Origin of the sequence: Nocardia sp. NPDC051052 (assembly GCF_044456045.1) — a bacterium.
Classification (GTDB): Bacteria; Actinomycetota; Actinomycetes; order Mycobacteriales; family Mycobacteriaceae; genus Nocardia.
Genome location: NZ_JBITFL010000009.1, coordinates 101195 through 158865 on the forward strand (window position 1 = coordinate 101195; position 57671 = coordinate 158865).

A 57671-nucleotide genomic window follows, 5' to 3' on the forward strand; every position below is an offset into this window, starting at 1 on the left:
CACCGGCCGGTGCCACCGTGTCGGGTTACGCCCGGCGGTCGAAATCCGGATCCGCGCGGCGGGTTGCCCGTCTAGAAACGACAGCGGTCGGCGCCGCGTCGAGGCTGAGCGGCCGGCCGCACCCGACCCGCTCGACCGGGGCGGAGGGCAGCGAATCCGCGACGCCGCGCGCGCCGCTGAGCTGGCGCTACTGCATGAACGGCCCGGTTGTGCCAGCATGGGCCAATGACCTTGGGGCCACTACATGTATCCGCACGTACTCGTAACCGGCTCATTGTCGCGGCCGCCGTCGCGCTGGCGGGTGCCGTGGCCTTGCTGATACGCAGCAAGCGGCCACAGCCCCCCGCGCCCGCCCCGGCGCCGCCACGCATCGGCTACTCCCGCAACGGCTCCGCGCCGACTCCTGTCACCGGAGTCAACGCGGAGAACGGGCGCTGACTAGCGGCTGACGGTCTTCTTGTACTGCCGGACCGCCAGCGGTACGAAGATCACCATGATCACCGCTACCCAGATCAGCGCGGTCACCTCGGGATGACGCAGCGACCAGACGGTTGGCGCCGGGGACAGCGGACTCGTGTTGTGGAATAGATCGCGGCTGGCCTGGGTCAAGGCGGACACGGGATTCCATTCGGCGATCACCCGCAACACCGTCGGGAGCTTCTCGCTCGGCGTGAAGGTATTACCGATGAAGGTCAGCGGGAAGACCACGATGAAGCTGGCATTGTTGAATACCTCCGGTGCCCGGACCAGCAGTCCGACGTAGGCCATGATCCAGGACACCGCGTAGGCGAACAGCAACAGCAGCACGTAGGCCAGCACCGCGTCCAGGAACGAGCCGCGGATCCGCCAGCCGATCGCCAGACCTGTCAACGACATCACCGTCAGGCTGACCACGTTGATCACCACGTCGCTGAGGGTCCGGCCGATCAAGACGGCGGACGGCGCCATCGGCAGCGAGCGGAATCGGTCGATGATGCCCTTCTGCATATCCTCGGCCAGCGCGGAACCGGTGAACGAGGCCCCGAAAACCACCGTCTGCGCGAAGATGCCCGCGATCAGGAACTCGCGGTACCCGCCGGGCACATCGATCGCCGAGCCGAAGATGTAGGCGAACAGCAGCACGAACATGATCGGCGAGAGCGTCGAGAAGATCAGCACGTCGGGCACTCGCCTGATCTTGATGACGCCGCGCTTCGCGATGGTCAGGCTGTCGCTGACCACCATCGACAATGTGCCGACGAGCGAGGGCCGGTCGATAACAGCAGCCGTCGTGGTCATCGGTTCTGTCCTTCCGCTGCTTCGAGCTTGTCGGTCGCACCGGGACCGTTGTCGTTGACCAGTTCCGCCGCCTCGTGCCCGGTGAGGGTGAGGAAGACGTCGTCGAGCGAGGGCCTGCGCAGACCGACGTCGTGGATCCGCACGTCGTGCTCGGCTAGCTTGCCGATGGCCGCGACCAGCGCCTGCGAGCCGTCCGACACCGGGACGGTGATGCGGCGCAGCCCGGCCTCGACGTGAATCTCCCCGTCCGCCAGGCCTTTCAGTGCCCGCACCGCCGTATCGAGACGGTCGGCATGGTTAACGGTGAGCTCGATCCGGTCGCCGCCGACCATGGTCTTGAGCTCATCGGCGGTGCCGCGCGCGATCACCTTGCCGTGGTCGATCACCGCGATCGCGTCGGCCAGCCGATCGGCCTCGTCCATGTGCTGGGTGGTGAGCAACAGCGTGGCGCCGCCCGCCACCAACTCCTCGATGACATCCCACAGGTCGAGCCTGGCCCGTGGATCCAGTCCGGTGGTCGGCTCGTCGAGGAACAGCACGGGTGGTTTGGCCACCAACGCGCCCGCCAGGTCGAGTCGCCTGCGCATCCCGCCGGAATACGTTTTCACCGGACGGTCGGCGGCGTCGCTGAGCCGGAAACGCTCGAGTAGTTCGCGCGCTCGCTCTTTACTGCGCTGCACACCCATGTGATACAGCCGTCCGACCATTTCCAAATTCTCGAAGCCGGTGAGGTATTCGTCCACCGCGGCGTACTGGCCGGACGCACCGATCCGGGAACGCAGCGTCCGCGGCTCGCGCAGCACGTCGATGCCCGCGACGGTCGCGCGGCCGGAGTCGGGGACGAGCAGGGTGGTGAGCACCCGGACCGTGGTGGTCTTACCTGCACCGTTGGGTCCGAGCAGCGCGGTGACGGTCCCCTCCGGGACCGCGAGGTCGAGTCCGTCGAGGGCGACCAGATCGCCGTAACGTTTGACCAGACCCTCGGCGACTATTGCGTCGGGCATGATTCTCCTGAGTCGTAAGTTTCATGGGATGTATGTGCTCGAATGCGCCGGAGCGGTAACGATTTCCGATACTCGAGCCAGTATCGCGCCACCCACCGACAAATTCAGTCGGTACGTTCGGTGTTTCGATCATGAGAAAGTGCCGACTCGACATCGCCGGGCACCGTCCATTCCAAAACCTGCACGATGACCCCGTTGGGGTCGGTCACCTGAAACAGCTTCTCGCCCCAGGGCTGCTCCATCAGCGGCAGCGTGATGGGCACACCCGCGGCCCGTAGTCGCGCCTCTGCACGCGCGGCGTCATCGACGGTGAAGACGACCGCGATGCCTTGCGATGGCACGTGCCGTTGCTCCTCGGGGAGCACCGCGAGGCCGATCTCGTGCACCGCGATGCTCAGCGGCGCTTGCGGGTGCGTCAGTGACACGAAGCCATCGGCGGCGATTGCCTCGGTGTAGCCGAAGTGATCGACGAGGAACCGCTGGGTGGCGGCGATGTCGGCCACGGTCAGGGAGAGGGTGCAGGCGTTGATGCGCAAGCGCTCGATTCCTTCGGTGCAGAGGTGCGATGAGTCTTACTCTCTACAAAGTACAGAGTTTTCGAACGGCTGCCAAGCACCAAAAATCGGCCGCGGATTTCCGCCTCCCAACGGACAAAGGTCGCACCGCGATCCAGGCGGTGCTCGGGGGTGCCGGATCGAGGTGCGACCGGTTCGATACTCCCTCGCGACACAGGGCCGGGTCGCGGGTAGTGGACTACCCGATTCGCGGACGCTCGGTACTCATACTTGGGCGCGCCGACGCGAAAACGGCCGAGCGCCTTGGTCGCTCGGCCGACGCGACCAACCCCGGGCTTGCCGCACGCGAACACATGTTCGCATCGGGTACGACAAAATTCGGCCCTGCGGAATTGCCACGAAGACGACACGCGGCGCCTTTTCGCGGCCCGCCGACGTGAATCGCACATATCGGACAGCGATGCTCGCCACACAGCGACCGGTCGGCATGTTTTGCACCGCTCTCGAACCGCTGGGCCATACCTGGCAAAGAATAGGTATCAACCTGCGTGACAGTGGTTTTGGCAAACAACAGGCCACCGCCGAACAGTGACCGACCGGGGTCCCCCGAGTACCCGAAAAGACCCCGATCTAGCAGAAAGTAAACCGACCCAAAAAATCTTCGAAAAGTGGCCCTCCCCACGCGCACACAATCGCGGAACATCGCGTAGGATCATTCAAGTCGGCCCCTCCCCCCCGGGCCGACCTTACGCGGGCCTCGGCTAACTCCCCCCCTTCGCCGAGGCCCGCTCCCCATTTCTGGACCAGGTCAGACCGCCTGATCGTCCCCGGGTCGCACCGATCGCCAGGCCGTAGCCAGCCGCTGATCGCGCACCCGTCCGGCGATCGCGAGCAGCGGGCGGTCCCGCTCCCAGCGTTGCCTGGTCTCCGAATCCACGGACGCCCACAGGGAATCCAGGTCCGCCAGCAACCGGGCGACGTACTCGAACGCACCACCCAGCGCGACGTGCACACCCGGCGAACTCGGTGCATCGATGTCCAGGCCACGCACCGCCGCCACCACGGTCAGCAGTCGCTGCAGCACCGACTTCGACCAGCCCGACACGCGCGCCACCCGGACCAGCCAGCCCTGCGTCGCGGCGAGCACATGCACGTCCTCGATCGTGCGGAACGGCTTGAGGTAATCCAGGTAGCCGTCACCCGGTAACACCACGGCCGCAACATCTGTCAGCGTCACCATGGCGTGCGGGATCTCCGGGGCGAACGGGGTTGTCGGCAGATTCGTCACGTGCACCCCGGCCTCGCGGACGTCGACCATGGTGGCGCGCAACCGATTCCGGCCGTCCTCGGCCGCGCCCACACTGGCGACCACTATCAGCCGTTGCGCCATCATGCCCAGCGTGGCAAAGGTTTTGGTGCCGTTGAGCCGGGCGCTGCCCAGCTCCTCGGTCAGCGTGGTCTGGATCGCCGACGGATGCCCGCCACCCGCCTCGGTCGCGCACAACGCGACCAATTCGTCGGCGGGCAGATCGGGAATCAGCGTGCGCACCGCCTCCTGATATCCGGACAGGAACGCGTAACCGAGCCGGTCCGCGCCGAAGCCACCCGCCAGGGCGACGTCGACCGGCTTGCCGAATCGGTTCGCGGCCACTCGATGTCGCGTCCAGGCCGCGCCGACATCGTCGATCGGGGTCGAGGCGAGCGGTTCGGTCAGCAGGAAATCGAGCACGGAGTCCACTCCTGCACGGTAACCGGCGCGGCGGTCCCGGGCGGGCATCCAGTGCGGGAACGCCAGAACTGGCCGAGGTCATATCCGGCACCGGGCGCGTCCAGCAAGCCACGGCTCCTTTCGTGCTACGCGTCACAACCGGCTATTCGCCGACAGACTCACCATCCGCCCGCGGCCGATCCGGTCGGCTACTTCTGGTAACTGACGGCATCACGCGTCACCGGTACTGACCACGGCAGACGGAATTTTCGAGGGACTCGACCACCGCGCGGATATCGACAACCCGCTCGCGCCCGCAGCCGGATGATCGCTCGGCAGCGCGCCGGTGATCGTCCGGCAACCCACGGCGCTGCACATGCGCGTTTCACCGGCGAGCGGTAACACTGAAGAGTCACATCCGCCGCGAAAGGAGCCTGACCTGTGCCGAAACCGGACGAAGCACGCAAACGGGCACTTTTCGACAATGAGGCAAGATTGTCATGGGTGCTGGCCGCATTGGCCGGATTGATCGGCGCCGCAGCATTCATGCATACCGCCGGCTACTTCGTCACGTTCATGACCGGCAACACCGAACGGGCCATCCTCGGCCACTTCCACGATCAGAACGACACTGCGGCCGCGGCAGCGGGCCTGCTCGGGTCGTTCGTCGCCGGTGTCGTGGTCGCCTCGTGGTGCCGCAGGCGCTACTGGTCCGGGCATCCACACGGGCCGACGCTGCTGACCACCTTCAGCCTCGCCACCGCCTCGATCATCGACATCATTCGATTCCAGAACCCGGAGACCGCCTCCATCGACTTCGTGCCGATCCTGTTCGTCGCGTTCGGCGTCGGCGCGCTGAACACCTCGTTCGTGAAGGACGGTGAGGTGTCGGTGCCGCTGAGCTATGTCACCGGGACCCTGGTGAAGCTGGCCCAGGGCATCGAACGCCACATGAGCGGTGGCGACTACGCGGATTGGCTCGGATACTTCCTCCTCTACCTGAGTTTCGCGCTGGGCGCCCTGCTCGGCGGACTGTTGAGCATGCTCGTCGCCGGGTGGGCCATGCTCATCACCGCGACGGTCGTCTGCCTGATCGTGACCGGCTACACCTACCTGCATCTCGATCGGCACGGACCACTCTCCACCGACTGACTCCGTGCACTCGTCGGTCGCGCCGGTTACGGTGGCCGCGTGGAGGAGAAATTCGGGGTCGACGCCGACCAGTTCGCGGCGCTCGTCCTGCACCAACTGACCGTTATCGGCGAGCACGACGCGCAATACCACCCCGCCGACTTCAAGATCGTCGTCGGCAGCCTGGATCTGTACCTGAACAATATCTTCCGGGAGACCGCGGGGCTCCCGGCCGCCGAACGAGACGGACGAATCGCGAACTTCGTCGCCAGCGTCAAAGACGACGCCGAGCCCGACACCTGGCCCGCGGTCCGGGCCATGCTGCGACCGATCCTGCGCCCCAACACCTTCGGGATCAACTCCGAGGCCGGCGGCATGCGGCCGATCACCCGCCCCGCGTTTCCCTTCATCGACGAGTTGGTCGCGGTCGACAGACCCCACTCCCGCTCGATCGTCTCCACCGCGACAGTGCGGGGCTGGGGCGTCAGCGCCGACGAAGTCTTCACCGCGGCACGCGAAAACCTCACCGCCCTGGTCGGTTCCGGTGGATACCAGGGATCGGGCCTGATCCATTTCGGCGACAACGGCGACGGCTACTGCACCTCCTGGCCCCTGGTCCCCGGCTGGCTGGCCGGTTGCGGCGACGGCACCCACCGCCCGATCGCCTTCGTCCCCGACGTCGACACCTTGATCATCGCCCCCGACGTCGACGACCTGTCCGGCCTCTTCGACCATGTCGAACAGCGGTACCGCGAAGCCGTCCGCCCCATCTCCCCCCAGGCCTACACGGTCGACGACCACGGCACCGTCATCCCGCTCGACCAATCCCCCGACCACCGCCACCGCGCCCTCGCCCTGCGCGCCCGATGTGGTTTGGCCATCACCGAATACGGCGCCCAGTCCGCAGCCCTAGAAGAAGCCGTCGACCGCCACCTCGCCTACCCCGGCCACGACAACCTCGCCCCCGCCTTCCCAGGCACGCTCCTCTACGTAGCCGCCGACACCGGCCCCTACACCACCACCATCTGGGGCAAAGACGTCGAATACCTACTCCCAGAAGCCGACCGCATCATCTTCTGCACCAAAGAAAACGGCGAAATGACCACCCTCTTCGAGGCCCCTTTCCCCGCCGTAGCCGAAATAACCGGCCTAACCCCCATCCCCGGCATGACCCCCCGCCGCTACGAAGTCCGTCACTGGCCCACCCCCGAAACCCTCACTCGCCTAGAGGCCACCGCAATCCCCCGCTGACCCAGCCAAACGCACCCCAGCCGAGATCGGCTGGGTACCAAAGCTTTCGCCGCCCTCGCGTAGCACCGGCCGGTCGATCCGATCCTCAGCCGACCCAGTTGCAGAACGCCGACTTCTGACCGAGCAAGCACGGCAGCCACGCTGAGCCGGACGCCAGCGAATTCGCCGACCCCGACGACGAGCCTTCGGCCACCGGCTGCGTCTGGACGCCGGCCGCCGGAGATTCGAGCGGGATGCCCGGCGCCGCCATCGCGGGCGCCGCCGCGAACACCGCGCCGGCGACGGCCGCACCGGCGACCAGAGACGAAATCCCAAAACGCTTCATCAATAACACCTTTCAACAATCCGTGGGCTACGCGCGCACCCCACGGTAGCGAACGGATCACCTGCGCAAACGCCGCAATTTGCCGTGCCCCCGGCATCGGTGGCAATACCGCAGGCGGGTTCGCGAAACCCGGACGCAGCGCCGCCTCGGGACACCGGCGGCGGCGATATCGACTAGCTGTGTTTCGGATCGATGCGGGTCAGCCCGGCAACACGGGTGCGCAGGTAGTCGACCAGCGAGACGAAGGTCTTGCCTGCCTTCTCCGTGTCGAGCACGCGCTCGGCCTCGACCACGCCGACCTTGCCGAGCAGCCCTGACCACCAGATCGCCCGCTCGGGATCGGGGAAGGTCACCGATAGATACAGGCCCGCACCTGGAAGCGATTGCAAGCAAGCAATGAGAGAGGGGCCGTCCTGCGACAGGCCCAGCAGGCGGTCAGCGAGTCAGCAAACGATCCCGAATAGTCCGCTGCGAAGATCGGCACACAGCGGAGGGGGTCCGGGGGGCGAAGCCCCGCCGGGCGGGGAGTGGGGGCTCCGCCCCCACAAAACACGCGAAACGAGAAAAGGCCCATGCTTTTTATGGGCATGGGCCCCTATCGAGTGGAGCCTAGGGGAATCGAACCCCTAACCCCTGCCTTGCAAAGGCAGTGCTCTGCCAATTGAGCTAAGGCCCCGAGTCAGCGGGTGGTGACCTCGTGCCACATGTCCGCGTCGTTGCGCTGGCGCAGCTTGGAGATACCGACGAGAACCGCAACCACGGCACCGACCGTGACAAGAAACTTCATGGTTCCCACCCTACTGTGGTGTTCGGGAGTGGGCCTAGGAGGACTTGAACCTCCGACCTCTTCGTTATCAGCGAAGCGCTCTAACCGCCTGAGCTATAGGCCCGTATGACCCTTGTGTTCTTCCACCTGAGCCGAGGCTAGAGATTACCCGACCTCGCGCACTACCTCCAAAACGGCTGGTAGCAGGGCTGCCACGGGGACTCGCGGCGGTTCGGCGCGGGCTGCGAGAAGCTGGCTTGCGAGCCCTCCGATTTACCGAAAACGGCCGGTGTCATTCCTGGAGTGGGACGACACCGGCCGTGCGGAGTCCGAGTTCTAGTCGGGGTCGGCGAGTGTCACCTGGATGCCGCCGACCAGATCACAGCACTGGTTGTAGATGAACGTGCCGACGGTGCCGAGCGCGGTGAACAGCACCACGTTGATCAGCCCGATGACGCCCGCGTAGCCGAAGACCGTGCCTGCGTCGATGAGCCCGACCGACCCGCTGTCCTGGGACACCATGTCGGTGAAGGTGTTGTTCAACCGTTCCCACACGCCCATGCCTTCGAGCACGATGTAGAGCAGGCCGACGGCGAGCATCCAGACGAAGAACATGGCGACGCTGATGACGAGCGAGATCTTCAGCGTGGACCACGGGTCGATCCGGCGGATCTGCACGGTAGCCCGCAGCGGCTCGCCGGTGGCGACGGCCGCGGCGACCGCGACCGGCACCGCGGGCGAGATGGGTGCCCCCTGCGGACCGGTGTGCTCGGCCGACGGCGGCAGCGGGTGCCGGATATCCGACAGGTCCGGCATGTCCTTGATCAGCTCGGGCCTGGCGATGCTGCGGGTGGGTCCGTCGATGCCGACCGACTTCACCATCGCGGCTTCCTTGCGGGCCGCCTTGGCCGCGAGGTCGGCGGTGGTGCGTGCGTTGGTCACGCCACCGCCGAGGCCGCCACCACCGCCACCGGCCGGCGCACCGGAGCCGCTGGGGCGCCCGGTGACCGGCGCCTGACCGGGCCGGTACAGGTTGGACTGTGGTTCCCGCTGCGGCAGTTGTGCCCAGCCGTCCTGGAACGGCGATTGGCCACCACCGTTGCCACCGGACTGATCCCCCGACTCGGGTGCGCCGGGCTCTGAGTTGTTCATGCGGACAGTCTGATCGAACGGATCTTGCCCGGGGTGACCGGGCGCCTGCTCCGATCCCTTCGGCTGGCCCGCGAAATCGCCTTGCTTGTCTTGCATTTCGCGTTGCTGCCCGCCGCCGGGTTGCGCACCTCCCGGCTGGCCGCCGCGCTGCTGGCCTGCGGCGGACTGGGCACCACCCGATTGGCCACCGTTCGGCTGCCCGCCGCCCTGCTGGCCGTTGTCGGCCGGCGAGCCCGGGCGTGGGATCGGCCGCGGCGGAATCGGGGACGGTGCGATCCGCTCGGTCACACCGTTCGTCTGGTGCCGCTCGTCATTCGGCTGATTCGGAGTGGTCAATGGGAATCCTTAGATCCGTTCGTTGCCGCCGCTGTGGGGTTACTACTCAGAGGAACCGGTGTCGCTGTCTTCGCCAGCGAGCAGGTCGGGATCGGGCTCGTCGGCATTACGCGCGATAGCAAGCAACGTATCGCCCTCGCCGAGGTTCATCAATCGCACGCCCTTGGTCTGTCGTCCAGCCTTGCGAACCTGCTTGGCCACCGTCCGGATGACACCACCACCGGAGGTGATCGCATACAACTCATCCTCGTCTTCGACGATGAGCGCACCGACAAGGGTGCCACGCTTGGGGTCGTACTGGACGGTCAATACGCCTTTACCGCCCCGGCCCTGTGCCGTGTACTCCTCGATCGCAGTCCGCTTAGCGTAACCGCCCGCCGTGGCCACCAGCAGATATGTATCCGGTCGCACAACGTTCAACGACAAGAGTTCATCCGTGGCGTTGAACCGCATGCCCTGCACGCCGGAGGTGGCGCGGCCCATCGGACGCAGTGCCTCGTCGGTCGCGGAGAACCGGATCGACTGGCCGAGCGCCGACACCAGCAGCAGGTCGTCGTCGGCCGAACACAGCACGGCGCCGACCAGTTCGTCCTCGTCGCGCAGGTTCACCGCGACGATGCCGCCGGTGCGGTTGGAGTCGAAATCGGTCAGCTTCGACTTCTTCACGAGGCCATTCTTGGTGGCGAGCACCAGGTATGGGGAGTCTTCGTAGGATTTCAGCTGGATGATCTGGGCGATCTTCTCGTCCGGCTGGAAGGCGAGCAGGTTGGCCACGTGCTGGCCGCGCGCGGTCCGGCTGGCCTCGGGCAGCTCGTAGGCCTTGGCGCGGTAGACCCGGCCCTTGTTCGTGAAGAACAGCAGCCAGTCGTGCGTCGAGGAGATGAAGAAGTGCTTGACCAGGTCGTCCTGCTTGAGCCCCGCGCCCTGCACACCCTTGCCGCCGCGCTTCTGGCTGCGGTACAGGTCGGTCTTGGTGCGCTTGGCGTAGCCGGTCTCGGTGATGGTGACGACCACGTCCTCGCGGGCGATCAGGTCCTCGTCGGCGACGTCACCGTCCGCGGCGATGATCTTGGTGCGCCGCTCGTCGCCGTACTTCTCGACGATCTCGGCCAGCTCGTCGCGCACGATGGCGCGCTGACGCTCCGGCTTGGCGAGGATGTCCTTCAAGTCGGCGATTTCGAGTTCGATCTTGGCCAACTCGTCGACGATCTTCTGCCGCTCCAACGCCGAGAGGCGACGCAGCTGCATGTCGAGGATCGCGGTCGCCTGGATCTCGTCGATATCCAGCATCTGCATCAGGCCGGTGCGCGCGGTGTCGGTGTTGGCCGAACGCCGGATCAGGGCGATGACCTCGTCGAGCGCGTCGAGCGCCTTGACCAGGCCGCGCAGGATGTGGGCCCGCTCCTCAGCCTTGCGCAACAGGTACTTGGTGCGCCGGACGATGACGTCCAACTGGTGCGTGACGTAGTACCGGATCATCTGGTCGAGCCGCAGTGTGCGCGGCACGCCGTCGACGATCGAGAGCATGTTGCAGCCGAAGCTGGTTTGCAGCTGGGTGTGCTTGTAGAGGTTGTTCAGCACGACCTTGGCCACGGCGTCACGCTTGACGGTGACGACGATCCGCATGCCCGCACGGTCCGAGGACTCGTCGTGGATATCGGAGATGCCCGCGATCTTGCCGTCGCGCACCTGCTCGGCGATCGAGTTGATGAAGTTGTCGGTGTTGACCTGATACGGCAGCTCCGTGATGACCAGGGTGGTCCGACCCTTGTTGTCTTCCTCGATCACGACGACGCCGCGCATCCGGACCGAGCCGCGGCCGGTGCTGTAGGCATCGTGGATGCCCTGACCACCGACGATGAGGCCGTAGGTCGGGAAGTCCGGACCCTTGACCCGCTCCATGCAGGCGGCCAGGGTGGACTCTTCGTCAGCGTCGAAGTTGTCCAGCGCCCAGTAGATCGCCTCGGCCAGCTCGTTGAGATTGTGGGGCGGGATGTTGGTCGCCATGCCGACCGCGATGCCGTTGCTGCCGTTCATCAGCAGCGCGGGCACCCGGCTCGGCAGCACGGTCGGTTCCTGCGAACGGCCGTCGTAGTTGGGGACGAAATCGACCGTCTCGTGGTCGATCTCGCGCAACATCTCCATCGCGAGCGGGGTCAGCCTGCACTCGGTGTATCGCATGGCGGCCGCGCCGTCGTTGCCGCGCGAACCGAAGTTGCCTTGGCCGTCGACCAGCGGGTAGCGCAGCGACCACGGCTGCGCCATGCGCACGAGGGTGTCGTAGATCGAGCTGTCGCCGTGCGGATGGTAGTTACCCATGGTCTCGGCGACCGGGCGGGCGGACTTCACATAGCCGCGGTCGGGCCGATATCCGTTGTCGTACATGGCATAGAGCACGCGCCGGTGCACCGGCTTGAGGCCGTCGCGCACCTCGGGCAGCGCGCGGCCGACGATCACGCTCATCGCGTAATCGATGTAGCTGTTCTGCATTTCCTGCTGGATGTCGACCGGGTCGATCCGGTCGCCGCCGGTGCCTCCGTACGGAGGCAGCGTCGTGTCGGTCATGAAGTCTCCTTAGCGGGCCTGGTGCGGTTGCGGTGACGTGGCACGCGCACCGGCTTATACGTCGAGGAAGCGAACGTCCTTGGCATTACGGGTGATAAAGCTGCGGCGGGCCTCTACGTCCTCGCCCATCAGCACGCTGAACAACTCGTCGGCCGCGGCGGCGTCGTCCAAGGTGACCAGCTTGAGCACGCGCACCGAGGGGTCCATTGTGGTCTCCCACAGTTCCTTGGCGTTCATCTCGCCGAGACCCTTGTAGCGCTGGACGCCGTCTTCCTTGTTGATCTTCTTGCCCGCGGCGAGACCGGCTTCGATCAGGCCGTCGCGTTCACGGTCGGAGTAGGCGAACTCCGGTTCGCTGCGCTGCCACTTGAGCTTGTACAGCGGCGGCTGGGCCAGATACACGTGGCCCTGTTCGACCAGCGGGCGCATGAACCGGAACAGCAGCGTCAACAGCAGGGTCGCGATGTGCTGGCCGTCGACGTCGGCGTCGGCCATCAGCACGATCTTGTGATAGCGCAGCTTCGCGATATCGAACTCATCGTGGATGCCGGTACCGAACGCGGTGATGATCGACTGAACTTCGTTGTTCTTGAGGACGCGGTCGATGCGCGCCTTCTCGACGTTGATGATCTTTCCGCGCAGCGGCAGGATCGCCTGGTACATCGAGTCGCGGCCGGACTTGGCCGAGCCACCGGCGGAGTCGCCCTCGACGATGTAAATCTCGGACTTGCTCGGATCCTTGGACCGGCAGTCGGCCAGCTTGCCCGGCAAACCACCGAGATCGGTCGCGCTCTTGCGGCGCACCAGCTCTCGGGCCTTACGTGCGGCCACCCGCGCCTGCGCCGAGGAGACCGCCTTGTTCACGATGGTCTTCGCGTCGGCCGGGTTGGCTTCGAACCAGTGCGAGAGGTGCTCGTTGCACGCCTTCTGCACGAACGACTTGACCTCGGTGTTGCCGAGCTTGGTCTTGGTCTGGCCCTCGAACTGCGGCTCGGAGACCTTCACGCTCACGATCGCGGCCAAGCCCTCACGAATGTCGTCACCGGTGAGGTTGTCGTCTTTCTCCTTGAGGAGTTTCTTGTCCTTGGCGTACTTGTTGACCACGGTGGTCAGCGCCGCCCGGAAACCTTCCTCGTGGGTGCCGCCCTCGTGGGTGTTGATGGTGTTGGCGAAGGTGTGCACCGACTCGGAGTAACCCGAGTTCCACTGCATCGCGACCTCGAGCTCATGGCCGGTGCCTTTACCGGTGAACCCGACGACGGAGTTGTGGATCGGCTGCTTGGTCCGGTTGATGTGGCGCACGAAGTCCTCGAGACCACCCGGATAGTGGTAGGTACGTGTCTTCACCTTGTGCTCGACCGGCGCGGCGACAGCATTCGGATCCGTATGCTTCGGCGCGTCAGCGGTCTCGCTGACCACCTCGTCGGTGATTTCGGCTGCGGTGACGCGTTCGTCGGTCAGGGTGATGGTGAGGCCCTTGTTCAGGAACGCCATCTCCTGCAGCCGGCGGGCCACGGTCTCGAAGTTGTAGGTGGTCGTCTCGAAGATGTTCGGATCGGCCCAGAAGCGGATCGTGGTGCCGGTCTTCTTGGACGGGTCACCCTGGAGCAGCTTGCCCGGGACCGAGTCCTTGTACGTCTGGCTCCAGTGGAAGCCGTCGCGGTCGATCTCCGCCTCGAGCTGTGAGGACAGCGCGTTCACCACGGAGATACCGACGCCGTGCAGACCACCGGACACCGCGTAGGAGTCGGAGTCGAACTTGCCGCCCGCGTGCAGCTGGGTCATGACCACCTCGATGGTGGGGACACCCTGCGCGTGCATGGCCACCGGAATACCTCGGCCGTCGTCGACCACCTCGACGCCGCCGTCGGCGAGCAGGGTGACCTCGACCTTGGACGCGTACCCGGCCATCGCCTCGTCGACGGAGTTGTCGACGACCTCCCAGATCAGGTGGTGCAGGCCACGCTCACCGGTGGAACCGATGTACATGCCGGGACGCTTGCGGACCGCCTCGAGTCCCTCGAGGACCGTGATGGACGAGGCGCCGTAGTCCGCCTTGCCCGAGGTAGCGTTGGTCGAGCCCGATGCGTTGGAGTCGTTGGCAGCCACTGGTCGGTAGCTCTCCTTACTTGCTGATCCTCCTGGCGAGGCACTGCACAGCATGCGTTGGTCCCTGGCCATGACTGCTCGAGAAATACAGGGCCACGCGGGCTGTACGGGACGCACCGAAGGTGATCGCCGCTAGTTACGTCACCATCCTACTGGTAGACCCAACCTACAGTGCACCTACGACACCCCTGACGGCTCCGTGAATGCGAGAAATTGGATTGCGGCGAGTCTGTTCCGCCCCTCGGGCCTTCAGCTCGCCCCTGGGATGATTCGGACGGCAGGCATCGAAGGGCCGTCCCGGTGACACGCGGCCGCGGGGCAGTATGCCCGCATTTCGGGGTCCTCGGGTGTAGCCGACAAGTTACTCACCGAGCCTGCGCGATCAAGTGCGATGTCGACTTCGCCGACGATTCGGTCTGCGAACAGGGCGGTAGATCAAATATCAGGGGTTGGCCGGTTCGACCTTGGTCGAGCGCTGTGCTGCCGGAAAGGTTCAGCTATTGCTGCTCGACTGAAATCGGTTGGCGCATCGAGCGATACCGATACCCGGTTTCACGTGGAACGCGGTCGGCTTACCCGTAGGTATCGCGCGGTCCGCGGCCGCGCACGTGACGTTCGCCCTTGCGCCAGCTGGGTGCCGCGGGGCCAGTGATCTTCAGCGACGTCACCACACCTGGTCCGACCGCAGCGTTGATCTTCGCCAGGATCTGGCTCTGCAACATCCGCAATTGGGTTGCCCACGCGGTCGATTCGGCCGCGATGCTCAGCACGTTGTCCTTCAGGGTCACCGGGGTGGCGTGCGAGGCGATGTCCTCGCCGACGACGCCGGCCCAGCGGCCGAACACCATCCCCTCGGCGACCTTGGTGGACCAGCCGCGGTTCTTCGCGAGCGAACCGGTCAGCTTGCCGAACAGTTGGGGATCACGCGCGTCCGGTCCAGCTCCCGACCAACCGCTGCGGCGGCGGGCCCCCGTCCGCAACTTGCGCTGCGGGGAGGATCGCCCCTGTCCGACGGACTTACCACTCGCCTTCGCCGCCGCGCGGGCCTCCTCGAGCGCCCGCCTGGCCAGATCGACTCCGCGCAACTCCGGCTCTTGCCCTGCCGGTTCGGCGCCTTTTTGATCGGTCACCAGGCTCCTCTCATGTCGCGCGGCCAGAGGGCCACTCTACGACAGGGCACCGACAAAACAGCTGCCTCGGGCGCCGCGAACGACGCATCAGTTCTCCACAGGCCCTGTTGATAACCATGCTTTTCTGTGCATACGTCACAGTGCGAACGCGAATGTCACGATGACGGCGTGGCGGGCTCGGCGATCCGTGAGGTCCGCCCGTCCGGCCCGCCACTGGTTTCCACCCGCAGCGGCACGGCGGCGAGTTCGGCGGGCACGTCCTCCGGTACCGCGGCGGTGATCAACACCTGTTCCGCGCCCGCCGCGACGGCCGCGAGGGCGGTGCGACGGCGGCGGTCGAGTTCGGCGAACACGTCGTCGAGCAGCAGCACGGGCTCGGATCCGGTAGCGCGCAACAAATCGAACGCGCCGAGGCGCAGCGCCAACGCGAACGACCAGGATTCGCCGTGACTGGCGAAACCCTTGGCCGGCGCCGCGCCGAGGTTCAGGTCGAGCTCGTCGCGGTGCGGGCCGACCAGGCAGACACCGCGCTCCAGTTCCTTCGGCCGGGCCGCGGCGAGCTCGCGCAACATGATCGCCTCCAGCGCCTCGGTGTCGTCCGGCTGGGGTTCCCTTGCGGGGTCCAGGAATTCGGGCGGCAGCGTCGCGCTGCGGTAAGCGATTGTGGCGGGGCGAGATTCGGGAGCGATCGACGAATATGCCTGGGCGAGGTACGGGTACAGATCGTGCACCAGGCGCAGCCGGTACGTCAGCAGCACCGAGGCGTGCGTGGCCAAGTGGCCGTCCCACACATCGAGGGTGCCCAGGTCCGCCCTCGATCTCGCTTGCCGCCCAGCGGTTTTCAACAATGCCGAGCGCTGACGCAGCACCCGGTCGTAATCGCTACGGACGGCGGCGAGCCTGGGCAGGCGGGCGGTGCACAACTCGTCCATGAAGCGCCGGCGCTCGCCCGGGTCGCCGCGCACCAGCGCGAGATCCTCGGGCGCGAACAGCACCGTCTGCAGGATGCCGAGGATCTCCCGTGGTCGCCGCGCGGGCGAGCGGTTGATCTGCGCGCGGTTGGCGGTGCCCTGGTTCAGCTCGATGTCGATGCGCAGTTCGCGGCCGCTGTTGACGACGGACGCGCCGATCCGTGCCTTGTCGGCGCCCAGCCTGATCATCGGGGCGTCGGCGGCGACCCGATGCGAGCCGAGGGTGGCCAGGTAGCCGATCGCCTCGAGCAGGTTGGTCTTGCCGTTGCCGTTCGAGCCCAGGAAAACCGTTCGGCCTGGGGATAATTCGAGTTCCGCGTGTTCCCAGGAGCGGAAGTCACGCAGCGACAGTGTTCTGATGAACATCCGCTACCTGGCCCCTACCTGCGCGAGTCCGGCCATCCCGAGTTGTGCACAACGCCTCGACGCGAGCACCGAAACCGTTGGCGCCCAACCACAGTGTGTGGATGACCTGTGCATGAATGCTGCCGAGCTCGACCACCTTGCCATCGAATCCCGCAGCGTCGCTACCGGTTTCGTGGCGACCGCGGCAGTGGCCGAACTCGGATCGCGGTCGTGCACAGGTGCTCAGCCCGGCAGCCGGACCGGCATCAACAGGTAGGTGTACGGGCTGTCCAGGGCCACGAACGCACCCGACTCGAGCACCTTCGGCTCGTCCTCGACGGCCGGCAGCAGCACCGCGGGACGGCTCGGCGTGGTGAAACCGAAGGTGACCCGCTCGGCGTGCAGCGCGGACAGGCCGTCGATCAGGTAGCCGGGGTTGAACGCGATGGTCAGCGATTCGCCGCGGAAGTCGGCCTCCAGCCATTCCTCGGCGCGACCGGCGTCGTCACCGCCCGCGGACAGCAGCAGGCCCTCGGTGGAGAACTCCAGCCGCACCTGGGCGCCACGCTCGGCGACCAGCGCGACGCGCTTGATGGCCTCGGTCAGCACGGACACCTGGAGGGTGGCGATCGAGGTGTGTTCCTTCGGCAGCAGCTGACGGAACTTGGGGAATTCGGCATCGAGCAGGCGCGTGGTGGTCCGGCGGCCCGCGTTCACGATGCCGAGCAGACCGTCCGAGCCCGCCCCGGTACCGAGCGAAAGCTGTACGGGCGCATCGGAAGCGCCGAGCGTCTTGGCGGCCTCGGACAGCGTCCGCGCCGGAATAAGCACCGAGGTCTCGATGGCGGCGTCGGCGGGCGACCACTCGATGTGCCGGACCGCGAGCCGGAATCGGTCGGTGGCCGCGAGCACCACCTTGGAGCCCTCGATCTCGACGCGGATGCCGGTGAGCATCGGCAGCGTGTCGTCGCGGCCAGCCGCAACGGCGACCTGGCCGACCGCATTGGCGAACACGTCGACGCTGAGCTCGCCGGACTGCTGCGGCACCTCGGGAAGCTGGGGATAGTCCTCGACCGGCATGGTCGGCAGCGAGAACTTGGCGCTGCCACAGGCGATCAGCACGCGGGTGCCGTCGACGGACACGTCCACCGGCTTGTTCGACAGCGACTTGGTGATGTCGGCGAGCAGCCTGCCGGAGACCAGTACCTCGCCGGGACCGGCGACCTCGGCGGCGACGCGCATCTGCGCGGAGACCTCGTAGTCGAAGCCGGAGACAGTGAGCCCGCCCTCGTCGGCAACGAGCAACACGCCACCGAGCACCGGGACCGGCGGCCGGGACGGGAGGCTACGTGCCACCCAGGCAACGGATTCCGCGAAGTCCTCTCGGGCGACCCGAAACTTCATGCTTGCAAGCTCCATCGCCCGATCTGTCCTCTCCCAGTTCCGTGAGCTGTTATGCGGTGGCCGGACATTCGTCCTCCAAGCCTGTCGGCTCGTTCAACGTTGATTCGCGCAGGATGTGGATCGACCGCCATGGAAAGTGTGGCACAGGCGACCGACACCAAACCGTACCCGCGACGAGCCCCATGGCCTAGCCCGACCCTCCGGTGGTTCTTGATGGCCCGATGTTCGTGACGCCGGTGAGTGCGCGGCAGGTGTGTGTGGATCCTGCGGGGCGAGTGGACGGGTCTGGTGAATCACACCGATGAGCCGTCGCCGTGCTGAGCGATCGGTTGACCGATGTCGAGGACTGCGGAGTCCGGCGACCGAAGTGTGGATCGCGGATCTGCTCGGGCTCGTCTCCTTGCCTGGGGACGAGAGCGGTTCGAGTCGTGAGCCTCTTCGACCCGACTTTCCACACACCTGTTTTAAAGAAGGTTCTTCTAGGAGAAGAACTGAAGTAGTAGTAGGCACTGTGGAATCTGTGCACCGAGGCCGAATCCGCAGGTCAGCGTGCGTGGTGCCGTGGGGATGGCCGCGGGGTGTCTCGAGGATGAACGAGCGGCGTCTGTGGAGTTCCGAAGTTGTCCCATATTCATCCTCGAGTGCTCCTCGAGTTGTTCCACCGAATTCACCCGGTTGTTCACACGTGTGTACCGATGCGTGCACAACTCGAGGAATCCTCGAGGACTCCACATGGACTCCTCGAGGATTCCCCACCCCCTCGACCGACTGCCGCGCTGGTCACCGCCTGTGCGCAAGTTCGCCTGGGGATACTGGGGATAAGTCCCTGTTAGCGGACGCCGCACAGCTCATCCCCACACCTGTTAGCCAACCGGTGCACAACTAGCTGTTTCCTCGAGGACTCCACAAGGATTCCTCGAGGAATCCACAGGCCACAAAAAAGCACCGCCCCAGGTCAGGGGCGGTGCGGGGGTGTTAGTGAAACTCAGCGCGAGCGTTGCTTGATTCGGGCTGTTAGTTCTTGCACCTGGTCATAGACCCGGCGGCGTTCGGTCATCTCCTTGCGGATCTTTTTCTCCGCGTACATCACCGTGGTGTGGTCGCGGCCGAACGCCTGGCCGATCTTCGGCAGCGACAGATCGGTCAGCTCACGGCACAGATACATGGCGATCTGCCTGGCCTGCGCCAGCGGCCGCGCCTTACCCGGCCCGGTCAGCTCCTCGAGCGTGGTGTTGAAGTACTCGGCGGTGACGGCCATGATCGTCGCCGCGTTGATCTCCAACGCCGCGGTGTCGGGCATTAGATCGCGCAGCACCACCTCGGCCAGCGGCAGGTCCAGTGGCTGACCGTTCAGCGACGCGAACGCGGTGACCCGGATCAGCGCGCCCTCCAGCTCGCGGATATTGCGTTCCACCCTGGTGGCGATCAGTTCCATCACGTCGTGCGGCACATCGAGGCGGTCCATCCGAGCCTTCTTGCGCAGAATGGCGATGCGCGTCTCCAGCTCGGGCGGCTGCACGTCGGTGATCAGGCCCCACTCGAACCTGGTCCGCAGCCGTTCCTCCAGTGTGGCGAGCTGTTTGGGCGGGCGATCCGAGGAGACGACGATCTGCTTGTTGGCGTTGTGCAGGGTGTTGAAGGTATGGAAGAACTCCTCCTGGATGCCTTCCTTGCCCTCGATGAACTGAATGTCGTCGACCAGCAGGATGTCGGTCTCGCGGTAGCGGCGTTTGAACGCCACCTTGCGGTCGTCCCGCAGGCTGTTGATGAAGTCGTTGGTGAACTCTTCGGTCGAGACGTACTTCACCCGCATGCCGGGGAACAGCCGCTGGGCGTAGTGGCCCGCCGCGTGTAGTAGGTGCGTCTTGCCCAAACCTGAAGCACCCCAGACGAATAAGGGGTTGTAGGCGCGGGCGGGTGCTTCCGCGATGGCGACCGCGGCCGCGTGTGCGAAGCGGTTGGACGCGCCGATCACGAACGTCTCGAAGGTGTACTTCGCGTTCAGGCTGGCCGAGGAACTCGACGGCGCCGCGCTCTCCTGCGACTTGGTGAAGTAGGTCGGCCAGGAATTACGGGCGTTGACCACGGGCTCGTCGTCGCGGTCGGTGCGCGGGCTCTCGGATTCCCGGACTGATCTCTCCGAGTCGCGAACCGACCTGTCGGAGTCGCGGGCCGGCTCGTGCGCGGCCGCCATGCCTTGGTCGTCGGATTCGGCGGCCTCGCGCACCGGCGCGCGGACCGGACCGCGCATCGCCGCAGGGCCGGGTTCGGGTGTGAACAGGGACTCCTGGCCGGGCGGGATCGATTCGCGGCGCGGGGGCAGGCCCTGATCGCGGCGTTGTGCGGGTTCGTGCCTCGGGGCGGACTGCATATCGGCCTGGGCCGGGTAGTCGTCGCGGGCGTAGTCCTGGCGGTCGTACTCGCCGGCGGCGGCGTAGTCCGGTGTGTACTCGTTGTCGGAGTAGTCGGATCCGCCGTTGTAGCTGGGGGCCGGGGCATAGTCGTTGGACTGGGGATAGTCGTTGGACTGGGCGTAGCGCGGTTGCTGGTATTCGTCGCGGCCTTGGTAATCGCCGGGATAACCGCCCTGGCCGCGTCCGTTGTCGCGGGGGTCGCTATCGCGGGGCCCGTTGTCCCTTGGTCCACTGTCGCGAGGTCCGCCATCGCGGGGGCCATTGTTCCGCGGCCGTTCGGGCATGCTCGTCATCCGGGCATGCCTGGGGTTACTGCTGGTCCGCTCGTTGTTCGGGGCGGTCGGAGCGGCGATGCGCACGCCGAGTCCCTCCACCTGGGGACCGAGGCGCCGGGCCAGTGACCGCAGGATCGGCTCGCGCAGATCGCGTTCGATGGCCTCCTGAGCCAACGAGGAAGGCACCGAGAGCAGGGCGAAACCCTGCGCCACCGTCAGCGGCTTGACCAGTTTCAGCCAGGCCTGCTGTGCTCGGGTCACGGGCGGAATGGCACCGTCCGGTGAGCCGGTGGTCAGCTCGGCAACTACCTCGGGCCACACCGTGGCCAACACGTTCTGCTCGTCGTCCATGCAGTTTCCTCCCCGGAAGTAGGTCGATAGGAGCAGACGGCCGGGGCACGCGGGGAGGCAGTGGTGACGACCATGCTCGGGTCGGTACCGTGATCCTGCGTACTTCCGTAACCGGTTCGGACGCTGCCCAGATCCCCATTCCGGGCGGCGGCGTGGCACCGTCGGCCCTACGAATATGCCACTCCAGGGGTCTTTCCACACAATTATCCACAGATGTGGAGAACCCTGGGGAGTTGTGAAATGCGGCTGCGCGCGCCGTACATAACGCTCTGACCTGCGGTTCTGTAGCAACCCTTCGGCAACGTAGGTTGCTGATCCGTTCGGGCGTGGCTAGGGGTGTGGACGAACTCACGCCGATGTCCACAGGGTCTGACCGTGATATGCACAGCTTCGGGATGAGCCGAACGGGTTCGTGCAGGTCGGACCTCCGAGGCCGGTCGGGTGGGGCGAGTTTGACCCGCTCCGAGGCGATCAGTACCCTCGTACAGTCACCCTTTGGTGCGGTGGCGGTCTTGTGCTGACCGCGTGTAGGTCGTGATCGACCGACTGTGCGCCAAGACCGACGCGCCGATGATGACCAGACCTGCGATTCATCGCGAATACCTGTTTCACCGAAAAAGCTTCGGGCACTAACTGGTGCCCACTGACTCGAGGAGTGTTGACCGTGGCCAAGGGCAAGCGGACGTTCCAGCCGAACAACCGTCGTCGGGCGCGCGTCCACGGCTTCCGTCTCCGGATGCGTACCCGTGCGGGTCGCGCCATCGTTGGGGCGCGCCGCCGCAAGGGCCGCGCCGAACTCACTGCCTGATCCTCCGCGGACGCTCGGGTGTTGCCTGAGCCGTATCGGTTGCATCATCGTGCCGACTTCTCCCGGACGGTGCGCCGCGGCCAGCGGATCGGGAGGCGAGATCTGGTCGTACACGTGCTCACGCATGGGTATGACGGAGTCGTGGACGTGAATGGACGACATGGTGATCCAGCCGGTGCGCTGATCCGCGTAGGCGGGCCACGCTTCGGGCTGATCGTCAGCAAGGCGGTGGGCAACGCGGTGATTCGACACCGTGTGGCCCGCCGCCTGCGTCATATGTGCCTCCAGATAGTCCCCGAGTTGCCTGCCGACGCCGACATCGTGATCCGTGCGCTGCCCGGCGCCGCAGCCGCCTCCTCGGAGGAACTGCTGCGCCAGCTGCGTGCCGCCATCCGCAAGCTCGGTGTCGGATCGACTGGCGCGGCAAGTGTCGGATCAGCATGAGCCGCGCCGCGAAGATCGGTCGGCTACCGGCCAACGCACTGATCTTTCTGATCGAGTTGTATCGGATCTATGTCTCCCCCACCCGCATGCCGGTGTGCCGTTTCACCCCGACCTGCAGCGAATACGCGGTCACCGCATTGCGGACGCGCGGGCTGTTCATCGGCCTCGGATTGGCAGCCGTGCGACTGGCCAAATGTGCACCCTGGCACCCTGGTGGGTGGGACCCCGTTCCGGAGCGGAAGCGAAGCACCGTTCGCACCGCACCCGGGACCGTGGCAGCCACCGATCCGGCGCCGCAGGAAGCCAACCTGCAGGCCGACCCGGTGTCGGAGCCGAACGCTTGGAAAGGATCACCGCGCGCGGTGATCGGCGATACGAACGACGGGAGTGCATAGAGCCGTGCTCGACTTCATTTATTATCCGGTGTCCTGGATCTTGTGGTTCTGGCACCGGGCGTTCTCGTTGGTGCCCGGTCTCGGTAAAGACAGCGGCATCGCCTGGGCACTCGCCGTCGTGTTCCTGGTGTTCACGTTGCGTGTGCTGCTCTACAAGCCGTTCGTGAAGCAGGTACGCACCACCAAGCAGATGCAGGAGCTGCAGCCGCAGATCAAGGAGCTGCAGAAGAAGTACAAGAACGATCGCCAGAAGATGGCGACCGAGATGCAGAAGCTGCAGAAGGATCACGGCTTCAACCCGTTGATGGGCTGCCTGCCGATCCTCGCGCAGGTTCCGGTGTTCCTCGGTCTGTTCCACGTGCTGCGCTCGTTCAACCGGACCGGTCACGGTTTCGGCCAGCTCGCCATGTCGATCGACCAGAATGCGAACACGCCGAACTACGTGTTCAACGCGGCCGACGTGCAGTCGTTCCTGAGCGCCCGCCTCTTCGGCGCGCCGATCTCGTCCTTTATCACCATCCCCGACTCCGAGCTGCGCGCCTTCGCCATCGACGGCCTCGGGCTGCCGAACAAGGTCAGCATCGCCGTCGTCGCGATCCCGTTGATGATCATCGCCGGTCTGGCGACCCACTTCAACGCCCGCGCCTCGGTGGCCAGGCAGACGCCGGAGGCGGCCGCCAACCCGCAGGCCGCGATGATGAACAAGCTCGCGCTGTGGGTCTTCCCGCTCGGCGTGCTCGTCGGTGGTCCGTTCCTGCCGATCGCCATCCTCCTGTACTGGGTCTCCAATAACATCTGGACCTACGGGCAGCAGCATCTCGTCTTCGGCCGCATGGAGCGCGAAGCGGAAGAGAAGAAGCAGGCCAAGCTGGAGCAGCGCGCGCAGAATGCGCCGAAACCCGGTGCCAAGCCGGTCAATACGCGGAAGAAGCCGACGGCCGATGCCCTCGAGGATGCGGTGGACACCGCGGTGGACGCGGTCGACGCCCCGCCCTCGACCAACGGGACCGCCAAGACCACCGGCAAGGCCACGGGACAGCGCAGGCCGGGTGGCCAGAAGCGACCGGGCGGCAACCGCGGCAGGGCGAACCAAAAGCGCCGCCGCTGATCGCATTTCGGTGGTCGGTCGGCCACCACGCTGAGCAACCCCTTGATCGCGCACCGTCGGCGGCGAGCGCACGGCGAGCGCGATGAGCAGATGAAGGAAATCAAATGACAGTTGAGACCGACGGAGGGGACGCCACAGTGGCGACGACGATGGTGAACGCCGGAACGGACGCCGACGATGTCGTGAACGATGCCGAGGAAGCCCTGATCGAAGAGGGCGAGATCGCGGGCGACTACCTCGAGCAGCTGCTCGACGTGCTCGACTTCGACGGCGACATCGATCTCGACGTCGAGGGCGACCGGGCCATCGTGAGCATCGACGGTGGCCGGGATCTGTCAAAGCTGGTGGGCCGCAACGGCGAAACGCTCGACGCGCTACAGGAGCTGACTCGGCTGGCGGTGCAACAGGCCACCGGCGTGCGCAGCAGGCTGATGCTCGACGTGGCCGGCTGGCGCGCCAAGCGCCGGGAAGACCTCAGCGCGCTCGGTACCGCTGCCGCGCAGCGGGTGCTGGAGTCCGGTGCGCCGGAGTCGTTGTCCCCCATGACCCCGTTCGAGCGCAAGATCGTGCACGACGCGGTGTCGGTGATCGACGGCGTCGCCAGCGAGAGCGAGGGCGTCGAGCCGAACCGGCATGTTGTGGTTGTTCCGTCCTGAGCGAAAGCCGGACACGTCAGGGGCACGGCGTATTTCGTCACCCTGACGGGTAATGGTTGGATAGGGCCTCTGGTCTTCGGATCGGGGGCCTTGTTCATGTCCGGCAGCTGATTGTCCGCGCGTCGCCGGTCCCCTGATCGACTCGAGTCCGGAAGGATGTTTCACGTGGAACGAGATCTCGGTGAAACCACCGCGTTGCCCGCCGAGCTGGAACCGCCGGCATCGGCAGCGGCGGTATTCGGCGACCGACTCGATCTCGCCCGCCGGTACTGTGCGGCGCTCGCCACCGCCGGCGTGGAGCGCGGACTGATCGGCCCGCGCGAGGTCCCCCGCCTCTGGGATCGCCACATCCTCAACTGCGCGGTCATCGGCGAACTGATCGCCGAAGGCGCCTCCGTGGTCGACATCGGCAGCGGCGCCGGACTACCCGGCATCCCCCTCGCGATCGCCCGCCCCGACCTCCGCATCACCTTGGTCGAACCGCTGCTGCGCCGCACCATCTTCCTGAGCGAGTTCATCGAGGCGGCCGGCCTCGACGTCACTGTCGTGCGCGGTCGAGCCGAACAATCCGGGGTCCTGAAGGAAGCAGGCGGCGCCGACGTAGTCACCTCCCGCGCGGTCGCCCCGCTCGGCAAGCTGGCGCAGTGGTCCCTCCCCCTGCTCCGCGACCACGGTCGGATGCTCGCACTCAAAGGCGTTAGCGCCGCCGAGGAACTCGCCCGCGACGGCGAGGCGCTGGAGCGAGCAGGCGCAGGCAACCCCATGGTCGTCGAATGCGGCGCCGGACTCGTTTCCACCCCCACCTTGATCATCAGCGCCGAACGCCTCCCCCGCGCCGAGCGCGCGCCACGACGACGGAGCGAGCACGCGACCGCCCGCCGGGAGGCGAAGGCTGCCAAGCGGGCTGGCGAGTCCGAGTCGGGTCGCACTCGTAAGAGGAAGTAGTACGGCGCTTCTTCTGCGGCGATTCTCGGTGCTGTCGGTGTCACGTCGCGGCTGTCCGTAACGGACTGGGTCCTTTGGAATTCGATGTCCCGCCATCGCACGGTGACTCATCGAATCATTGACTCGTTGTGACCCGGCTGGCATCTGGATCACCTAAGTCACGCACCCGCGCACGTTTCGACAACTGCGTCCTGTCGGCAGCCGTGTCGGCGATCCCGCGACTCGGTACCCCGCCGCCCCGGCGACCTTCCCCTGTCGCGGCTGACTAGCGTCTCGGCGATCTCATGCCTAGGGCTTGTTGGCTCGCTTCTCGATAGCCCGAGTCCTCACGGATGTGCGTCGCAGCTACCCTGCAACGCCGCGACCCTTGCCATCGGCTTTGTCTGCGACTCACCATCTCCGCGGCCCTACGGGTGCGAATCTCGGTAGCCAGTGCCCGCACTGGGATGCTGAGCGTGATCGGCTGGCCGGGAGGTACCGGGCCGCTGGCCCACCGCAGCGCGCCGCAGGTTGTGAGACTCGGTGGGCAGCAGGCGGAGACCGCTGAGTCACGCAAGCCATTCGACGACTCCGCAATCCGGCAACGTGGCGACCTGGCAACCCGAGATCAGCGACCCAACGACTCCACCATTCCAGCGACCGGGCGACCGGGCGGCCCGGCGGCCCGGCGGCCCGGCGGCCCGGCGACCCGACGACCCGACGACCCGACGACCCCTCAATCCGGCCGCTCGATGATTCCGCAATTCGGCCACCCCGCGCCCGCACGACCCTGCAACCGCAAACTGGCGATCGGCGACTCCATGATCCAACGACCCGCGATCGGCAACCTCTGGTCGGCAATCCGACGATGTGCTGTCCGGGCGCCGACTGCCTCGCGATCCGGCGATTCAGCCAACCGTGCCCGGCACACCGCAATCCGGCAGCCCGCGACCGCCCACGACTTGCTGACCCTGCGACCCTGCCATTCGCAGGCTGGGCCGCTTGCGACAGGCGGCCATGCGATTGACGGTGTGCAGTGAGGCGTTGCTGCGCGGTGGACTTGGCCGTGAGATTGCCGGTTCTGGTCTAGGCGGGCGGGTACGTAAGTAATTCGCGCGGGCTGAACTGCGGCACGGCGGTTGCGCTCTACCGGGATTCGAGAAGCAGCCCAAATGTTTCCCGTGAAACGTCCGACCGGATCGGTCCAGCCAGATAGTTGACCGAGAGTCGACACGCACTTGTTAGAAGGCGGGACCTGGCGGACCCGCGACCAACAAGCTGGGTCGTGGGCAGCGGTCGGTCGCGGATGGCCGAATCGCCCGTTCGCGGGGTTGCGGGTCAAGGAGTCGTTGGACGGCCGGGCTCGTCGGTCGCTGGTTCTTCAGATCCTGAAGTCGTCGGCTCGCCGATCGCCCTTCGCCAGGTCGCGCGGTGGGCCGGTTGCGGAGTCGTTGAGTAGCTGGGTCGCGTCGCGGGGTCGCCGGATGGCCGGTCGCGGTTGGCTCGATCCGCGGATTGTCGATAGCGGGTCGGCGATCGCGGATGGCTAGGGTTGCGGGGGCGGCAAATTGTGGCGTGGTCGAGTAGCTGGGTCGCGGGCGGTCGTGGGTCGCCGAGTTGTCGGATCGTGAGGCCACGAAGCCACTTGGGTGCGGCGCGGTCGCCGGGTTGTGAGTCGTCAGGGTCGTAGCGCCTACTGCCGAGCCACCGAGCCACCGAGCCACCGAGCCACCGAGCCACCGAGCCACCGAGCCACCGAGCCACCGAGCCACCGAGCCACCGAGCCACCGAGCCACCGGGGCGCCGATCGCAGGGGCTCGGGTCGGCGATCGCGGTCGCGAGACGGGGTGGGCGCGGGTCGTCCGATCGTGCGGCCGCGAGGTCGCCCGGAGCGCAGGTGGCGGATCGCCGCGTCACCGGATCGTGGAGGCCACGCGGTCAGCCGGATTGCCGATCGCGGGGTCCTCGGTGCGGCGGGTTGTCGGATTGTGAGGCGATGACGCCACTCGGTCGCCGGTTCGTGGAGCCGCCGAGGGTTGGCAACCTACTGCCGAGCCCTCGGATCATCGATTACGGAGTTTCGGGGTCGTCGATCGCGGGTTGTCGGCGGGTGGCTGGGGCGTCGGATCGTGAGGCGGTGAGGCCGTCGGACCCGGGTGGCGGATTGCCTTGTCACCGGATCATGAGGCCGCGGGGCGAGTCGGGTCGCGGATTGCCGATTGTCGATCGTGGGGTTGTTTGGACGTGTGTTGGCGGATCGAGTGGCCACGACGCTGCTCAGATGGCGGTCACCGATCGCGAGTTGACGAGCCGCGTAGCTATTGGCGGACCTTCGGCTGGGGTGCGGCACCTTCCGTGCCTTGCCGCACGTCGTGTCCGGAGGTTTCGGTGTGGATCGCGCCGGGTGAATATCAGGCCGCTGAACTCCCGATGTTTCATGTGAAACCTGTCCGCGAAACAGAGGGCGCGTGATGGGAGGACGGCGAAGAGCTCGTTTCCCGCGTAAGAGGTTTGGTTGCGCCATTCTGTTTCTTGGCTTCAGTTCGCTGCAGCCTTTGAGCACATGGCACGAGCTGGAGCACCGGTCGCGAGACAGCGGCTGCGGCGGCATGAGATCACCTCATGGAGATCGCTTGTCGCGGGTTTCGCGCTTCGCTTGAGGACCGGAGGCGGCCGTTGTATGGGGGGCCGGGGAAGGTGAGTAGGGCGCGCGGGCGACTAGAGCTTCGACAGCGAACCGATTGGCTGGATGCTTCGGTTTCACATGAAACATCCGGACGCCTCGTGGATCCACTGGCTGACACGACGCGGCTACGCACCGGAACGGGCTGTCGCACTGTTGGATCTTTCCCTGGCTCCCCAAGGACGAGCTGACTGGCGAAACTTAAGCGCGGACAAACGACGAGGCCATCTCGCGAGGCGCACGGATAGCCCCCCGAGAGACGCAGCGGTGGCGCGCATCCGAATGCGGAATCCGCAGTGCGGAACCAGTGACTCCTCCCCCGGTGGGCAGACTGGCGCGGTAGCCCCCTCCACTCTTGTATGGCCACGGTTGGATGCTCGCGTTCTAAGGCATGAGCACCGCCGAGCAACACGCCCTGAGACAACGCGACCGGAAGCCTGAAGCTTCGCATGCTGGTGGCGAGGCTAGGGCGAATCTGGGAGATGAAGTGAGCGCAGCGGGCCCGAGGTTAGCGTTCGCAGATCAAACCTCCCCGGGCGGTTTCACATGAAACGTCGACCTGCTGCCACCGTCTGCGGAGCGACTGGCACCCGCCCGCTGAAGAGTCACGTGACGCATCGTGTTGATGGGTGCGGACTTTCGGAGGTCGACCAAGCTGCTGCGGCGTCGGGTCGTCGGTGCCGGGCCACCAGGCGCCATGTCTGCGAATGACGAAGTGGGCGCGTTCGTTCCGCGATGAGCAGCTTGGTCGCGTGGGCTCGAACCGATCGGAACCCCCGCAACCTCGTTGGCGGGCGCGGTGTTTCATGTGAAACATCGGGGATCGGTGGCGGAATGGGGACAGATTCGCGTGTCGTGTGTGCATTGCCGCGATTCAGCTTTCTTATCGCGCTCGGTGCTGGCAAGCTAGTGGGCGTCGGGCGTGAGCGTAGGTGCCACGGAGGAATTGGTGTCGCGACGAGAGCTCCGCTCGGTCGATCGGGCGCCGCGAACCCGGTTGAGCATCATGTTCGTACCGACACCAGCTGTTTGATGACACGGCGCCGACGCTCGTCGGAAGCACGTGATCTGAAGTTCTCGGGTTAGGAGCTGTCTATGTCGAGCGGTCCGGCGAATGTTTCACGGGAAACGACGTCGCGCGTGCCGGGAATGCTGGACTCCAGCAATTTCGACACGGAGACATTCGGAAGCACACCGTTCGGGAACATCTCCCCCAGTGAGACCCCGATCGCGGCCGAAGCACAACGCGCCAGCCAGATTCTCCATCCAGGAAAGGTGACAGTGCAGAAACCGCACGAGCAACGCATCATCACCATCGCCAATCAGAAGGGCGGCGTCGGGAAGACGACCACCGCGGTTAATCTCGCGGCCGCTCTGGCGCATCAGGGGATGACGGTCCTCGTGATCGACCTGGACCCGCAGGGCAATGCCAGCACCGCCCTCGGTATCGAGCATCACTCGGGTGTTCCGTCCAGCTACGAACTGCTCATCGGCGAGGTCTCGGTCCGGGACGCGATCCAGCAGAGCCCGCACAATGAGCGGCTGCTGTGCATCCCGGCGACGATCGATCTGGCCGGCGCGGAGATCGAACTGGTGTCGATGGTGGCCAGGGAGGGTCGGCTCAAGGCCGCCATCCAGGAGGCCAATATCGCCGGTTACGACATCGACTACGTGATGATCGACTGCCCGCCGTCGCTCGGCCTGCTGACCGTCAACGCGATGGTCGCGGCCAAGGAGGTGCTGATCCCGATCCAGTGCGAGTACTACGCGCTGGAGGGTGTGGGGCAGTTGCTCCGCAATATCGGTCTGGTGCAGGCGCACCTGAATCCGGACCTGCATGTATCGACGGTGATCCTCACGATGTACGACGGCCGGACCAAGCTGGCCGACCAGGTCGCCGAGGAGGTCCGTGGGCACTTCGGCGACGTGGTGCTGCGGTCGGTGATTCCGCGCAGTGTGAAGGTGTCCGAGGCACCGGGCTACGGAATGACGGTGCTCGATTATGATCCAGGCTCCCGAGGCGCGATGAGCTACCTCGATGCCGGGCGCGAAATGGCGGCCAGGGCGACGGCGATGGCACATGCCGCCGCCGAAGCCGCGGAGTGATCTGGCTGGATGAGAGCCGGGTCGACGAGACCCGGTCTGGTGGCGGAACGAGGAAGGGGTCTGTAGACCGATGAGTCAGGCGAAGAAGGGTGGGCTAGGGCGCGGTCTTGCCGCGCTGATCCCGACGGGACCGGCGGCTGCGCCGGGGCTCAGCAGTCAGGCGGCCAGCGTCATCGGTCTGGATCCGATCGGGCCGCAGCCCGCGTCGGCCTATCTGCATCGGGTCCCCGACCCGACCGACGACGACCTCTCCGCCAGCGGCGCGGTCTACCGCGAGATCCCGCCGGAACAGATCGAGCCGAACCCGAAGCAGCCGCGTCAGGTGTTCGAGGCCGAGGCGCTGGACGAGCTGGTGCACTCGATCAAGGAATTCGGTCTGATGCAGCCGATCGTGGTGCGTCGGGTCGAGCCGGGTGTCGACAAGTATCAGCTGGTGATGGGCGAACGCCGTTGGCGCGCTTCGCAGGTCGCGGGTCTGGCCGCGATCCCCGCGATCGTCCGGGAGACCGCCGACGAGTCGATGCTGCGCGACGCCCTGCTGGAGAACATCCACCGGGTGCAGTTGAATCCGTTGGAAGAGGCGGCGGCCTATCAGCAGCTGCTCGAAGAGTTCGGCGTCACCCATGAGGTGCTCGCCGATCGCATCGGACGTTCCCGATCCGCCGTGACCAACATGATCCGCCTGCTGAAGCTGCCGATCTCGGTGCAGCGGCGCGTGGCGGCGGGTGTGCTGTCGGCCGGGCACGCACGGGCACTGCTCGGGCTGACCGCGGGAGCGGACGCCCAGGAGGAACTAGCCAAGCGCGTTGTCGCCGAGGGCCTATCAGTGCGCAGCACCGAGGAAGCGGTGATCCTGGCGAACCAGGTGACGACACCGGTCCCGGATCCGGCGGCGCCCCCTACCCCGCAGCGCAAGCCGATTCACATGCCGGGTTTGCAAGACGTGGCCGACCGATTGTCCGGTTCGTTCGACACTCGGGTCATCGTGTCCATGGGTAAGCGAAAAGGTCGGATCGTCGTCGAGTTCGGGTCGGTCGATGATCTCGAGCGGATCGTCAGCCTGATGGAACAGAGTAAGCGCGATTTGTGACAGAAGTGACAGAAATAGACTTGTGAATGCGACAGGTACGCCCTCGGAGCCGAAACGTCACTGTGACGGCGCGCGATTTCTGTAAGTTAGCGGAGCGCATGACTTCCCGGACGGACCAACACAAGGTCTTAACCAACAGCACAGCGACGTGGAATGAGGCGGGTTCTGTTGATCGCTTATTCTTGCTGGCAAGAACATAGTGATGCGGTGTGAGTAAAACGCTAACCGTGCGTCAGGGCGCCGCGCGCATGCTCGAGCCGAGCGCGAGCGAGGCACAGACATGAGTGTGGACGAATCGGACAGCTGGAGGCTGAGCAGAGCAGTGTCGACCAGCGTCACAGCACTTACCCTCGGCGGGCTCGACAAGCTCCCCGCGCACTCCCGGCGCTGCGTGTTCTGGGAGATGGATCCGGCCGTCGCCGAGGACTCCCGCGGCTTCAGCGATCCGGTCTTCGAAAAGGAGGCCTGGCTCTCCACCGTCCTGCTGGAGTGGGGTTCCTGCGGGCAGGTGGCGAACGTCGATGGCAATGTCGCGGGGTGTGCGCTGTATTCGCCACCGAGCGCCGTGCCGCGCGCCACCCTCTTCCCCACCTCGCCGGTGAGCCCGGACGCGGTTCTGCTGACCACGCTGCAGGCCGAATTCCCGTACCAGGACAACGAGGTTGCCCACCAGCTGATGCAGGCCGTGGTGGCCGATCTGGTGCGTCGCGGCGTGCGCGCGCTGGAGTCGTTCGGCATCCGGTCCGATCCGCCCTCGCAGGCCCTGTCGGAGCGGTTCGGCTCGATGACGCTGATGGAGCGGATCATCTCGCCGATCAAGGGTTCGGGGGCGAACGCACCGGGTTCGATGACCGAGTGCTCGCCGGAGACCTGCATGATCGAGGCCGACTTCCTGGAGGAGGTCGGTTTCAAGGTGATCGCGCCGCACCACCGGTTCCCGCGGCTGCGCCTGGAACTCGACTCGGATCACGGGTGGAAGGAAGACGTGGAACGCGCACTGGACCAGCTGCTCGCGGCCGCGGCGATGACTCCCCCGGCCCGCATCGGGGTTCGCTGAGAAATCTTGCCGAAGAAAAGCCCCCTACCGATCCCGATCGGTAGGGGGCTCTTTGTTCAGCGCTAGCTACCCGCGGTCGGCGGCGGCAAGTTCCTCTGCCAGCAGTTCCGCGAAAGTGTATGTGCCCGTTGGCTGATCGTCCTGGCCGAGCAGATACAGGCGCTTGACCGAGATCAGAATGGCCTCGGCGATCACGTCACGCATCCGCGGATTGGTGAGCACGGTGGCGTCGTATTCGTTTGTCAGATAACCGATATCGATCTGCACGGTCGGCATCTTGGTGAGCCGCAACAGATCCCAGGTTCTGGCGTGCGTGCGGCAGTCCTGCAGCGAGGTGCGCGCGACGACCTCACGCTGGATGAAGCCGGCCAGTACCTGACCGATCATCGATGCGGAGCCGTGCGAGTTGCCGAAGTAGAACCCGGCCACGCCGTTGGCGAGCGGGCTCGGGTTGGTCGCGCAGCGCAGCGAGATCATCAGATCGGCGTCGAAGGCATTCGAGGTGTCGGCGCGGTCCGCGTCGGTCGGGTTGGCGCCCCACGGCCGGGATAGGAAGGTCTCCATGCCGGTGGCGGCCATCCGGCCTTCGAGCCGACTTGCCAAGTCCCACAGGATTTCCGACTCGTATACCTCACCGAATTCGGTCGGCACCGGGTGTCCCTTGTCGGGTCCGCCCAGACCTGGGTCGATGACAATGCGCTTGCCGGTGAGCTGCGGTCCGGCCCGGTGCACGACTTCTTCCTCGGCGATCCGATGCGGATTGCCGCCGGTGACGCGGGCGCCCAGCAGGTCGAGCGAGCGCAGCGTGTCCGACCCACAGATGCCGTCGGCGGCCAGCCCGATCTCGCGCTGGAAGGAGGTGAGGCCCTCGTGCGTGTGCGGGCCGAAGTAGCCATCCACCCGGTGCACATAGAAACCGAGGTCTTGCAGCTTGCGCTGCAGCGTCGCGACATCATCGCCGTACAGCGGTGCGGAGAGCTGATAGATCAGCGTGCGCGCCCCGAGCCGGTAGGACGCCTCTTTCAGCGCTCGATAGGTGGCCGGGCCGACCACACCGTCGACGAGCAGCCCGCGATGTTGCTGGAACGCGCGAACAGCGGAGTCGATACGGTGGTCGAAGGCGGCCTCGGTGTCTTTCCAGTACTCGCGTGCGTCGGCGTGATCGGTATCGACGTGTGCGTGTAAGAACCCGAGACTTGCCAGGGTGCTCCGAACCTCTGCTACGGCTGGACCGCTATCGCCGTGACGAAGTCGGTGCATGCGTGAGAGCCCTTTCCTTCCGTCAATCCGGGTACCCACTCATGCGATGGGATACACCCTGCGCACGACCGGCGTCGGTCGATTGTCTCAGACCCGGACGGGAATTCGGCATTCCCGGGTCCAGGCATCCTACGGCGCGTCGATGGTTCTCGACGGCCTTTGGCGCCTATGGCATTTGCGCGACAGGTGTCAGATCTCGCCGTCGAGTTCGCGCAAAAGGGCGGCTTTGCCCTTCGCGCCGACGATCTGCTTCACCGGCTTACCGCCGCGGAACAGCATCATAGTGGGCAGCGAGAGGATCTTGTAATCGCGGGCGGTGCCGGGATTGGCGTCGACGTCCACCTTCGCGACTGTCAGCTTGTCCGCGTGGGTGCCCGCGATCTCCTCCAGCACCGGGGCGACCATCTTGCACGGGCCGCACCAGGTGGCCCAGAAATCGACGAGGACGGGCTTCTCGCTGAGCAGTACGGTGTCGGCGAAGGTCGCGTCGGTGACGGTGATCGTGTTCTTGGTGGTGCTGTCGGACATTGCTTCTCCTTGCTGAATTTCAGGGCGCACGGGTAAGCGGGCCCCAGGCCCTGTCGCCCGCAGTGCGGGCGACAGGGACGAGCGACGTCAGTTGGCGGGCACCGCGACCGTGTGGCCCGCGTGGTCCAGGGTGTTCGAGCTGATGTCGCCCTGTTCGGCGAGCCAGCGCTCGGCGTCGATGGCCGCGCGGCAGCCGGTGCCCGCCGCGGTGATCGCCTGGCGGTAGGTGTGGTCGACCAGGTCGCCCGCGGCGAACACGCCCGACACCTTGGTCGCGGTCGACGGATGCACCACCTGCACGTAGCCCTCGTCGTCCAGCTCGACCTGATCGCGGACCAGCTCGCTGCGCGGATCGTGGCCGATCGCGACGAACAGGCCGGTCGCGGCCAGCTCGGAGGTCTCCCCCGTGCGGGTGTCGCGCAGCACCAGGCTCGTCACGCTGCTGTCGCCCTTGACCTCGGCGACCTCGGCGTTGAGCTGGAACTTGATCTTCTCGTTGGCCTTGGCGCGTTCGAGCATGATGCGCGAGGCACGGAACTCCTCACGCCGGTGCACGATGGTGACGCTGGCGGCGAACTTGGTGAGGAAGGTGGCTTCCTCCATCGCGGAGTCGCCGCCGCCGACCACAACGATGTCCTGGTTCTTGAAGAAGAAGCCGTCGCAGGTGGCACAGGCGCTCACGCCGCGGCCGAGCAGTTCCTGCTCACCGGGCACGTTGAGGTAGCGGGCGGCCGAGCCCATGGCCAGGATCACGGCGTACGCCTGGTAGGTCTCGTCGCCGACGGTGACCGTCTTGACCGGCCCGCTGAGGTCGAGGGCGTCCACGTCCTCGGTGCGGATGTCGGCACCGAAGCGCTTGGCTTGCTCGCGCATCTCTTCCATCAGGTCCGGGCCCATGATGCCCTCGCGGAAGCCAGGGAAGTTCTCCACCTCCGTGGTGGTCATCAGGGCGCCGCCGAACTGGGTGCCTTCGAACACCAGCGGCTGGAGCTCGGCCCTGGCCGCGTACACGGCGGCCGTGTAGCCGGCAGGTCCGGAGCCGACGATGATCAGGTCGCGAACTGGCGCACTCATGAGGCCCTTCCGGGGGAGAAATCAATGGACGTCTCGGTCAACAACAGGGTAATGGCTATTGTTCCTGCGCCGACCCGGTCCCACGTGAGGTTCGGCTCAGTGCCGTGACCGGGACGCTGAGGTGGCGGCGAGCGCGGTTGTTGCGTGGGTCACTCAACCGATGTCTTGCACAGTGAGGCGTTGGGGATCGTCTGTGGTGCAACCGGTTCCGACGACGAGCGCGGTGATCTTCGGCGTGCGCGGGCCGGTGAGCAGGATCAGCACCGCGTCCTGGTTTTGATAGCGGAAGTTGTTCGAGCCGAGGATGGTGCGGTCGAGTCCATTGGCGTGCACGCAGCGTTCCCTGGCGGCCTGGCTGCCGAGCAGGCCGGTGGCGTCGTTGCGGCCGAGCGCGCTGAGCAGCGCCGGTGCGTTGAGCTCTTCGCCGAGCTGGGCGGTGTTCGAGGCGGGTTGGGCGGTCGGGGTGGCGTCGTTGCCGCGCACCACGGTGAGCGCGATCGAGGCGCAGGCGACGACCGCCACCGCGGCGGCCGCGGCGGTGAACCAGCGCAGCCTGCCGCGGCGGCGGTCATCGAGCGAGATCGGCGCGCCGGGCGGCGTGTTGAAAACCACTGTGGGTTCGTCGTTTTCGGGCGTTGCCGAGCGGGGCAGCTGATAGATGGTGGCGCCGGCCTCGGTGGGTTCCTCGTTCAGATCGAAACCGTCGACGAACTCTGCCAGCCGCGCGGCGATGTCGTCGGGCATCGCGTGGATGACCTGATCGCTGCGGCCAAGCGCGCGCAGTTCGGTGCTCACCCCGTCCAGGGCGTGCACGAAACGCAGGGCGTCCCCGTCCTGCCGGACCGCGGGCCACAGCTGCTCCCGGAGCTCGGGCGTCACATTGTCGGCGTGCAGGTCGGCGAGCAGCTCGGGCGAGAACGGAGGCTGCGGCATCGACCGGGTTGCCATCGCACCTCCAGTGTTCTCATCTGACATCGCGGGCATCCCCTCGAAAGCGGGGACTATAGGGACATCGTCTACGGGTCCGTCACTATTAATGACGCATCTCAACTACCTCCGGTTCCCCGGATCGCGCAGAAATTCCAATCGTTCTTGCAGACGTTGCCTCCCGCGGGCACAACGGCTCTTGATCGTCCCCTCCGGGACTCCGAGCATAGCGGCGGCGTCGGCCACGCTATACCCCTCGAGATCGATGGCAACGAGTGCGGTTCGCTGATCGGGGGGCAGCGAGAACAGCGCGTGATCGACCACCAGCGACATCTCCAGTTCGGCCACCGCGTCCCGCTCGTCCCGGGGTTCCGGCATCGACTCCGGGGTGAGCGAGACCGCCTTGCGGATCTTGTTGCGCCGAATGCGGTCCAGGCACGCGTTCACCACGATCGCGTGCAGCCAGCTGCGCACCTCGGCCTCGGCGCGGAAGGTGGCGGCCGTGCGGTGCGCCGAGAGCAGCGCGTCCTGCAGCGAATCCGCCGCGTCCTCGCGGGTGTAGGAGGTGCGCAGGGCGGTCTGCCACAGGTGATCGTTGTGCCTGCGCAGCAGCTCGGCGAAGGCGTGCCGTTGGCCGCGCACATGCGCCTGCAGCAGCTCGATATCGGTGTAGTCCTCGCCCACGAACGAGCGCTCGCGGTACGCGGCAGGCCGCGACGTCCCCCCGCGGACTTCCTCGTTCAATTCCGACGACAATGCCAACCCCTTGGACAGCGCTCACGGTGGCAACGGACACGGACGACCATTACCGAAATTTCGCAGCATCCAGGATCGAAAAAACCAGAACCCGGGAAGCTCCCCTGTGCTGAGAGCGCGAGGAGATCATATCGTCACTCGCGATTAGGCAGCAACTAAACCGGGGGTATCGGGACTCGATGCGCGACGCGGTAGCGGGCGTCAGCGCGTGGCCTGCACGGTGTCACGTCACGTGCGGCGGGCAGTGGAGCGGGAGTGCTAGGGCGCAGCGTCGAAACGTATATCCGCGATCGAGGTCTGGAACTGACCACCGGAGTTGCCTAGTCCGGTGATCCAGACGAGGACGTAGCGGGCGGCCTGATCGGTGCGTACCGGGATGTCGGTGACCCCGTCGCCCAGCTTCGCCGAGCCGATCAGCTGGGTCTGGTCCAGGGTCGGCTGCGCGGTCGGCGAGGTGCGGATCTCCACCGAGGTGCCCGGGCTGGGCGAGTTGATCGAGACGTTCGTCAGCTTGGCCGGGCTCGGCAGCGTCGATAGCAGCCCGACGCCCTTCTTCAGCGCGGGGAATTGCTGGAAGTACTGATCCGTGCGCCACAGGGTGCCGGGATTCTGATCGAGCACCGCGTTGACGCTGCCGACACCGTCCGGGGTGCCCTCCGGCGAGAACACCGACACCCCGGTCACCGGAACCGGCACCCCGCCCGACGCGGTGGTCGGCCCGGCGGCCGCCGGCGTGGCCGGCGCGCTGTTGTTCGTGGTGAGACCGATATTGCGCTGCTCGTTGAGCGGCGCGTCCGAGGCGCCCGGCGCGAAGATGCTGACCATCCACCAGATCACCACGCCGACCACCAGCGCGGCCAGGATGCCGAGGCCGACCATGATCCACATCATGCGCTGGGATCGCTCGCGTTCGGCCGCAAGCAATTCCGGGTCGGCCAGCGACTCGTCGGGTGCCGACGGCGGACGCTGACCGAGCCGGAGCACCGGAATGAAATCGGTCTTCTGGTCGACCACCGACGCCTGCTCGAGCACGTGCTGCACGGTCGCGGCGGTGCGCACGCCCTTGTTCGATTCCAGCGACCGCACCGCGACCGCCGAGATCTCGAAGGGCACCTCGGGTCTTATCTGGCGCGGTTCCACCGGCGTGCCGTCCGGGCCGAAATCGGCAAGCCGCAACCCTCCGACGGTTGCGGCGGTGCCGGTGACGCCACCGGAGCGAATCGGCCAGCGGGCGGTGATCAAGGCGTAGAGCATGGCGCCGAGGCCGCGCACATCGGACTGCGCGTCCGAATCGGCCAGGGTGCCGGGGAAGGCGAGCACCGCGTCGCCGGTAGCGCTGATCCGCACCCGGTCCGGGTGGTCGATGGACAGCGATCCACCGCCGCGATGGGCCAGTTCGGCGGCCGAGGCCAGCGCGCGGATGGCGCGGGCGGCACCGATCGGCGACGGCACGGTTTCGGCCATCTCGCGCAGCGAGCGACCGGGGGTCCACTCGGCCACCACGATGCCGCCGGAGCTGCCGCGCACCACATCGAGCACCCGAGCCAGGCCGGGCGAGTTGATCCGCCCGAGCCGCAGCGTGCGGGACAGAATCGCCTGCGGACCGTCGTGCCCGGAGTTCTCGCTCGACTTCTGGTCGGCGTCGACGAAGGTCAGCGCCACCTCACGGTCGAGTTTGATGTCGAGTGCCTGCCAAAACTTGAGGCCGCGAGCCCCGCCGTGCCCGGCGAGCAGCCGATAACGGCCACCGGCCACCGACGCGCCCGGAATCAGCTTCGGACCGCGCGGCGTGCGCCGCGAGCCAAGGTTCTCGCCACCGAGCGGCGGCATCTCGGGCGACCCGATCGGGATCATCCCGGTGTCGTACATCGGATCGCGTGCTGGTACCGGACTCTGGCGATCGTGCGGTCCCTGCGGAATCGCCTCGTGATCCGGTGCGGACGCGTCGTGATCCGAAGGACCGGTACCGGTCTCGCGGTTCGCGTACGCGGGATCCGACGGCTCTCCACCGGGTAACGGAGCGTCCGTGGACAACCCGCCTGCCGTGGTCGCCGAAGAATCAGCGGCTGGGACGCCGCCCACCGCGTCGTCGCTCACCCTCGGTCCTCCTTCGCCCTGGTACTTCGAGGTTCCGGCGATTTCGCCACTTGTGCTTCTCTGCCGAACAGGGTACGGGAACTCGCCCATGCCGGTGATGTCAACGGCATCGGCTCGGATCACGGGCAAGACCATGGTCTGAGCATCCATGTACGGGTCGTACCCAGGGTATGCCAGATACGGATCCGGCCTGCGCAATACCGTCGTCGCGTAATCGTCGACCGGACCGTCGAGATCGAGATCGGGCGCGGGCGGGGTCCAGCCGAGGCGCCGGGAGATCGCGACGGTGATCGCGACGACCTCGGGGACACCGGCCAGGCGCATCAGGCCGAAGGCGACCGCGAACATCACGATCGCGGTGATCGCGACGCGGATGAGCGAGCCGGGGCCGCCGAACGCGGCGGTCAGCCGCTCGAGGCCGAGCACCCGGTCCACGATCCACATGACCGCACCGCCGGCCACCGACGCGAAAAGGACCCTGGTGATCGTCCGGCTCACGTTGGACATCCGCAGATCGCCGAGACTGCGGTGCAGCAGGAAGCCGCCGACCACGGCGCCGACCGCGAACCCGAGACCGTTCGCGACGCCCAACGCGATCACCACGTGCTCGGCGTCGGTGACCATCGGTGCGATCGCCGAGAAGAGGATCTTGGCGGCGGTGATGCCGAGGATGATCCAGGTCGGGATCCAGGCCTGTTCCCTGGCGTAGAACACGCGCAGATGAATCAGCACCAGCGCGTAGGGGATCAGCGAGAAGGCCGACCAGCTGACCGCGAGGCCGAGGCGGGAGGCGTCGTCGCCACCGAAGTTGCCGTATCCGTAGAGCGCCTGGCCGACCTGTGGGCCGGCCAGGGTGAGGAAGGTGACCACCGGCAGTAGGGCGATCATGGTCAACCGGGTCGCCGCGGAAAGGTCGTCGACCACGGCGGGAGTGTCATCGGCGGCGGCGTTGCGGCTCAGCCGCGGCATGATCGCGGTGAGCACGGTGACACCGAGCACCCCGTAGGGCAGCTGCAGCAGCAGCCACGCGTTGTTGTAGATCGCCGGGCCCGCGGCATCGGCATGCGAGGAGATGCGGGTGGCGAAGACGAACCCGGCCTGGCTGATCAGGACGTACAGGATGATGGCCGCGCCCATCCCGCCGAACTGCTTGAGCCGCGCGTCGATACCCCAGAGCGGTCGCAGGTCGATGTGCTCGCGGCGAATCGCGGGGACCAGGCTCAGTGCCTGCACCACCACGCCGAGCGTGACACCGACGCCGAGTACCAGCAGCTTCGGTTCGCCCATCCGCACCGGGTTCAGGCTGATCTCTCCTGGCATCAGCACATACAGACCCAGCACGGTGAGCACGACCAGGTTGTTCAATACCGGCGCCCACACGCCGGGCTTGAACTGCTGACGAGTGTTGAGGATGGCCGTCAGCAGGGCGGACATGCCGTAGAAGAGGATCGCGGGCAAGAGCAGGAAGGCCAGTGCCGTGGTCAGCCCAGTGTTGACCTTGCCATCGTCGGACAGGAACACATACGTGGTGAGCAGCGGCGCGGCGGCGGTGGCCAGCAGCGCCGCGGTGGCGAGCACCACGAACGCCGCGGTGACGAGGCGGCGCACGAAGGCCTCGCCGTGGTCGGGGTCCTCCTGTTCCGCTCGCACCAACGTCGGCACCACGATCGCGGTGAGTACCGCGCCGAGCACCAGCTCGGAGATCATGTTCGGGATCTGGCTTGCCACGGTGAACGCGCTGGCGATGGCCGGGCCGAGCACGGTGAGCAGCAGCAGCTGCTTACCGAAGCCGGTGATCCGGCTGAGCAGGGTCACGAGCGCCATCGATCCGGAGTCGCTCAGCAGCCTGGCGCTCGAATTCGATTTCTCGGCCGACTTAGTGGCGGCGGGGAACTCGTGCGTCCGCGGCCGATTGCCCACCTCGGCAGGCTCGGCGAGGGCTGCGGGCGCCCGGCGGCGGGGCGGCGGGTACGGCTCCGGCCGGGCCTGCGGTGGGGCGTATCGCGGCGGTGGCATCCGGCTGGACTGCGGCCCTGCGGGTATCGGGCCCGACTCGCCGGGTCTGGGTGCGCCGATCGGGATCGGCCCGGACTGTCCGGGTGCGGGGCGAGCCGGCGCCGGGCGCGGGGCGCCGGGCGGCATCGCACCGGATGGACCCGGTGCGGGACGCGGCGGGCTGGCGGGAATCGCACCGGCCTGTCCTGGTGCGGGACGCGGTGGGCTAGCCGGGATCGCACCGGATTGACCTGGTGCGGGACGTGGCGGGCTAGCCGGGATCGCACCGGACTGTCCTGGCGGCGGCCCTGGCCGCTGAGCCGGGGGGATCGGGCGAGGCTGCGCCGGTGGCGGTGGCGCCGGATATTGCCGCTGCCCCGGATGTGGTGCGGGTGCTGGCCGTTGTGGCGGACCCGGCGGCCGTTGAGGTGGCCCAGGCGGCATGCGCTGGCCCGGCCATGGCTGCGGCGGCGCCGAGGGCCTGCTGATGTGCGGCACTCGGGGCGAGGGCGCTTCGTAAGGGCCGGCGTTCATGTCCGGGTCCTCGGTCTCCGCCGGCGGTAGCCGTTCCCACGGCGCAACCGGCGCCCGACGGGCCGGTGGCCCGTCTCGCCGATCGGATCGAGGCCGATGCGCCGATGAGTCATCGTCGCTCATCATGCCTCCTGCGCCCGGCGTGGCAGTTCAGAGCGCTTGCGTGTCGCGAATGCGCGAGGCCACGCATCCCGGTCGGCTCGGCGAGCGGCGTCAAGGCTGGATCGCTCACCGTTCCTCCTGGTACTGCCCATTACTCACACCGCCCCTGCGCCGGCGCGAGCCTTCCGCGATTGTCCTCCACTCTGCCACTGTGGTTTGTCGGACGTCCAGATCCGGTAGACGCGGCCGGTCTCCGAGGGGCCGAATTCTGCCGGGCGATCGATCGGGAGACAACAGGGGGCGCTAGCTCACCGTCCCTCACTGTGCCTCCTGCTGCTCCTGCTGAATGACTCGGTTCTTGGCACGCCGGTACCGATTGACCCGGCGTCGGGTGCTTGGATCGAAGCCTTCGTCGGCCGGATCCGGTTGGCCACGGAACCGGCGCCACAAGCGGCGCCCGGCCAACAGGAACAGCAGTACTCCGGCACATGCGGTAATTATTGCCAGGGTTTGACCATAGGCGTTCGAGCGCACCGAAACCGAGGTGGCATTCCCCAGCGGGATGCCGTCCGGTGTGGTAAGCGAGATCGGAATCACCAGGTTACGACTGTCGCTCACCTCGGTCGGGATTTGGAACGAGCGTGTCCCCTTCGGCGGCAGCTGCTGCTCGCCGAGGTCGGTGATCTTCGCCTCGTGTGGCGCCTCGATGCGGAACTTGATCCGGATCGACACCGGCAGATTGTTGCGCGCGACCAGCAGCAACGGGCTCTGCTCGGACGCGAGGGTGTACACACCGCCGGGCGGCAGCACGGTCACCGAGCGGTAGATGTTGTCCAGCGCCCGGGTGTTCTGATCGATTCGTCGCTGCGCGAAGGTGTCCGCCTGGTCGGCGTCACCGGTCCGCCGATCGGACAGGCTCAGCACCCGGATCAGGTCGTCACGCAGCGGATCGAGGAACTGGCGCGGCGTCGGATCGGCGTCGGGCACGTCGACCAGCGCGCGCATCAGCTCGCTGATCCGGCGGCCCTGCTCACCCACCGGCGCGACGAACCGGTCCGGCACCGCGTCGGCGGCGGCCTGCGGCAGATAGTCGAGCTCGTAGGGCTGCGGGTCCGGGGGTTGCTGGATCAGGTCCTGGAACGATCGTGGCGTCGCGAGGTTGCTACGCACCAGCAGTTCGATCTGCCGCAGCAGGGTCGTGCCCTCGTCCTTGCTCGCGCTCCACTGCTGCGGCGGGACCAGTAGTAAGGAACGCGGTTGATTCGGCTGCGGATTCAGCGCGGACCAGGAGATCGCGCCGATCGCGTCCTGCAGCCGGGCGACGCGGGAGTCGTTGCTGACCTCGTAGCGGACCTTGGCGGGAGTGAACGAGGGCGTCGGCGGGTTCGAGCCCAGCGCGGCGAGCGCCGTCGCCGACCAGATGTCGAACGACGCGACGTGCAATGACGGATCGACGGCCGGGGGGGCCGCCGGATTTCCGTTCGGTGCCGACGGATTGGCGGCCGGCGGCGGTACGGCCGCGGTGACCGCGGGCAGTCGGACGATGTCGGGGTCGGTGACATCCGAAGTCTGGCTCGCCGTGATCTGGTTCGAGGCGGGCTGGTTCTTGCGGTCGCCGCGCCCGGTGGCCGGCGCCGCCGCCTCGGCCGTTCCCGCCGTGCCTTCCGGGGTGACGGCGGAGTCGGCGAGCACGGCCGTGCTGAAACCGTGGCTGCGCAACAAGATTCCCGCACCGCTGTCGATGCTGCCGGAATCCGGCAGGCTCACCCCGCGCACCGATTTGGTGGTCAGAATCGAGTCGATGAGCTCGGCGGGCGCGTTCATCGCCCTGGCCGAGAGGTCCGGATCGTTCACCGCGGCCAGCGCGTCGAGGTCGACCTGCGCGAACGGCAGCGCCACGGTGCACATCGTCCCGGCCAGGGCACGCAGCCGATCCAGCCACGTCTGTGCCTGGGCCGCACCGGTACCCGGCCGGGTCGCACCGTCCGGATCGGAGGGGCTGGCCAGCACCCGATAGCCGTTGGTCATCGCCTGCACGGTGACCAGCAGATCGGGGTCGACCGCGAGGCACACCGACGCGGCGAGCGCGCGGTCGCGGGTCGGCGTGGTGTCGAACACCGTCTCCAACGCGCCGAGCAGCTGGTCCAGGCGCCCGCCCTTGGCGAGCGAGGCGGCCAATTCGTCGTCGGTGAGTTCGACCTTCCCCTGCGCCGATCCGGGAATGCCGCCGACCAGGCGCGGCCGGTCGGCCAGCGGCCACAGCATCGTCGTCGCCACCGGCGCGTCGGTCGGCGCGGTCACCGCCTGACTCGCGTCCGGCGCCTCGGTGCCCTTCGACACGGGCGGCACGCCGAGCACCGGAAGCAGGAACCTGGCGTCGTCGAGCCGAGCCTGGCTGCCGTAGTCCGGTTTGCCGTTCACGTTCAACAGCAGCGGGTACACGCCCGGTTCGCTGATATTCAATGAGTGTTTGGTGGTGCTCTCGCCGGGACGCAGCGGGATGGTCACGGTGAATTTGGTGCGCTCGCCCTTGTCGAGCTGCGGCACGACGTCCTCGAAGTCGCCGTTCACCTCGTAGTTGACCTGATCCTGCAGCAGGGTCGCGCGCAGGTCGCGCGGTGCCGCGACGACGGCCGCGCGCTGCACCCGGACGGTGACGTCCTTGACCATGCGATCGCCGATATTCATGATCGAGCCCGACACCGTGAGCGTCGAATCGGTAGTAGTGGTGACCGCGGTCGGCGTCACCGAATCCAGCGACAGCTTCAGGAATTTCGGCCCCGACGTCGTCCCGGTGCCGGTGGGCTGCGCCTGCGCCGCGCTCGGCACCAGCATCGGCAGCGTGAGTGCCGAACCCAGGGTGATCAGCATTGCCACGATGATCCGGAACAGTGCTGGGCCGGCCACCACCCCCCACGGAATCGCTGCGCGATACCGAAAAGTTTGGGTCATCGCTTGCCGGTCTCCATCCGGTCGATCAGCTTGTTCGCCACCTCGGCCAAGCGGCGTTCGTCCGCGTACGCCAGTCGAGAATTCAACTCGCTCAACGGCACCCACGCCACTTGAGTGACCTCCACGTCGGCGTCGGACAGTTCGCCGCCGGTGGAACGCAGTAGATAATGATGCACGGTCTTATGTACCCGCCGGCCATCGGTGACGAACCAGTAGTCGATGCTGCCGAGTTCGGCGACCACCACACCGTTGATGCCGGTCTCCTCGGCCACCTCACGGATCGCGGTTTGCTCGGAGGTCTCCCCCTCCTCGATGTGCCCCTTCGGCAGCGACCACAGCAACCGCCCGCGCCGATCCGTCCGCCCGATCAGCGCCGCGCTGCGTTTCTCTCGCGGACCGTCCAAGCCGTCGACGACAAGCCCGCCAGCTGAGGTTTCCCGGACCGTGCGCATGCGCGGTTTCGCCGCGTTGGCGGCCGAACCGCGGCGCCGAGGCTGGCGGCGTCGACTGTTCGCGCGATCGGCCGGAGACACCAAAACATCCTACTGTGCGCATTTGCCGAATCTTCGTCGCGGCGCTGAACTCGGCTGTCTCGGTCGGCCATGAATATTCAGCCGCGAGGTTTCGTTCCCGTCGGCAGCCCGCAGGTTTCGAGCGGAGGCTGCCCGAGGCCGTGAATACGCAGCGCCGCAGGCGCCGCAAATCAGACTCGGTAAGCTGCTGATTCGTGGTTTCGACCGAGTCCGAGGACGCAGAGCTGGATAGACGTACCCGATTGCTTGCTGCCGCGGCGGTGACGCTGGGCAGGCTGTCGGATGTACTGGAACCGCTCGGCGAGATGTTCGCGGCGCGGGGCTACGAGTTGTACCTGGTGGGCGGCAGCGTGCGCGACGCGGTGCTCGGCAGGCTCGGCACCGATCTGGACTTCACCACCGACGCGCGGCCCGAGCAGGTGCAGGAGTTGCTGCGCGGCTGGGCTGATCATCTGTGGGACACCGGCGGTTTGGCGTTCGGCACGGTCAGCGGGTCCAAACGCGGCCAGCAGCTGGAGATCACCACGTTCCGCAGCGACAACTACGACCGGGTTTCGCGCAATCCCGAGGTCACCTTCGGCGACAATCTGGGCGACGACCTGGTGCGCCGCGACTTCACCGTCAACGCGATGGCTGTGCGGATCGGCGCGGATGGTTCGCTGGAGTTCGTCGACCCGCTCGGCGGGATGGACGCGCTGCTGGCCGGCGTGCTGGATACGCCTGCGGCGCCGGAGGATTCGTTCAACGACGACCCGCTGCGGATGCTGCGTGCCGCCCGTTTCGTTTCCCAGCTCGGTTTCGAACTGCAGCCGAGGGTGCACGCGGCGATCACCGCGATGGCCGACCAGATCGACCGGATCACCGCCGAGCGGGTCCGGGTGGAGCTGGACAAGCTGATCGGCGGCGCGCACCCGATCGACGGCATCAACATCATGTGCGAGACCGGGCTGGCCCAGCGGGTGTTGCCCGAGGTGCCCGCGATGAAGCTGGAGATCGACGAGCATCATCAGCACAAGGATGTCTACTGGCATTCGCTCACCGTGCTGCAGCAGGCCATCGATCTAGAGGAGGGCGATCCGGATCTGGTGCTGCGCTGGGCCGCGCTGCTGCACGACATCGGCAAGCCGGACACCAAGCGCAACGAGCCGGGCGGCGGCGTCAGCTTCCACCACCACGAGGTGGTCGGCGCGAAGATGGTGCGCAAGCGGATGCGGGCGCTGAAGTACCCGAAGCAGTTCACCGAGGACGTGGCCCGGCTGGTGTTCCTGCACTTGCGGTTTCACGGCTACGGCAAGGGCCAGTGGACCGATTCCGCGGTGCGCCGCTACGTCACCGATGCCGATGAGCTGCTCCCCCGCCTGCACAAACTGGTTCGCGCCGACTGCACCACCCGCAACAAGCGCAGGGCCGCCGCATTGCGCGGCACCTATGACGACCTGGAGTCGCGCATCGCGGCGCTGCAGGACCAGGAGGACCTGGCCAAGGTCCGCCCCGACCTGGACGGCAACGCGATCATGGAATTGCTCGGCCTGCCACCGGGACCCGAGGTCGGTAAGGCGTGGCGATACCTCAAGGAGCTGCGCCTTGATCGCGGCCCGATGACCCGCGACGAGGCGGAGTCGGCCCTGCAGGAGTGGTGGAAAGCCCAGGGCTAGAAGACGATCAGCGTCGTTCCGGTGACGATGGCGGAGCGGATCTGCGCCAGGTCGAACGATCCGGTGATCTCCGGCAGTTCGATCCGGAAGCGGACCAGGTCGCCGTCGCGGGTGGCGTGCACGATGCGCGCCTGATGCGGTAGCTGTTCCAGCAGCAGCGCCGGGGTGCCGATCGTCCGCCGCGGCAGCCGCAGGCCGAGCCAGGTGGCCCGATGCAGGTCGACGGTGATGCGGTTGTCCGTGACGGCGGCGTCTACCAGCGCGGTCAGCCGTCGGCGCCGGTGTCTGGCGCGGATCAGCCCGCCGTCGTCGATGTCGAGCACCCAGTCCAGCGGCTGACTGTTGAGCCAGCCGACCAGCGCCGCCGTGGTGACGGTGCCCTCGAGGTCGAGCCGCGCGGCCCGCACCTTCGTCGGCACGCCGGGAATCAGCCGGACACCGTGCGCGATCACGGTCACGGCCTCGATCGGATGGTCGTCCCAGCGCAACCGGGACAGCACGGTCTTGGTCTGGAAGTGCGCGCCGCGCCGCCGGACCTTCAGCACCTGCAGGGTGGCGTGCACGTCGTGGCCGAGCAGGGTCGCGCTGACTTCCTGCCCGCCGAACCGGCTGAGGATGCCCTCGCTGAGCACGGTCATCAGGACGTCCGGCATCAGCGCCGTGACGGTGCCCGCACCGAGGTCGGCGCCCGCGTCCACCCAGGAGGTGGTGACGGTGATCCACTGCTCCAGCCAGGATTGCTCGAACAGGCGCTTGCCGAGATCGACGGCCCGTAGCGGCGACCAGGACTTCGGATCGAAATACGTGGCCATGATTGGTCCGAGCGTACTTGCCGACGCTGAACGGGACCATCGTGCTGTGACCCAGGTCGCGTTGCCGGCCCAGGACTGCCAGCTGACCGGGCATTCTTGCTTGTAGAACGCCGTCACAACGACAATCGGGGTGCTGTCTCCGATATACCGCCACGGAAAGGGTGCATATGCCGCTGGATCTGAACAGTGATCTCGGCGAGGGCTTCGGTCCGTGGAAGATGGGCGACGACGCCGCGATGCTGGACATCGTCACCAGCGCCAACATCGCCTGCGGGTTCCATGCGGGCGACCCCTCGATCATGCGCCGGACCTGCGGGCTCGCTGTGCAGAAGGGGGTGCGGATCGGTGCGCACGTCGGCTACCGCGATCTGGCCGGGTTCGGTCGTCGCGAGGTGACGATGGACCCCGCCGAACTGCGTGACGAGGTGCTGTATCAGATCGGCAGTCTCGACGCGTTCGCCAAGGCGGCGGGCGATCGGGTGCGGTACGTGAAACCGCATGGTGCGCTCTATCATTCGGCCTCGCGTGCGCGCCTGCTCGCGGACGCGGTGCTGGCCGCGATGGTCGACTACGACCATGAGCTGGCACTGCTCGGTCCCGCCGGATCTCAGCTGGAGCAGGCCGCCGAGGCGGCGAAGGTGCGTTTCGTCGGTGAGGGATTCGCCGACCGCGCGTACACGCCGGACGGCACGCTTGCCGCGCGCGGTCTGCCCGGCGCGGTCCTCGGCACCAATGAGGCCGTCACGCAGGCGGTTTCGATCGCTATGTCCGGCACGGCGCGCACGGTCGACGGCTCCGGCGAGGTGGCGGTGCGCGCGGCCAGCGTGTGCGTGCACGGCGATACCCCCGCCGCCGTGGAGATGGCCCGGCTCATCCGCACCGCCCTGGACGAGGTCGGCGTGCCGGTCGAATCGTTCGGCTGAGCATGACCGGCAGCCGTTCGGCGAGTGGCGATTCGGCACCGGCGGACTTCGACCCGGATCTGCTGATCCGGGCGGCAGGCGATGGCGCACTGCTCGTGCTGCCGTCCCGCCACGACGACGTGGCGAAACTTGTTGCGGCCCTGCGCGTCCGTACGCCGGCGGGGGCGCAGGACGTGCTGCCCGCCGCGGAAACCGTTCTGGTGACGCTGCTTTCGCCGGAGTACGCGGAATCCGTCCGCCAGGAGATCGCGGCTCTGCTGCGCGAACTGCGCCGGTCCACGCAGAATTCGGACATTGTTTCCCGTGGAACACTGCCGGACAACGGATCTCCGGACGATCTGCTGCTGGTCCCGGTGCGCTACGACGGTGCCGATCTCGCCGATGTCGCGCGACTACTCGACCTGTCCGAGGCCGAGGTGATCGCCGAACACACCGGGACGGTCTGGCGCTGTGCCTTCGTCGGATTCGCCCCGGGCTTCGGCTATCTGGAGTCACCCGATGCCCGGTTGACCGTGCCGCGCCGGCTACAGTCCCGCACCACCATCCCGGCGGGCGCGGTCGCACTGGCCGGCGGATATTCGGCCGTATATCCGCGCAGTACCCCCGGCGGGTGGCACCTCATCGGAACCACGGACCTGCGGATGTGGAACGTGGACCGCGATCCGCCCTCGCTGATCCGCGCGGGCGGTTTCGTCCGGTTCGTCGAGACCGGCTAGCTCAGTTCGCCGAATCCAGCTGGGCGTGCATGAGATACACGTTGTAGCTCGCCCAGGACGAGATGGTGAAGTACAGGTCCTTACCGGTCGACCACGGGTGGATGAAGCCGCCGTAGGACTGGGGATAGTCGTTGGTGGTGACCAGCGGGGCCGCCTCGGTCCAGCCGCCTTGCGGAGCCGCCGCGTTGCGCACCACGATCGCACCGCGGGCCGAGTCGAGGTACACCATCTGCCACTGCGCATTGTCCTGGTCGTAGCGCACGGACACCTCGCTGGCCAGGCCGGGAACCAGTGGGGTTGCCTGGTTTTCGGCCGCGGGCGCCCAGTTGCCGTTCACCCAGTATTGATAGGCCGTGGTGTTGAGCACGTCGTCCTTCGGCACCCGGGCCAGCCCGAGCACGCCGACGCGTCCGTTGGGCGTCCCGAACATATAGACGTAGTCGCCCTGCGGCACCATCGCCGCGACCTGGAACCGGCCGACGCCGAACAGGTTGTCCCACTTGGCATGCTGATCCTTGGTCCAGGTGTGGCCGTCGTCGTCGGAATAGGCGAGCCCGCCATAGTTGTTCGACCACAGGCCGGGGATCCGGCTCCACCGATTCACCGACATGTAGCTCAGATACTGGCGATCGCCCAGCGCGAAGCCGGACGTCGGAATGGTGGTCATCTCCCAGTTCTTGAGCTTGCGGCTGTCCAGGATCTCGGCGGCGTGGCAGCGGCTGTCCTGCACCATGCTGTCCAGCGAAAGGCCGTCGGACAGCTCGCGATCGGTGCTGTAACCCAGCACATTGCTGCGCCAATCCTGGTCGTCGTGCCCGGCGCCGCCGACTTGCCAGCCTTTGCCGAAGGTGTCGCCGAAGACGACGGCGACCTCACCCGGCTTGGTTTCCCACATCACGCCCAGGTCGGTGCCGTCCACCTGCCAGCGCACATCGGTACGGTTCTGCGAGCCGTGCCCGGTGATCTGGCCCGCCAGTTCTACCGACGTCACGCGCGGTGCGGCCACCGCGGCGGCCAGCGGACCCGGCTCGGCGGCGTGCACCACAGGCGGTGGCGCTGGCTGCGGTTCGACGCCGGGGCCGCCGGGCACCGGTACCGGGATGGGCTCGATCTCGGGCTTGAACTCGATGTGCGGAACCTTGATCGGGTCACCCGAACTCGGCCGGTTGCCGGTCCCCGGTACCGGACGCGGATCAGGGTCCTGCTCAGGTGGTTTCGAGATATCGCGGATGTCCGGGCACGGGGTGTGACACGGATCGGCGGCCAGCGGTCCCGCGTCGATCCGGGTCTTGTCCGGCGCGGGGCCGGGCACGGTGATCGGGGTGAGCTGCGGAATCGGCATCGGGATATCGATCCGGTCCGGCAGCAGCACCGGTGGTGGCGGCGGCAGCGCCGGATCGGGTTCGCGATTCAGCGGATCGAAACCGACCTCACCGCAGCTGTTCACCGGCGACGGTGCCCACGGAAACGGGGCCGCCTGTGCGGCGGGCACCGGCAGGGTGAGCAACCCGCCGAGCAAGACACCGAACAACGCCGGTGCACAAGGTGTTCGGCTTCCGAAGCAGCGCGGCACGTCGGGCGGGCCGGGCTATTCGGCGATCCGAGTGCGCGGAAACGGCCGGGTTACCCACCCGCCTAGTAGGTTTCGCGCGTTATCGGGGTTCTTCGCCGGAAAACCCATCGCTGGCTGACTCCTGTCGAATCGGGCTGAAGCGAAACGAACGTACCGGAATATCGCGGGAGAAATAGGGAACCGAATGTCGGTCGCGCGCGTCCAAACACATATGAACGAGATCGAGTACGTGTTCGGTACGGGCGACGGCACGGTGCACGTCTGGCACAGCCAGGCCGATTTGGAATTGGCCGGACCGGCCGCGGCCGACGCGATCCGCCTCGACTTCGACGGCGACGGCCTAGCCGACGACGCCATGTGGGACACCGGTGGTTCCGGCATCGCCGACGTGGCCGCCCTCGACCTGGACGACGACGGCGTCTTGGACCACTTCTATACCGACCCCAGCGGGCTCGGCACCTGGGATCACCAGATCACCGGGACCGCGTCCGACGCGGTCAGCGAGCCGCTGGACTGGATCGTGCGCACCGACCACCAGGAGGCCGAGCAGCACTATGCCGCACAGCCGGATTCGAGCCCGGCGCCATCGGGCTTCGACGCAGACCAGTTGCCGCCGATCGCTCATCCGTCGCTCACCGACGCGCCACCGTCGCACCGTCCGCCCGACGACCTACCCGGTTATCTAGGCCAGTGGATGAATCCCACCGGGCGCCACCTCGACGACGAGCCGATCATCACCTGAATTCGAACGTCACCGAATATCCGTCGGCGCTGCGCCGATGGCCCGCCGCCGCATATTGAGCGCGATGGCGGCAATACCCGCGCAATAGATTCCGGCGCCCACCACAATCACCGGCAATGACCGGCCGTCGTCCGGGATAACCAGTGCCGCAGCGGCAATCGCCAGGATGAACGCGATATTGAAGACCGTGTCCTGCAAGGCGAATACCTGTCCGCGCCGCGCGTCGTCGATATCGATCTGCATCGTCGCGTCGCCGGTCAACTTGATCGTCTGCCCGGCAAGACCGAGCAGGAACGCCCCGGCCAGCAAGAGATGATGCGCCCGCGGCACCGCCGACCCCGCGTCCGCGACGGCGATCGGGGTGACCAGCGTCAACTGCACCACGGTTGCGGTCAGCAAACCCGCAAGCACCGTCTTCGACCGGCCGAGCCGCGGAATCAGCAGCGGCGCAACAATAGCCGCCACCAGCATGCCCGAAGCGGTGGCGGCGATGGCCACGCCGAAACCGAGCAGCCCGCTGTTCAGCCCGGAACCATCCGTCGGCGCCTGCCGCAACACCAGCACCATGATCAAGGTGTTGAGGCCGAACACGATTCGATGCGTCCCGATGCCGAGCATCGCGGTGGTCACCTGCACCGACTCCCACACCGCGGTCGCACCCGTGCGCAGCCCGGTGGCGATGGCGCGCAACGCGCTCTCGCTCGCCGCGGCGCCCGCGTCCGGCCCGAGCACCCGCGGCGCGAACCCGGCCGCGAGCAGCGCGCTGATCACCGACCCGATGCCGCTCACCGCGACCGCGACCGCCGAGGCGAAATCTCCCGCGCCGATCAGCCCGATCACCGCCACCGAGGTGGCCGCGCCGAGCCCGGCACAACCCGAGGCCACCGTCGCGAGCACCGAATTCATCGGCACCAGCCAGTGCTGGCTGAGCACCCTCGGCAAGGCCGCCGACACACCCGACAACACGAATCGGCTGATCCCCACCACGGCCAGCGCGAGCAACAGCAGCGGCGTCTCCCCGATACCGGCGAGCAGCCCCGCGGCCACCATGGCGATCAGCACCGCCCGCGCCACACTCGCCACCAGCAACACCGTGCGTCGGTCCCAGCGGTCCAGCAGCGCACCCGCATACGGACCGATCAGCGAATACGGCAACAACAGCACCGCGAATCCGGCGGCGATGGCCAACGGGTCGGTCTGCCGCTCGGGATTGAACAGGATCGCCCCCGACAGCGCCGCCTGGAACATCCCGTCGCCGAACTGCCCGGTGAACCGCACAATGGCCAGGCGGACCACACCCGGGCTCTCGCGTAACGCGGTCCACAGCGGCTCCGGCCGCTCGTCCGAGGGAATGGAGCTCTCCGAGCGACCAGTGGACACGCCGCGAGGGTACTGGTCGCGGCGCCGACGCGCCGAATCAGTGCGATTCGGTGACCAGGGCGCTGACCGCCTCGCGCATTTCCGGTGCCATCGGCAAGGCGTCGAGGGCGTCGGCGTCGATCCACGCGAACGCGTCGTGCTCACCTGGTTCCAACGCCACCTCGCCCGGTTCGACGTCCACCACGAAGCTGTATTTGCGCACCCTGGACTTGGTTCTGGTGGCGTAGTCGATGCCGCCGAGGAAGTCGGTGATGCTGCGCATCCGCAGGCCGGTCTCCTCGAACAGCTCACGCTCGACGCATTCGGCGAAGGTCTCGCCGGATTCGACTCCGCCGCCGGGTAGTTCGTACATGCCGCCGTGATAGTCGTCGGGTACCCGGCGGACCACCAGAAGTTTGCGGTCGCGGAACACCGCGACGCCGACGACGAAATGCGCGATACCGTCGCGACGGGCCTCGCCGCGGAGTTGTCGCTCGATGCGCGCGAGGGTCTCGGGTCGCATCTCCTGGTCACCTCCGGTTGCATTGCGGCGCATCATTTTACGAATCCGGACCGGGCCCGGCACCGGCGCGTGCGGTAATCACCCGCCGTCTCGGCGTACCGGTTGGTTCTGCTCGCCTGACGTTCACCCGCTGGTCGCTCGCGTAAAATGCCGAGTGCAGGACAATTTACTAGGAATGTGGAGTACCGCGCCGTGTGTGCTCCTACCCTGAAAGGTGATCGGTGCACGGTCCCGAGAGGAGGACCTTGATGTCCACACTCCAGCCTGCGCCTCGTCGGCGCTCGGCCCCGGCTTGCGTGCCGCACGCTGCGACATGACTCGCTCACTTCGTTCGCTCATGACACCTCACATCGACGTTCATCGAGCAGGCGACCGCATGAAGACGCGGGTGTCCTGGCTGGATTCGAAGCATTCGTTCTCGTTCGGGGAGCACTACGATCCCGACAACACCCACCACGGCCTGCTGCTGGTGAACAACGACGACGTCGTCTCCCCTGGTCAGGGCTTCGATACGCATCCGCACCGCGACATGGAGATCGTCACCTGGGTGCTCGGTGGCAGCCTGGTACACCAGGATTCGCTCGGCCACAGCGGCATCATCTATCCGGGGCTGGCGCAGCGAATGAGCGCGGGCACCGGCATCCTGCACTCGGAGAAGAACGACGCGTGGCGGATCGACGGCGCCGAGCACGACGAGCCGGTGCATTTCGTGCAGATGTGGGTGGTCCCCGACGAGCCGGGCCTGACGCCCGGCTATCAACAGCTCGAGATCGATGAGGCGTTGGCCACCGGCGGCCTGGTGACCGTGGCCGCGGGGTTGCCGCGCTATCGCGACCGCACCGCCATCGCCATCAACAGCAGTCACGCGGCGTTCCACGTGGCCAGGATGACCGGCGATCCCGAGCAGGCGATCGATCTGCCCGATGCCCCTTACCTGCATGTCTTCGTCGCCAACGGCGAGGTGGAGATGGAGGGCGTCGGCACCCTGGACGAGGGCGACGCGGTCCGGCTGACCAGAACCGGTGGGCAGCGCGTGATCGCCCGTAAGCCATCGGAAATCCTGGTCTGGGAGATGCACGCCCGCCTCGGCGCCCAGTAGGGCGACTGCCAATTTTCGGGTCGGCCAGGCGCGTCCAGCCAACGGAGTCCGGCGGGGTGCGACAAAATGGGCATACCTCGCATTAACATCCGCCCGTAGCGCGGGCGATCAGTAGGCGATCCCCGCGCACCCGCCGGACCACCTGGTCCGGATCGGGCGGCGCGAGGCACCGACGGAGAGGAAGTCCATGTCGCAATATCCGCCTCCCGGCCAGTACCCGCCGCCCCCCGGGTACCCGCCGCCGGGCGGTCAGCCCGGTCAACCCGGCCAGCCCGCGTATTGGCAGGAGTCGCCGAAGGGCAAGGGCCTGGCGATCACCGCGCTTGTCCTCGGCATTCTGGCGCTGTTGAGCTTCTGGACACTGATCGGCGGCTACCTGTTCGGCGCCTTCGCCATCATCTTCGGCATTGTCGCGCTGGTGAAGACCCGGTCGGGTCGTGCGGGCGGCGCGGGCCTGGCGATCGCCGGTCTGATCCTCGGCGCCCTCGGCCTGATCGGCGCCATCGTGGTCACCGTCGTCGGCTACAGCTTCTTCGTCAACAGCGGCGGCAAGGACTTCGTCGACTGCGTGAACAAGGCGGGCGGCGACCAGTCCAAGATCGATCAGTGCGAGAGCGAATGGAATCAGCGGCTCGAGGACAAGTTCAGCGTCACGCTCACGCCGCCTGCTCCTACTCCCCGCTGATCGCCGCGCAGGCCCGGGTGGCGGCCAGGACGTCGCCCATTTCCGGGCGAAAGTCGCGCTCGGGCACGGCGATCCACTTGCGGTAGCCGCTGCCCTCGTCGGCCGGCGAGGGCAGCACGATGTGACTGCCGGGCAACGCGACCGAGGCGCAGACCCGGAACAGGTCGGCGAACAGTTCGGTGTCCAGATAGGAGTTGTCGGTCGGGCCGGTCAGGAAGGTCCACCGGTCCGAGCGCGGATGCCCGACGATCGGGCTCGCCGGACCGTCGGGTGCTTCCTCGGTCAGCCGCAGCCGAACTCGGCGGCCGAGCGCGGCGGGCATGACGACGGCCCCTACCGCGCCTACCTCCAGCATGATGCGGCCGAGCACGGGATCCACGACGCCGTACAGGCTGTGGTCCTTGCGGTAGCGGCGGCAGCGGGCAATGGCGTCCTGCATCGTCGTGTAATCGGAGGGCGCCGGGAAATTGCCTGGCTCAGTGCGGGACAAACTCATGACGAACCTCGCCTCGATGCGGGTGGATCGCGTGAAGGGGGAGAGAATCGACCGCTGAAACCTGACCCTAATGCCGCACAACTGGGTTGACAATAGTCACACGCCGGTGAGTCGACCCCGCGTACGATCGCCTGTCATGGCACCCGTCTCGCCCGCCGTTGCCCGCTGGGAACTGGTGTTGCGGCTGCGTGAGCTGCGCGAACAGCGCGGCTTCGATTCGGCGGGTTTCGCCAAACGGGTGGGTTTCACCCCGGCCAACTGGTCGCACGTGGAGAAGGGCCGCCGCGTGCTCACCACCAACACCATCGGCCCGGTGCTCGAGCTGCTCGAGGTGGAGGCCGAGGAACGCGCGGAATTGCTCGCCCTGCTGGACGCCAGCAAGCAGCGCGGCTGGTGGACCAGGTCGTCCGCGTTGATCGGCCCCGAATTGCAGCGGCTGTACGGCATGGAACACGGCGCGCAGAGCATCCGCAGCTACGACAGCCTGGTGGTGCCGGGCCTGCTGCAGACCGAGGCGTACGCCCGCGCGCTCATCAGCGCCGACGTGATGATCCGCCCGGTCCAGGTGGAACAGCTGGTCGCGATTCGGCTGCACCGGCAGGAGCGGTTGCGCGGGGCGGAGCCGGTCGAGCTCACGGCGGTGATCGGCGAGGGCACCCTGTTGCAGCAGACCGGCGGTCCTGACGTGCTGCGCGCGCAGTTGACACATCTGGCCGAGCTGATCGACGAGCTCGACACCGTCGAGGTGCGGGTCATCCCGTTCGCCGCCACCGCGGGCGCGGTGCTCGGTGGGTCGAGTTTCCACCTGATCGACTTCGCAGGCGAGCAGCTGCCGACCTTCGGCTGGGCGGAAAGCGCCGTTTTCGGCGGCGCGGTCGACGACCCGGAACTGGTCCGCGATCTGAGCTTCGCTTACGTTCGCGCACAAGAGCAGTCGCTGGACCGTGTCGCGTCATCGACCCTGATCAGACGGTATGCCCGAGTGTAAAATCCTGCCCATGGCCACCACCGTTACTCCCCGGTCGGTTTTTACCGACTGGTTCCGGTCGACTCGATCGAACAACGGCAACCAATGTGTCGAGGTCCGCTTCGATGGTGACGCGGTGCTCGTCCGAGACAGCAAATACCGCCGCGATCCTGCCAACCATCCCGCCGACGAACCGATCATCACCATCACCGCACGGGAATGGACCGCGTTTCTCGACACCCTCCACACGCCGGGCCGAACGCCCGGCGCGCTGACCGCGCACACCGCCGCTGACGGTCACACCGTGCTCCGGCACGGCGGCATGATCCTCAGCTACACCCCGCAGGAGTGGGACGCATTCCTGCTCGGTGCGCGCGATGGCGAGTTCGATCGCCTCGCACTCTCCGTCTGAAACGTCGCTCTGATCTTCCTGGACGACTGACCGCTTACCCCCGGCCGTTCGCGGCCGGGGGCCGACTTTCGCCCATCGTCGGCATACTGGAGATCGTGACCTCCGAGCTGAGCAGTCCCTCCGGTATCGATCTGTCCTATCTCGACCAGGGCGTGCGGGTGCAGGATGACCTGTTCGCGCATGTCAACGGCAAATGGCTGGCCGACCACGAGATACCAGCCGATCGCGCGGTAGACGGTGCGCTGCGCACGCTGTACGACCAGGCCGAGCGCGACGTGCAGGTAATAATCCAGAACGCCGCCGCCCAGACGACCGAGCCGGGCAGCGATGCCCGCAAGATCGGCGATCTGTTCACCAGCTTCATGGACACCGAGACCGTGGCCGCCGCCGGACTCGCGCCGATCTCCACCGAGCTCGCCGCCATCTACGCGATCACCGACCGCACCGCGTTCGCGGCGCTGCTCGGCAGGTTGCAGCGCACCGGTGTCAGCGGCGCCATCGGCTTTTACGTCGACACCGACGACAAGAACTCCACCCGCTACCTGGTGCATGCCGCCCAGTCCGGCATCGGGCTGCCCGACGAGTCGTACTACCGCCAAGACGAATCCGCCGAGATCCGTGCCGAATACATCGCCCACATCGGCCGGATG

48 protein-coding genes and 2 tRNA genes (1 of these 50 cut by a window edge) are annotated in these 57671 nt (G+C 66.9%); 21 read left to right on the top strand and 29 right to left on the bottom strand.

The genetic code is table 11. The features are described from left to right. The first annotated feature begins 225 nt into the window (after positions 1-225). Positions 226-438, top strand: a complete 213-nt coding sequence (locus tag ACIBCN_RS29150) for a hypothetical protein (protein ID WP_396994889.1) — start codon at positions 226-228, stop codon at positions 436-438. On the opposite strand, the gene ACIBCN_RS29155 is transcribed toward ACIBCN_RS29150, so the two are convergent. The 4 genes from ACIBCN_RS29155 to ACIBCN_RS29170 all read right to left on the bottom strand — a co-directional run bounded on the left by ACIBCN_RS29155 (position 439) and on the right by ACIBCN_RS29170 (position 4535). After that, positions 439-1278: an ABC transporter permease gene (locus ACIBCN_RS29155; protein WP_396994891.1), complete on the bottom strand. Its 840-nt coding sequence runs from the start codon at positions 1276-1278 to the stop codon at positions 439-441. It abuts the gene before it with no gap. Continuing rightward, positions 1275-2282, bottom strand: coding sequence for an ATP-binding cassette domain-containing protein (locus ACIBCN_RS29160; RefSeq protein ID WP_396994892.1), 1008 nt, complete (start codon positions 2280-2282; stop codon positions 1275-1277). Before ACIBCN_RS29160 ends, ACIBCN_RS29155 begins: the two co-directional genes overlap by 4 nt. A 104-nt stretch (positions 2283-2386) precedes the next feature. Further along, positions 2387-2818, bottom strand: a complete 432-nt coding sequence (locus ACIBCN_RS29165) for a VOC family protein (protein ID WP_396994893.1) — start codon at positions 2816-2818, stop codon at positions 2387-2389. Positions 2819-3605: 787 nt separating this feature from the next. Next, positions 3606-4535: an acyl-CoA dehydrogenase family protein gene (locus tag ACIBCN_RS29170; RefSeq protein ID WP_396994894.1), complete on the bottom strand. Its 930-nt coding sequence runs from the start codon at positions 4533-4535 to the stop codon at positions 3606-3608. Between the two features lie 411 nt (positions 4536-4946). Between ACIBCN_RS29170 and ACIBCN_RS29175 the strand changes: the two genes are divergently transcribed. Beyond that, complete coding sequence (locus ACIBCN_RS29175) at positions 4947-5657, top strand: YoaK family protein (RefSeq protein WP_396994895.1); 711 nt, start codon at positions 4947-4949, stop codon at positions 5655-5657. 39 nt (positions 5658-5696) lie between these two features. Next, positions 5697-6887 carry a hypothetical protein gene (locus tag ACIBCN_RS29180; protein ID WP_396994896.1) on the top strand — a complete coding sequence of 397 codons (1191 nt, stop codon included), beginning with the start codon at positions 5697-5699 and terminating at the stop codon, positions 6885-6887. Between the two features lie 85 nt (positions 6888-6972). Here the strand turns inward: ACIBCN_RS29180 and ACIBCN_RS29185 are convergent, their stop codons facing one another. The 12 genes from ACIBCN_RS29185 to dnaA form a co-directional block, all read right to left on the bottom strand. Beyond that, a complete protein-coding gene (locus tag ACIBCN_RS29185; protein WP_396994897.1) occupies positions 6973-7212 on the bottom strand; it encodes a hypothetical protein in 240 nt (79 codons plus the stop codon). A gap of 173 nt (positions 7213-7385) precedes the next feature. After that, on the bottom strand, positions 7386-7601 hold the full coding sequence (locus tag ACIBCN_RS29190) for a hypothetical protein (protein ID WP_396994898.1): 216 nt from the start codon (positions 7599-7601) through the stop codon (positions 7386-7388). A 214-nt stretch (positions 7602-7815) separates the two neighbouring features. Then, positions 7816-7888, bottom strand: a tRNA-Ala gene (locus ACIBCN_RS29195). 3 nt (positions 7889-7891) lie between these two features. Beyond that, positions 7892-7999, bottom strand: coding sequence for a DLW-39 family protein (locus ACIBCN_RS29200; protein WP_396994899.1), 108 nt, complete (start codon positions 7997-7999; stop codon positions 7892-7894). A 29-nt stretch (positions 8000-8028) separates the two neighbouring features. Beyond that, a tRNA-Ile gene (locus ACIBCN_RS29205) sits at positions 8029-8102 on the bottom strand. Positions 8103-8314: 212 nt separating this feature from the next. After that, positions 8315-9466 (bottom strand): DUF3566 domain-containing protein, encoded by a 1152-nt coding sequence (locus ACIBCN_RS29210; RefSeq protein ID WP_396994900.1) that lies wholly within the window; start codon positions 9464-9466, stop codon positions 8315-8317. A 42-nt stretch (positions 9467-9508) separates the two neighbouring features. After that, positions 9509-12031 (bottom strand): DNA gyrase subunit A, encoded by a 2523-nt coding sequence (gene gyrA, locus ACIBCN_RS29215; protein ID WP_396994901.1) that lies wholly within the window; start codon positions 12029-12031, stop codon positions 9509-9511. Between the two features lie 54 nt (positions 12032-12085). Then, on the bottom strand, positions 12086-14140 hold the full coding sequence (gene gyrB, locus ACIBCN_RS29220; RefSeq protein ID WP_396994903.1) for a DNA topoisomerase (ATP-hydrolyzing) subunit B: 2055 nt from the start codon (positions 14138-14140) through the stop codon (positions 12086-12088). Between the two features lie 572 nt (positions 14141-14712). Further along, positions 14713-15273, bottom strand: coding sequence for a DUF721 family protein (locus tag ACIBCN_RS29225; protein WP_396995168.1), 561 nt, complete (start codon positions 15271-15273; stop codon positions 14713-14715). A gap of 152 nt (positions 15274-15425) precedes the next feature. Then, complete coding sequence (recF, locus tag ACIBCN_RS29230) at positions 15426-16607, bottom strand: DNA replication/repair protein RecF (protein ID WP_396994904.1); 1182 nt, start codon at positions 16605-16607, stop codon at positions 15426-15428. A gap of 222 nt (positions 16608-16829) precedes the next feature. Continuing rightward, positions 16830-18005 (bottom strand): DNA polymerase III subunit beta, encoded by a 1176-nt coding sequence (dnaN, locus tag ACIBCN_RS29235; protein ID WP_396994905.1) that lies wholly within the window; start codon positions 18003-18005, stop codon positions 16830-16832. Between the two features lie 970 nt (positions 18006-18975). Next, positions 18976-21030 carry a chromosomal replication initiator protein DnaA gene (dnaA, locus tag ACIBCN_RS29240; protein WP_396994906.1) on the bottom strand — a complete coding sequence of 685 codons (2055 nt, stop codon included), beginning with the start codon at positions 21028-21030 and terminating at the stop codon, positions 18976-18978. 664 nt (positions 21031-21694) lie between these two features. Here dnaA and rpmH point away from each other — a divergent pair. The 9 genes from rpmH (at position 21695) to ACIBCN_RS29285 (ending at position 32301) form a co-directional block, all read left to right on the top strand. Next, positions 21695-21838, top strand: coding sequence for a 50S ribosomal protein L34 (gene rpmH / locus ACIBCN_RS29245; RefSeq protein WP_396994907.1), 144 nt, complete (start codon positions 21695-21697; stop codon positions 21836-21838). A gap of 18 nt (positions 21839-21856) precedes the next feature. Further along, the gene (gene rnpA / locus ACIBCN_RS29250) at positions 21857-22282 is read left to right on the top strand and encodes a ribonuclease P protein component (RefSeq protein WP_396994909.1); all 426 of its coding nucleotides are present in this window, start codon (positions 21857-21859) and stop codon (positions 22280-22282) included. Next, on the top strand, positions 22279-22677 hold the full coding sequence (gene yidD / locus ACIBCN_RS29255; protein WP_396994910.1) for a membrane protein insertion efficiency factor YidD: 399 nt from the start codon (positions 22279-22281) through the stop codon (positions 22675-22677). The genes rnpA and yidD overlap by 4 nt, the downstream gene beginning before the upstream one ends. 4 nt (positions 22678-22681) lie before the next feature. Then, entirely contained in the window at positions 22682-23785 is a 1104-nt protein-coding gene (yidC, locus tag ACIBCN_RS29260; RefSeq protein WP_396994912.1) for a membrane protein insertase YidC, read from the top strand. A gap of 104 nt (positions 23786-23889) precedes the next feature. Next, positions 23890-24441: a protein jag gene (locus tag ACIBCN_RS29265; RefSeq protein WP_379283167.1), complete on the top strand. Its 552-nt coding sequence runs from the start codon at positions 23890-23892 to the stop codon at positions 24439-24441. A 156-nt stretch (positions 24442-24597) separates the two neighbouring features. After that, entirely contained in the window at positions 24598-25386 is a 789-nt protein-coding gene (gene rsmG / locus ACIBCN_RS29270; protein WP_396994914.1) for a 16S rRNA (guanine(527)-N(7))-methyltransferase RsmG, read from the top strand. Between the two features lie 3811 nt (positions 25387-29197). Then, positions 29198-30154, top strand: a complete 957-nt coding sequence (locus tag ACIBCN_RS29275) for a ParA family protein (protein ID WP_228540497.1) — start codon at positions 29198-29200, stop codon at positions 30152-30154. A gap of 70 nt (positions 30155-30224) precedes the next feature. Then, on the top strand, positions 30225-31244 hold the full coding sequence (locus ACIBCN_RS29280; protein WP_396994915.1) for a ParB/RepB/Spo0J family partition protein: 1020 nt from the start codon (positions 30225-30227) through the stop codon (positions 31242-31244). A gap of 322 nt (positions 31245-31566) precedes the next feature. Next, the gene (locus tag ACIBCN_RS29285; protein ID WP_396995169.1) at positions 31567-32301 is read left to right on the top strand and encodes a GNAT family N-acetyltransferase; all 735 of its coding nucleotides are present in this window, start codon (positions 31567-31569) and stop codon (positions 32299-32301) included. A gap of 66 nt (positions 32302-32367) precedes the next feature. Here ACIBCN_RS29285 and ACIBCN_RS29290 read toward each other — a convergent pair whose 3' ends face one another. The 8 genes from ACIBCN_RS29290 to ACIBCN_RS29325 form a co-directional block, all read right to left on the bottom strand. Then, entirely contained in the window at positions 32368-33561 is a 1194-nt protein-coding gene (locus ACIBCN_RS29290; RefSeq protein WP_396994916.1) for an N-acetylmuramoyl-L-alanine amidase, read from the bottom strand. Positions 33562-33750: 189 nt separating this feature from the next. Next, positions 33751-34089 (bottom strand): thioredoxin, encoded by a 339-nt coding sequence (gene trxA, locus ACIBCN_RS29295; protein ID WP_396994917.1) that lies wholly within the window; start codon positions 34087-34089, stop codon positions 33751-33753. 87 nt (positions 34090-34176) lie between these two features. Further along, complete coding sequence (trxB, locus tag ACIBCN_RS29300; protein ID WP_396994919.1) at positions 34177-35163, bottom strand: thioredoxin-disulfide reductase; 987 nt, start codon at positions 35161-35163, stop codon at positions 34177-34179. Positions 35164-35316: 153 nt separating this feature from the next. Then, on the bottom strand, positions 35317-36111 hold the full coding sequence (locus ACIBCN_RS29305) for a hypothetical protein (RefSeq protein ID WP_396994920.1): 795 nt from the start codon (positions 36109-36111) through the stop codon (positions 35317-35319). Positions 36112-36213: 102 nt separating this feature from the next. Then, a complete protein-coding gene (gene sigM, locus ACIBCN_RS29310; RefSeq protein ID WP_396995170.1) occupies positions 36214-36774 on the bottom strand; it encodes an RNA polymerase sigma factor SigM in 561 nt (186 codons plus the stop codon). Between the two features lie 330 nt (positions 36775-37104). Beyond that, positions 37105-40959: a murein biosynthesis integral membrane protein MurJ gene (locus tag ACIBCN_RS29315; RefSeq protein ID WP_396994921.1), complete on the bottom strand. Its 3855-nt coding sequence runs from the start codon at positions 40957-40959 to the stop codon at positions 37105-37107. Positions 40960-41892: 933 nt separating this feature from the next. Then, entirely contained in the window at positions 41893-44526 is a 2634-nt protein-coding gene (locus ACIBCN_RS29320; protein WP_396994922.1) for a DUF6049 family protein, read from the bottom strand. Further along, entirely contained in the window at positions 44523-45059 is a 537-nt protein-coding gene (locus ACIBCN_RS29325; protein WP_107659875.1) for an NUDIX hydrolase, read from the bottom strand. The genes ACIBCN_RS29320 and ACIBCN_RS29325 overlap by 4 nt, the downstream gene beginning before the upstream one ends. Positions 45060-45253: 194 nt before the next feature. Here ACIBCN_RS29325 and ACIBCN_RS29330 point away from each other — a divergent pair, with 194 nt between their 5' ends. Further along, a complete protein-coding gene (locus ACIBCN_RS29330) occupies positions 45254-46714 on the top strand; it encodes a CCA tRNA nucleotidyltransferase (protein ID WP_396994923.1) in 1461 nt (486 codons plus the stop codon). Here the strand turns inward: ACIBCN_RS29330 and ACIBCN_RS29335 are convergent. Next, positions 46711-47526, bottom strand: coding sequence for a hypothetical protein (locus ACIBCN_RS29335; RefSeq protein ID WP_396994924.1), 816 nt, complete (start codon positions 47524-47526; stop codon positions 46711-46713). The genes ACIBCN_RS29330 and ACIBCN_RS29335 overlap by 4 nt on opposite strands. 167 nt (positions 47527-47693) lie before the next feature. Here ACIBCN_RS29335 and ACIBCN_RS29340 point away from each other — a divergent pair, with 167 nt between their 5' ends. Together ACIBCN_RS29340 and ACIBCN_RS29345 are read left to right on the top strand one after the other, a co-directional pair. After that, positions 47694-48449, top strand: a complete 756-nt coding sequence (locus ACIBCN_RS29340) for a LamB/YcsF family protein (protein WP_396994925.1) — start codon at positions 47694-47696, stop codon at positions 48447-48449. 2 nt (positions 48450-48451) lie between these two features. Next, complete coding sequence (locus ACIBCN_RS29345; RefSeq protein ID WP_396994926.1) at positions 48452-49165, top strand: allophanate hydrolase subunit 1; 714 nt, start codon at positions 48452-48454, stop codon at positions 49163-49165. 1 nt (position 49166) lies between these two features. Here ACIBCN_RS29345 and ACIBCN_RS29350 read toward each other — a convergent pair whose 3' ends face one another. Further along, a complete protein-coding gene (locus tag ACIBCN_RS29350; protein WP_396994927.1) occupies positions 49167-50696 on the bottom strand; it encodes a DUF4185 domain-containing protein in 1530 nt (509 codons plus the stop codon). A gap of 226 nt (positions 50697-50922) precedes the next feature. Between ACIBCN_RS29350 and ACIBCN_RS29355 the strand changes: the two genes are divergently transcribed. Beyond that, entirely contained in the window at positions 50923-51480 is a 558-nt protein-coding gene (locus ACIBCN_RS29355; RefSeq protein ID WP_396994928.1) for a hypothetical protein, read from the top strand. 9 nt (positions 51481-51489) lie between these two features. Here ACIBCN_RS29355 and ACIBCN_RS29360 read toward each other — a convergent pair whose 3' ends face one another. Further along, a complete protein-coding gene (locus ACIBCN_RS29360; protein ID WP_396994929.1) occupies positions 51490-52860 on the bottom strand; it encodes an MFS transporter in 1371 nt (456 codons plus the stop codon). Between the two features lie 37 nt (positions 52861-52897). Then, on the bottom strand, positions 52898-53362 hold the full coding sequence (locus tag ACIBCN_RS29365) for an NUDIX hydrolase (protein ID WP_396994930.1): 465 nt from the start codon (positions 53360-53362) through the stop codon (positions 52898-52900). Positions 53363-53675: 313 nt separating this feature from the next. Here ACIBCN_RS29365 and ACIBCN_RS29370 point away from each other — a divergent pair, with 313 nt between their 5' ends. Beyond that, a complete protein-coding gene (locus ACIBCN_RS29370) occupies positions 53676-54461 on the top strand; it encodes a pirin family protein (RefSeq protein WP_396994931.1) in 786 nt (261 codons plus the stop codon). A gap of 187 nt (positions 54462-54648) precedes the next feature. Next, positions 54649-55146, top strand: a complete 498-nt coding sequence (locus tag ACIBCN_RS29375; RefSeq protein WP_396994932.1) for a DUF4190 domain-containing protein — start codon at positions 54649-54651, stop codon at positions 55144-55146. Here the strand turns inward: ACIBCN_RS29375 and ACIBCN_RS29380 are convergent. Further along, the gene (locus tag ACIBCN_RS29380) at positions 55133-55642 is read right to left on the bottom strand and encodes a hypothetical protein (RefSeq protein WP_396994933.1); all 510 of its coding nucleotides are present in this window, start codon (positions 55640-55642) and stop codon (positions 55133-55135) included. The genes ACIBCN_RS29375 and ACIBCN_RS29380 overlap by 14 nt on opposite strands. A gap of 136 nt (positions 55643-55778) precedes the next feature. Between ACIBCN_RS29380 and ACIBCN_RS29385 the strand changes: the two genes are divergently transcribed. The 3 genes from ACIBCN_RS29385 to ACIBCN_RS29395 form a co-directional block, all read left to right on the top strand. Further along, entirely contained in the window at positions 55779-56630 is an 852-nt protein-coding gene (locus tag ACIBCN_RS29385; protein WP_396994935.1) for a Scr1 family TA system antitoxin-like transcriptional regulator, read from the top strand. A 10-nt stretch (positions 56631-56640) separates the two neighbouring features. Next, positions 56641-57021, top strand: coding sequence for a DUF397 domain-containing protein (locus ACIBCN_RS29390; protein WP_396994936.1), 381 nt, complete (start codon positions 56641-56643; stop codon positions 57019-57021). An 86-nt stretch (positions 57022-57107) separates the two neighbouring features. Then, positions 57108-57671, top strand: the 5' portion of a protein-coding gene (locus ACIBCN_RS29395; protein ID WP_396995171.1) for a M13 family metallopeptidase. It continues 1464 nt past the right edge of the window; the window shows 564 of its 2028 coding nt (coding positions 1-564); it begins with the start codon at positions 57108-57110; its stop codon lies off the right edge, out of view.

Excerpts from the sequence above, each read along its gene's own strand:
- ACIBCN_RS29345 (WP_396994926.1), top strand. The coding sequence starts at position 48,452 with ATGACCGGCAGCCGTTCGGCGAGTGGCGATTCGGCACCGGCGGACTTC.
- ACIBCN_RS29150 (WP_396994889.1), top strand. The coding sequence starts at position 226 with ATGACCTTGGGGCCACTACATGTATCCGCACGTACTCGTAACCGGCTC.
- ACIBCN_RS29355 (WP_396994928.1), top strand. The coding sequence starts at position 50,923 with ATGTCGGTCGCGCGCGTCCAAACACATATGAACGAGATCGAGTACGTG.
- yidD (WP_396994910.1), top strand. The coding sequence starts at position 22,279 with ATGAGCCGCGCCGCGAAGATCGGTCGGCTACCGGCCAACGCACTGATC.
- trxB (WP_396994919.1), bottom strand. The coding sequence starts at position 35,163 with ATGAGTGCGCCAGTTCGCGACCTGATCATCGTCGGCTCCGGACCTGCC.
- ACIBCN_RS29185 (WP_396994897.1), bottom strand. The coding sequence starts at position 7,212 with ATGAAGCGTTTTGGGATTTCGTCTCTGGTCGCCGGTGCGGCCGTCGCC.
- ACIBCN_RS29290 (WP_396994916.1), bottom strand. The coding sequence starts at position 33,561 with ATGCACCGACTTCGTCACGGCGATAGCGGTCCAGCCGTAGCAGAGGTT.
- ACIBCN_RS29380 (WP_396994933.1), bottom strand. The coding sequence starts at position 55,642 with ATGAGTTTGTCCCGCACTGAGCCAGGCAATTTCCCGGCGCCCTCCGAT.
- trxA (WP_396994917.1), bottom strand. The coding sequence starts at position 34,089 with ATGTCCGACAGCACCACCAAGAACACGATCACCGTCACCGACGCGACC.
- ACIBCN_RS29335 (WP_396994924.1), bottom strand. The coding sequence starts at position 47,526 with ATGGCCACGTATTTCGATCCGAAGTCCTGGTCGCCGCTACGGGCCGTC.
- ACIBCN_RS29385 (WP_396994935.1), top strand. The coding sequence starts at position 55,779 with ATGGCACCCGTCTCGCCCGCCGTTGCCCGCTGGGAACTGGTGTTGCGG.
- ACIBCN_RS29305 (WP_396994920.1), bottom strand. The coding sequence starts at position 36,111 with ATGGCAACCCGGTCGATGCCGCAGCCTCCGTTCTCGCCCGAGCTGCTC.
- ACIBCN_RS29365 (WP_396994930.1), bottom strand. The coding sequence starts at position 53,362 with ATGCGACCCGAGACCCTCGCGCGCATCGAGCGACAACTCCGCGGCGAG.
- ACIBCN_RS29155 (WP_396994891.1), bottom strand. The coding sequence starts at position 1,278 with ATGACCACGACGGCTGCTGTTATCGACCGGCCCTCGCTCGTCGGCACA.
- recF (WP_396994904.1), bottom strand. The coding sequence starts at position 16,607 with ATGTTCATCAGAACACTGTCGCTGCGTGACTTCCGCTCCTGGGAACAC.
- rsmG (WP_396994914.1), top strand. The coding sequence starts at position 24,598 with ATGTTTCACGTGGAACGAGATCTCGGTGAAACCACCGCGTTGCCCGCC.
- ACIBCN_RS29275 (WP_228540497.1), top strand. The coding sequence starts at position 29,198 with ATGCTGGACTCCAGCAATTTCGACACGGAGACATTCGGAAGCACACCG.
- dnaA (WP_396994906.1), bottom strand. The coding sequence starts at position 21,030 with ATGGACGACGAGCAGAACGTGTTGGCCACGGTGTGGCCCGAGGTAGTT.
- ACIBCN_RS29320 (WP_396994922.1), bottom strand. The coding sequence starts at position 44,526 with ATGACCCAAACTTTTCGGTATCGCGCAGCGATTCCGTGGGGGGTGGTG.
- ACIBCN_RS29160 (WP_396994892.1), bottom strand. The coding sequence starts at position 2,282 with ATGCCCGACGCAATAGTCGCCGAGGGTCTGGTCAAACGTTACGGCGAT.
- gyrA (WP_396994901.1), bottom strand. The coding sequence starts at position 12,031 with ATGACCGACACGACGCTGCCTCCGTACGGAGGCACCGGCGGCGACCGG.
- ACIBCN_RS29375 (WP_396994932.1), top strand. The coding sequence starts at position 54,649 with ATGTCGCAATATCCGCCTCCCGGCCAGTACCCGCCGCCCCCCGGGTAC.
- ACIBCN_RS29280 (WP_396994915.1), top strand. The coding sequence starts at position 30,225 with ATGAGTCAGGCGAAGAAGGGTGGGCTAGGGCGCGGTCTTGCCGCGCTG.
- ACIBCN_RS29200 (WP_396994899.1), bottom strand. The coding sequence starts at position 7,999 with ATGAAGTTTCTTGTCACGGTCGGTGCCGTGGTTGCGGTTCTCGTCGGT.
- ACIBCN_RS29315 (WP_396994921.1), bottom strand. The coding sequence starts at position 40,959 with ATGCCACCGCCGCGATACGCCCCACCGCAGGCCCGGCCGGAGCCGTAC.
- ACIBCN_RS29265 (WP_379283167.1), top strand. The coding sequence starts at position 23,890 with ATGACAGTTGAGACCGACGGAGGGGACGCCACAGTGGCGACGACGATG.
- ACIBCN_RS29370 (WP_396994931.1), top strand. The coding sequence starts at position 53,676 with ATGACTCGCTCACTTCGTTCGCTCATGACACCTCACATCGACGTTCAT.
- ACIBCN_RS29340 (WP_396994925.1), top strand. The coding sequence starts at position 47,694 with ATGCCGCTGGATCTGAACAGTGATCTCGGCGAGGGCTTCGGTCCGTGG.
- dnaN (WP_396994905.1), bottom strand. The coding sequence starts at position 18,005 with ATGGAGCTTGCAAGCATGAAGTTTCGGGTCGCCCGAGAGGACTTCGCG.
- ACIBCN_RS29390 (WP_396994936.1), top strand. The coding sequence starts at position 56,641 with ATGGCCACCACCGTTACTCCCCGGTCGGTTTTTACCGACTGGTTCCGG.